Consider the following 57,671-nt stretch of genomic DNA (forward strand, 5'->3'; position numbering starts at 1 on the left):
CCAAGGTTTGTTGTTGCCGAATCATCAGCTCTCACCCGCTTTTCATGATACCTTACTAATTCGGCAAAAAAGGTACAGCCTCCTTCATTTCTGAAGGTCTGTACCTTTTTTGTAAGTGGACTTTTTCAGTGCCCTCGCTTGAAAGCCGGAGGAATCTTCGAATTAATTCGTATACGAATAGCTAGGATAACAGCCTAATATGCGGACCTGACACCCAATCGCTTCAATCTCTTGAATCGCTGACGGGAGCAGAACGGAGTCCAAAGAGCCCGCAATATCAATATAAAAATAATAAGTACCCAATTTCTTCTTCGTTGGCTTGGACTCAATTTTGGAAAGATTGATTCTCCGCCATGCGAAAGCCGAGAGCACCTGGTGAAGAGCGCCTGGGAAATCTTCCGGCAGCGTGACCAGTATCGTCGTCTTCATGTCTTCCGAAGGTTTCAGTTCGGAAGCTTCCTTGCCGACCAGCAAGAAGCGCGTCATGTTGTCTTTGTGATCCTGAATTTCTTTTTGCAGCATAGGCACACCATAATTCGTAGAAGCAATGGCTGTTCCAATGGCAGCCACCGACGGGTCCTGCAGAGAAGAAACAATGCGTACACCTTCTGCTGTAGAACTGACTTGTTCAAACTCTGCACCGCTTAAATACCGCCTCATAAAACGGCTGCACTGTGCAGGTACGACGTGATGAGACAGTACCTTGCGAATATATCCGAAAGGGTTGGAATCATCCATCTGGCCCTCAGTACTCGCGTATCCGATGAGGTTCATATCAATGGGGAACACCCATTCCGCCCGAATCGGAAGATCCACTTCATGAACGAGCCAGTCCACATGTAGATGAACAGAGCCTTCGAGTGTATTTTCGATAGGGATAACGCCAAGATCCGTTTCACCGGACGAAGTCGCGTTGAATACTTCAGAAATTAATTTATAAGAAACGTACGTGAAGTCGTCTTCGCCCAAAAAATGGCGGGTAGCCTCTTCCGAAAAGGTGCTGGGTCCAAGAATCGCAACTCGCTTCATGCAAGAACCTCCTTTTCGACGAAAGACTGGAGATCCCCGTCACTTTCCTGCAGCGAAGTCGTTGTTACCCCTTCACGGCTTGGCTTTAACCACAACGTCTGGGCGTCGATGCCTTCCTTAGCCAGCGTCTCTTTCAAAAAGCCTTCCAGCTCCGTCTTGCGGCCGCTTCGCTGATCCACTAGCGCAAGCATGGTCGGCCCCGCTCCGCTAAGCGCAACCCCAAGCGCGCCGTGATTCTCGGCTTGCTCAAGCAGCGTCTTCATGCCGGGAATGAGCGCCGCGCGGTAGGGCTGATGCAGCGCGTCCTTCATGGCATGACGAATCATCCCCAGGTTGCCTGTGATTAGCGCGGCAACTAGCAGAGATGAATGGCTGAGGTTGAACACCGCATCCTTCATCGGTACCACCTTCGGCATGACGCCTCTCGCCTTCTCTGTAGCAAGCTGGAAGGCTGGGATCGCCACCAGCACCTCCAAATTCGGGTCCGGCTCGATCCGAATGGATTCTGCCTTCTCTCCGTCCCAGAACGCCACCACAATGCCGCCAAAAAGGCTTGCCCCTACATTGTCAGGGTGCTTCTCAAGGCGGCTTGCGATTTGGAACAGCTCATATTCTGTGAGCTTATTACCAATCAGGGCATTCGCGCCAGCCAGGGCGCCAACAATCGCTGACGCGCTGCTGCCCAGTCCGCGAGTTAGCGGAATATCGCTGTACATCGAGATGTACAGCTCTGGGTGGGAAACGCCTGCTTCTTGAAATACCATTTGCGCGACTTTATAAATGAGGTTCGTCTTGTCCGTTGGAATCCCGTGCATTTGATCACCGATCAAATCAATCGTTGTTTGCTCCGAGATGGCCATATCAATCCAGGCATATAAATTCAAGGCCATCCCCAGTGAGTCAAAGCCAGGACCTAAGTTTGCCGTACTTGCCGGCACTTTCACTCTTACCTTTTGCACTGCCTTATAACTCATTTCGAAATTGCGCCTCTTTTCAATAGATTAGCCTTCAACGCGGTAGACGCTTTTGATGGCGTGAATAACGTCCATGGATTCAAACTGTTTCAGCACATTTTTCATGCTGGCTTGGTTGGCGTCATGCGTAATGATGATAATTTCAGCTTTGGGATTGTGCTTATTGGGATGTTGGAAAACGGATTCCAAGCTAACTTCATGCTCAGCAAAAATTTGCGTAATTTGTGCAAGTACACCCGCTTTATCTTCAACGTGCAAAAGAATGAAGTTTTTGCAAGCAATTTGCTCATCCGTTTTCAGCTTCTTCTCCTTATAAGGAGCAAGTACCCTGCGTCCATTCACACCAAGCTTTAAGTTCCGCCCAACGGCAACCAAATCGGCTACAACAGATGTTGCAGTAGGCAGCTCGCCTGCGCCAGCCCCGTAGAACATCGTCTCGCCAACCGCTTCGCCTGTCACGTACACAGCATTGAACACGCCGTTAACGGAAGCAAGCGGATGGGAGCTCTTCACCATCGTAGGTTGAACGCTCACTGAGATATGCCCATCATGATTTTCAGCGATACCAAGCAATTTCACTTCATACCCTAATTTCTTCCCGTACTGAATGTCCTCTTTCGTTACTGAAGATATTCCTTTCGCTTCAACATCGCTTAGGGCAACATTGGCATGGAAGCCAAGCGTGGAAAGAATCGTCATTTTGCGAGCAGCGTCAAGACCTTCAACGTCGGAAGTCGGATCAGATTCTGCATAACCAAGCGCCTGAGCTTCTTTCAGAACGTCAGCATACGCAGCGCCTTCTTGGCTCATTTTGGTCAAAATATAGTTCGTTGTTCCGTTAACAATCCCCATGATCTTCGTAATACGGTCAGAAGAGAAGCCCTCTACGAGTGCACGAATGATCGGAATACCGCCGGCAACGCTTGCTTCATAGAAAACGTCGCAGCCGTGCTCAGCTGCTTTCGCCAAAATTTCAGCACCGTGCATAGCCATGAGATCCTTATTCGCCGTAACAATGTGTTTCCCATTGCCCAGAGCCGTTAGAATATGATCTTTCGTACCGGAAACGCCACCCATTACTTCAACAACAACATCAATGTCACTATCGCTGATTACATCCCAAACGTTCTCGGTCAGCTTGTCTGCGTCCACGGAAATGTTGCGAAGCTTTGATTTATCTTGTACCAAAATTTTGGAAATTTCGATCACAGAGCCCGTTTGACGCTGTAAATCCTCTTGATGTCCTTCAATAATACGTACGACACCTGTTCCTACTGTGCCTAGTCCAAGTAACCCAACCTTGATCGGTTTCATTTCTTTCGTCCTCCCGATGAATAGTATTATTCTATCTTAACTGCCCTGACCGATAATCATGGCACGCTTAACTCCTTCTTGCGATTGAAGCCGGTCCAAAATTTGACGAATCTCTTCCCCCATCGTTGAGGTTTCAACCGAAATGACGACGTTCGCCATCCCTTGCAGTGGAATCGTCTGGTGAATCGTAAGTACATTACCTTCCAAGTTAGCGATAAGCGCTAGAACACGGGACAAAATTCCTGACCGATGCTCCAAATCCATCGAAATCGTTACGATGCGCTCTCTTTCCAGCTTACTTAACGAATGAATACCATCCTTGTACTTATAAAAAGCGCTTCGGCTAAGCCCAACCTGTTCAACAGCATCATGAATGGTCTTCACTTCACCCCGAGCCAGCAGCTCTTTGGCCTGTATCGTCTTCAGTACACCTTCTGGCAAAATATCTTCCCGGACTAAGTAGTACCTCTCAGGACCGGTGTGCTTGATCGTCTGCATAAACTCTTTGCTTTCCGGCACGAACTTACCGTCCTCTCTAGAAAGACTATTGTTTACCTATAGAGGACATTATATCGAATTAAGGAGACTGAAGCAATAGGCAAATTACTCTTAAACTAGCTTCTTTGCAGGAGCTAGTTTACTTGTGCTAAGCTGAGTGTACAAGAAAAAGAAAGGGATCGCCACCATGATTACATTGCGTATGATGTCTACCGTCCTCCTATGGAACAGCCAGAATGAACTACTAATGATGAAACGCTCTTTAACGCGCACACTGTCCCCAGGACTGTGGGCAGCTATCGGGGGCCATTTGGAGCCAGATGAACTGAATAACCCGCGTGCCGCCTGTTTACGTGAAATATGGGAGGAGACTGGCATCGAACATGATGAAATCCAAGGGCTGCGCTTGCAGTATATTTTACTGCGTTTAAATGGACAAGAAGTGCGGCAGCAATTTTTCTACGTCGGCTCCACCGACGTGAATCCCCGCATCACCACCCCTGAAGGTGAACTGCATTGGGTTCCTAAAGATCTTGTTCTAGAGCGTCCTCTTCCGTTTATTTTCCGCAGTTTGCTCGAGCATTATTTAGTAACTGGACCTACCACAACCCCCTGGATCGGCTCTGCTGGCGTTAATGAACAAAGTAACTTACCCACCATTCATTGGCATCCATTCGTTGATCCTATGGAAGTATAAAAAAAGCAGACTTCGATTTCTCGAAGTCTGCTTTTTGAACTTTAAAGGGCACTTCCGCCATACAAGAAGCGATACTCCCAGTGACGATTTTCAAAGGAATCTATGCGAACTCCGCCGCTTTCCTTTGAATACGTTGATAAAATCTGTCCATTGCCTAAGTATATGGCCACGTGTGAGATCGTTTGATTCGATTTATTGATACCGCTGTAATTCGACTCGCTTGTCCCTTTGTAAGCCATGAAAAACATGAGATCACCAGGTTTCAAATCATGCCAATCGGTTTTGGCGTTACCAAGTGATTTCACATAACTCCCTTGCCCTCTGGAGTCGCCCGGCAGCCTTAAGCCAATACCATCCAAGAAAGCCTGTCGAACGAAGTCTGAGCAGTCAAACGTATTGGTATTATCACGACTAGAGCCGTATTCATAAGGCGTTCCTAAATATTTTTTACCAGCAGCAATCACTTTTTGCGCTTTTTCACTAACCGATCCGCCGCTTGTACCACCGTTATTGTTCGAATCTCCTGGCGGCGGTGTAACGCCTGAAGTTTTTATGTATTTGGTAGATGTGCTTATATAACCTTCCTGACCATCGGATGCTCTTACTTTGTACCAATAACTGTTCACTTTAGACAAGATGGTCACTTTCTCGCCTGCCTTCAAGTAACGAATACGTGCAGCATCCGTACTTGCACCTTGGCGTAAACTGACGGAGCTTACGATTTGTCCGGTTGTCGTTGACCCGCTGTTAGAGCCACCGTTATTGTTGGAACCATCTGGCGTTGTCACGCCTGAAGTTTTTATGTATTTGGAATCGGTGCTTATATAACCTTCCCGACCATCGGATGCTCTTACTTTATACCACCAATTGTTCACTTTGGACAAGATGGTCACTTTCTCGCCTGGTTTTAAGTAACGAATACGTGCGGCATCCACATCTGCACCTTGACGTAAACTGACGGAACTTATAATTTGCCCGGTTGAAGTAGCAGCCGAAGCCTCTTTGGGTAATGGGACAGTAACTGCGCCAAACATAAGTGCTGGAATCAGCGCTAGGGTGAGTATTTGTTTTTTCATGCTGTATGCCTCCTTAGCGTTCTGCTTTTCACGTTGTACACCGACTTTCGTGATCTTGCTTATGCCAGGTTATCCGACACCGAAAGACGCTGCCTGTCATATCATTTCGCATGGGGAGGCTTGTTTCAGAGGGTACCAACAAAAAAAGACCATCTTTGCCGGATTAACAGCATACAGAGTGGTCTTTCTAGCCAATTTTTGCAGAGGAATCATTGTTCGGATAATCTTGTAACGTGAAACGATGACTCTGGTCCACCCATTTTTGCATCACCTTCTGAGCCTCTCTCCTTTGCAGTAAAGACTCCGCTAATTGAAAGCCTTCCTCATAGCTTCCAACCTTATCGAACCATGTCAATCGCAGTCCTGCGTTAAAAATAACATGATCACGCTCCCGCTTCAGCTCCTCAGAATTCTCACCGCCAATAATACGGCGCAGCGACGAGAGCTGTTCAGCCTTATCCATGGGCTGCAGGGGCCCGCTCAGAAAGCCGAATTTCTGCGGTTCTACCATTCGCGACTCGTCTCCCCAAGGGGTAACAATGCGGATTGTGCTGTTTTGATAAATCGGCAAATCCTCGGAGCCTTCGATACCGTTCACAAGATATATACTTTGTACGCCGGATCTCATAGAAATCGGAATGAGCGACTCCATCGTTTTCCGCTGATTGACGCCAATAATCATATTCATGGACTGTACAGGATTCATCACTTTCTCAATCATATCAATAACCGTACGCAGCCCTATCTGCTCTCGAACCTGTTTCAGCTTTCCGAGCGGTGGACAGAGTTGATCGGTGTGCAGGAATCCAATGTGCAAGTGAAACAGCATGGTCTCCCATGCTTTTGCTGATAAATCCATGGCAACGCCGAAGCTTTCCAGAATTTCTTGCATAGCTGTTCCCTGTCTTGAAGGGATAGAATCTCCTCCGTGCAGCACTTGAGAGAAACCTACCGAGGCGAGCAAGAGACTAACTGGTAGCGTAATAGGAAAAAATTGACGGCCTTCCGTAGGGCCTGCACAATTGAGTGAATCCGCAAACGGATGATAATTCAAGGAATAACTGCGGAAAACGTCAATAAATGCTCTCATCTCTTCATCTGCTTCACCTTTCATGCAAAGCGCCATCAAGAAAGCTGCACATTGCGCGTCTGTAGAGTCCCCATTGGCCATCTCATGCGCTGCTTCTAAAGCTTCTTCGTATGTTAGATCACGCGTGGTCCCCTGCTGACCCGAGCCTATGGCTTGAATCCATCGTTTCATCGTTCATCCTCCTTCCTTAATGAGCTTCAGCCTTCAATTTATGTTATATTTAATAACATGTTAAGTATTTGTATAAGGAAATCGTAATACTTTCCATTTTATATGTCAAGTATTGTGACATTAATCAGGACTTTCATAACGTAAATGGTAGTTACTTCCTATATCAAAAGCCACATTGACATCAAAACTAACCCGACTTTCGTGAGGATGTCTTAGAAACAACAAAAAACACCCATCCCAAAGGATGAGTGTTTCTATTAGCTCTTTTCATCAAACTCAAAATCGAAATCACCAATCTGAATCGTCTGTCCATGCACAGCACCACGGCTGCGCAAATCTTGATCGATCCCCATGTTCCGCAAAATGCGAGCAAAACGCGCAACGCCATCCTGCGTGCTGAAGTTCGTACGTTTGATCAACTTCTCAATCGAAGGACTTTCGATCACGAAGACATCGTTTACGCGACGAATCGTGTAATCGTTCTCCTCTTGCTTCTCGAAGCGATACACTTTACGTTCTTCTTTCTCTGCTACGCCTTCCACTTCAGGTGCTTGTGGAATGCTTTCTACGATGTCAGAAATCTTATAGAGAAGCTCTTGCACACCGCCGCGGGTTAAAGCCGAGATTGGATACACCTCGAGCTCTCTGCCGTCAGCAGCAAGCTGCTCCTTGAACAAGGCAAGATTATCCTCGGACTCCGGCATGTCCATTTTATTAGCAACAACGATTTGCGGGCGCTGTTCCAATTTAGCGTTATATAACTTTATTTCCTCATTGATCATTAGGAAATCTTGATAAGGATCGCGTCCATCTGCTGCGGACATATCCACGACATGCACGATAACTCGCGTCCGTTCAACGTGACGTAGGAACTCATGACCAAGACCCACGCCTTCGTGTGCGCCTTCGATCAAACCAGGAAGGTCCGCCATGACGAAGCTGCGTCCGTCACCAACATCGACAACCCCAAGGTTCGGGGTAAGGGTTGTAAAATGGTACGCTGCAATTTTGGGCTTTGCCGCCGAAACAACGGATAGCAGCGTAGATTTCCCTACGCTAGGGAAGCCGACCAAGCCGACGTCGGCCATCACTTTCATCTCCAGCACAACCCAGCGCTCTATACCTTCCTCGCCGTTCTCGGCAATCTCAGGCGCTGTAATGCGCTGTGTGACGAAACGAGTGTTGCCCCGACCGCCGCGTCCGCCTTTGGCAACAACGACTTCCTGGCCATGACGCGTCAAGTCCGCGATGATTTCTTGCGTATCATCGTCGATAACGGTCGTACCCGGCGGGATGCGGACGATCATGTCCTCCGCGTTAGCGCCGTGCATGGACTTATTACGTCCTTTTTCGCCGCGATCAGCCTTAAAATGCTTCTGATAGCGGAAATCCATTAGTGTACGGAGACCCTCGTCGACACGAAATACCACATCGCCGCCATTGCCTCCATCACCACCGGCGGGACCGCCTTCCGGTACATATTTCTCACGCCGGAACGCGACTAAACCATCGCCGCCGTCGCCGCCTTTTACAAAAACCTTCGCTTTATCTACAAACATTTCTACACCTCAACTAAGATGAGACTTTGGTCTTTAAAGTCCAAGATCCCTCTATTATGTAAGAAACGGCAGTCGTACTGTAATAACCGCTTCTTCCTCTTGCCAATCGCTATTCTCTAGTGAAAATGAATGTGTATGGGAGCGCAGCATTTCCTTCACTGCATGTTCAAGCTGGTCCTTCTGATAGGGACCTTGATATACGAAATCAAGCAGTAAGCCATCTTCTTGAAGCTCGAATTCCAAGCTTAGTTTGCCGCTCTCATCGTCACCTGTTGCCGCATGCGCTTGCACGCATTCAACCGTTTGCCTTACTAATCTTTCAATCAGTCCGCCTCGCACAGGAACCTGTCCCAAATTGATCTCTTCGTCTAAGGCAACTTCGAGCTCTAAGGACTTTGACTGCACTCGGAACAACAGCAAGTAAGCAATTAAAGAGGGGATACCCAGCTTGGAGAGATTGCTTTCCTGCTGCATAGTCATTTTTATTTTTTCCATATAAGGCTGTAAATTATCAAACTTCTTCAGCTGAATATAACCAAATAAAATCTGGGTATCGTTCATCCAATCATGACGCAATCTGTTGATGACTTGTATCAAACTTTTCTGAGCAAGCTCTTCTTGCTCCCGAAGCTCTTGGTTCCGTTTCTCTTGAACGCTGCTTTCCTGCAATTTAAAAGCTGTGTAACCGCAAATGACGATGATTAGGAGTAATGCCACCCTGACAATCCAAGGCTCAACAAATAACATTCCCGTTAACCCAATGAGCACAAGTGCCAATAAATAAACCTGTGCGCTGCTCACTCGTTTCATTCCTCGTCCGCTCCGTTCTCCCCGCTTTGTAACCGTTTATCCAGTATAGCATGGCCATCTTGCAAACGTCACCAAACAAATGAGAAAACCTCTGCCCTTGGCCATCCACAATGAGTGACCACGTTTAGAGGTTTGCTTCATATTAGGAAAAAATCCCTGACGGGCTTATCGCTCGCCAGGGATTCTCATTACGCTTCTAGAGCTGCAGCCACAGGAGCTACATCAACTGGGTATACACTCACTTTTTTGCGATCGCGGCCAAAACGCTCGAATTTCACTACGCCTTGAACTAAAGCGAAAAGTGTGTCATCCGAACCAATACCTACGTTCGTTCCTGGGTGAATTTTCGTACCGCGTTGGCGATAGAGAATGCTTCCTGCAGTAACGGTTTGACCGTCTGCACGTTTAGCGCCAAGACGCTTAGAGTGGGAGTCACGTCCGTTCTTCGTGGAACCTACACCCTTCTTGGAAGCGAAAAACTGGAGATCCAATTTCAACATGATGTTATCCTCCTTTGTTATAGATTGTTTCAATCGTTATATAGTCACCGTAATTGTCTGCAATGGTTTGTAGCATGACGACCATCGATTCCAGAATCACTTGGATTTGGTTCCATTTCTCCGATGCAGTCCGAGCGCTATCTGGTATCGTAATATCCATAAAGCCCCGTTCCATCTCGTGAATAGGAATCACACCTGTTAAGGATTCAATCGAATTATATGTACCGAACGTAACCGCCGATACTGCAGCACAGACTAAGTCTTTGCCTGGTACGTCAAATTCAGCATGGCCTTCCACTACAAAAGATACAATTTGAGGTGAATCCGGTACTAGACGCTTTATGGTCACGTAGATCATAAGCTCGCCTCTTACGCTTGGATTTTCTCAACTACAACTCTTGTGTATGGTTGACGATGACCTTGCTTTTTGTGGTAGTTCTTTTTCGGTTTGTACTTATACACGATAACTTTCGCGCCTTTGCCGTGTTTCTCCACTTTCGCGGAAACTGCAGCACCAGATACCAATGGAGCACCTACAACTACGCCGCTCTCGTTGGATACCATAAGCACACGATCAAAAGAAACAACTTCACCTTCAGCTGCGTTCAATTTCTCGATGTAAAGAACATCGCCCTCTTGAACTTTGTACTGTTTACCACCTGTTTCAATAACTGCGTACATTTTCATGACCTCCTCATGTCTCAGACTCGCCTTGTCCAGGTGACGGCCTGGATGAAAATCCAAACACCGTACTTCAACCCGTTTCGCGCGGTTACAGCATGCCTAAACAACACACTCCGATTATTATATCACAGAAACATTTTGATATGCAATATTTTATTTGCGTTTTCGGGTCATTTCCAGCAAGCCTAGCTTCGTCCATCCAACGATTATCGTTTTGGAACGATCCTTTCGCACAGCCTGCGTAATATTCTCCATAACCGCCGCACGGTTTACTTCTGAAACCATATCAATAAAATCAACAATAATAATGCCTCTAATATTCCGAAGACGCAGAAGCCTTGGAATCTCACTTGCGGCTTCACGATTAATATCGGTGACTGTCTGCTCTAAATTAATGGATCCGGTATATCTGCCTGTGTTTACATCAATAACGGTCAGCGCTTCGGTCTGATCAATGATTAGGTATCCGCCGCTCGGGAGCCAAATCTTCCGTCTGAAGCTTACACTCAACTCTTCTGTTACGCCAAAGTGATCGAACAGCGGAGTCTTCCGGTCGTATAAGGCGATGCGTCCCCGCCAACTCGGATGCTGTTTGCGAAGCAGTTGTCTCATCTCTTCGAACACTTTGGAATCATTGAGCCAAACTTCATTCACTTCCGAAGTAATAACGTCTCGGGCTAATCGAGGTAAAAGATCAAGATCTTGATAAAGCTGCGTCGGAGCCTCTGCTCCCTGTGCTTTGGATTGAATCATTTGCCACAAATCACGCAAATTTTGCAAATCGTCACGGATCGCTTCTTCACTCTGACCAAGCGAGCCCGTACGCAGGATAACGCCTTCACCGGGGAGTAAGCTTCCTTCCGCTAGCTGCTTGAGGCGCTGTCTTTCAGCTTCTAAGTCAATTTTGCGGGAGATTGCAATGTAATCAGCACCTGGCATGTACACGATCCAGCGGCCAGGAATAGAAACATGTGTCGTTACTCTTGCACCTTTGGTACCTTGCGGGTCCTTGGACACTTGTACCATAAGTGTCTGCCCTACTTCAGCAAGCTCTGTTATAGAAGGTTTAATCTTAGGTTGCTTGTCCAAATGGACAGGGAGGAGATCGTCTATATAAAGAAAGGCATTTTTTGCAAGTCCAATATCGATAAATGCCGCCTGCATGCCGGGGAGTACATTGACGATGCGACCCATGTAGATGCTGCCTGCTCTTTGGGAATCAAGCGGATACTGCGAATCATACTCAACAAGGCGACTTTCTTCCAACAATGCCGCTTGTGTAAGCTCCGGTGCGCAGTGAATTATAAGTTGCTTCATACACGTTCACCTCACCAGTTATTTTACATGAAAAGATCGGAAACTGCACTCCCCGGTTTTTTTCCATCCAAATATCCGCTCACCAGCTGCTGCTCAGGCAATATAGCTTGAATGCGTCCTGCCTCGTTGACAATGTAAATTAAATGGTATTTTTCCCGCATAAAAAGCTTCAAAGTATCGGCCATCGTCCGTTGCTTCGTGATGACGATCGGCTGAGCCAATGTGCCACGGCTCAGCAGCAGGCTTATCCGGCTCCCGCGGCCAATCAGAAAGCGAAAAAAGTGATAGGGCAGCTGCCGGTATGCGTACCAATTTGACACAAGAAGAAAGATGCCAATCACTAATATATTCAGCGGAAGCTGCCCGCTAATCAACTGTAAAATGGCCATAACAATGATGGCAAAACTTAAGAACATGGATATCCAAACCGAATATAAAATCGTGTTATGGTAAGACAATAAATACCCTAATAAGGACTGCATCACTTTACCGCCGTCCAGCGGCATGACCGGAAGGAGATTGAACAACCCAATCATGACGTTAGCTTCGATAAAATAATCCCACCAACTCGCTGTCCCAACCTCCAGCCATTTCATAAGAAGCGCCAGAATAATCAGCCATACATGCTGCAGCGGACCGGCTAAAGCAACCACGAGCTCTTCCCAGGTCGGTACACTTCCTAGTTCATCTACTACCAGCACACCACCGAAGGGGAGCAGTTGGACCTCCTTCACCCGCCAGCCAAAACCGTTTGCAGCCGCCAGATGACCGAGTTCATGAATGAGTACGATGCCGAATAAGGTAATAGCCTCAAGAAAATAGCCTGTAAAGGCAGAACCAATTAAGATGATTGTAAATAAAGGGTGAAACCGATACGTCGTTCCAGCCAATTTAATCAAAGGAGATCACATCCGTTGGGTTGACAGGGCGGCCATCTCTCGTAAACGCAACATAAAGCGTGCCTTTTGCCGGATCTTTCTTGGAGGTCTTGCCGACGGGTTCACCCACCTTCATCCAGTCCCCCACTTCTACGCTAACCTCGCTTAACCCCCCATACAGGGACTGCATCCCTCCTGGGTGGCGTATGATAACCGTTGTACCCGTTTCAGCCGAAACCCCGGAGAAAATGACTTGTCCCGTGTCTAGCGCATAAACAGGCGCATACTCCGCCGTATTAAGCGTGACGCCAAGTTGATTGGTCCCGTCGAAGGGCTTGATGATACTCCCTTTCACAGGAGCATACAGAGTCCGCTTTGAAGTACTTACCTTTACGGCTTCGTCCCCTACACGATTAAAACTTGGAATGAAGGAAGGCGAGCCCCCGAATTGATTCGTATACCAAGCCGATAACGCGGTGAAATCATAAGACTGAGTTAACGAGGCGGCAACGAACTGCTTGCCTTTATTCGCCCATGGCTGGTTCACTTGAAACATGCCGTACAAGGAGGCAAACAGCACACAGCTAACCAGCAGCTTGACCGCTATTTTACGTGGCGAAGGAGGTGCAAACAGTCCTCTCTCCCCATCAGCCGGTGGTCCGCCGCCGCTCAGCGTCTTGTCCATCAATATTTTCTGCTGCCAAGCGTATTCCGGATCTTCCATACGCCGTTTCCAGTCCGCGTCCACATAAAGCGGCAGCTCCACTTGCTGCTGCCGGGGCGGTACAGGCACGTGTTCCATCATTCTGGTTGCTTTTGCGGGGCTCCCGTTGACGTTCGCATGCTCAGATGCTTCGCGCAAATGGCGAAGCCGTTCTAATCGCCGTTGTTTCACTTTATCTCTGACTTCCATGGAAGCCCCTCCCAAATGTTCTCCTTCTGGAAAACAATCTTCATATCGTCGTACTAGCTAAACTCGCATAGTACAGCCTATGAGAAGAAGGACAAGATTATGTGATAATCCGCAGAGAAACGCCTCGGAACGGGCAGAAAAAAGCCCCTGACCAACGGTCAGGAGCTAATCATTTTAAAACAATTCCGGTTCACGTTCTTGATGCAGCTTCACGCTCATAACTAGACCAAGCGAAAGCATATTGATCAAGAGGGAGGTTCCCCCATAGCTAACAAAAGGAAGGGTGATTCCCGTTAACGGCATAATGCCAATCATCATGCCTACATTTTCAAAAATTTGAAAGACGAACATGGAGACAACACCAACCACGATATAAGCTCCACTAAGCTGCGTACTTTGAATGGAGATCAGAATCATGCGGTAGATAAGCAAGAAATAGATAAGCAGCAGAACTGCTGAACCCCTAAAGCCGAATTCTTCCCCCACCACAACAAAGATGGAATCCGAATAAGCAAAAGGAATAAAGTTACTGTGGACCGAAGTCCCCTTAAGAAAGCCTTCGCCTTCGAGACCGCCTGAACCAATGGCTCTAATCGCATTTTTCACTTGATAGCTATCATCTTCCGTCACATCTTGCGGATATAAGTAGGTGTCGATACGGTCCATCCAGTGGCTGAAGCCGTACCCTTTGAGCACCTCAAACAAACTATCGTGAAACGTCTTGTACAGAGTGAGGAGTAGGAAACCTACCCCTGCTAATATCACAATACTGAGCAAGACATGCGTGTATTTAATATTGCCGATCCAAAGCATACCGAGCAGGATAATAACAAAAATAATCGCATTCCCCAAGTCCGGCTGAATCAAAACGAGAATAAATGGTAGCAGAACAGCCGCGCATACGGGGATTAAATCATTTTTGATCTGTAACAGCTCTCCGCCGCGTCTGGCCAGAAGCGCTGTCACGCAAACGATCAGAATCAGCTTCACAAGCTCCGCAGGCTGGAAGGTCAAGCCTCCCGGAAGTTCAAACCAACCGCGTGCGCCATGAATTTTTTTCCCAAAAAAATAAACAGCAATCAAGGATACAATGCCGATACCGTACAAAAACGGGGCAATTCTTATAAGCACCCGATAATCAAAGAGGCTGCAGGCTAGAAATCCAACTAATCCGACGGCATAGAGAATAAGAATTTTGGAAACCGAGATGACAATTGACGGATGATCCACCGATGCACTGTAGACCGTCATCGTACTGATAACCATGAAGGCGAACAAAATGACAACAATAGGAATATCGATGTTTTTCAGTTTTGCAAGCACAGCACGATCATCCTATTCCAATAAACTTTTTCATACGTTTTACCCAGCCAGTCTTGTCTTCGAGCTGCATGAGAGGCACCGTGTCGCCTAAGATCCGGCGCGCCACGTTACGATAAGCAATTGCAGCGCGGGATGATGGGTTCATCACGGTCGGCTCACCTGCATTGGCCGCCTTAATGACATGCTCGTCATCTGGCACGATGCCGAGTAAATCAATTGCCAGCACGGAACAGATTTCGTCAATGTCCAGCATCTCGCCTTTTTTCATCATCATCGGACGAATTCGGTTAATGATAAGCTTCGGCGAAGAAATTTTCTCATTCTCGAGCAGTCCGATAATGCGGTCGGCATCACGTACAGCAGCGTTCTCCGGGGTCGTTACAACGATTGCTTTGTCTGCGCCTGCTACCGCATTCTTGAAGCCTTGTTCAATGCCTGCCGGGCAGTCAATGATGACGAATTCGAAATCTTTTTTGAGCTCAAGAATAATATCTCTCACTTGCTCCGGCGATACCGCGTGCTTGTCCTTCGTCTGCGCAGCAGGCAACAGGTACAGCTCATCGAAGCGCTTATCTTTGATTAAGGCTTGCGGTAAACGGCAGCGTCCTTCCGCGACATCCACAAGGTCATAAATGATCCGATTCTCGAGTCCCATAACAACATCCAAATTGCGCAGGCCAATGTCGGTGTCCACCATGCATACTTTTTTTCCTAAAAGCGCCAATGCTGTTCCAAGATTTGCTGAAGTCGTTGTTTTGCCAACGCCGCCTTTTCCCGAAGTAACAACGATTGCCTCTCCCATATGTTCTCACCCCACGCGCTATTTTCTATAACGTATATAAGTCTATAATTTCAAATTCGAATCAGGCCAAATCCGATGAAGCTGATGAAGCTTATCGATTTCCATTTTACCATCTTTTACATAAGCAAACTCCATAAAAGCTTCTTCAATTCCCCATTCATCCGGAGAACGGCTAATAATTCCAGCGATCCGTAATTGGGTCGGACGCATATGAGAAGCGGCAATAATCGCTTTATCATCACCGTCAATTCCGGCATGCGCCATGCCGCGAAGCGAGCCCATAATATAAATGTTCCCGGTAGAGGTAATTGTTCCGCCTGGATTAACATCGCCTAAATATAGTAAATCCCCCTCGTGATGGAGGGTTTGTCCCGAACGAATCATGCCTTTAAGTGTTGACATTCTTGCAGCAGGCTCTATGACAACTTCCTTACGAGGTTCACTTTCGATCGATTGAATCAACAGATTGCCCTTTTGCTTAATGACAGATCTGATTTCTTCTTTCTGCTCCTCGGTTGCTTCCCTGCTGCCTAATTTAACGTGCACATGAATAATCGGTCCGGTCAGTATCTGCTGATGGGTTTTCTCCAGCTTATGCTGCAGCTCTTTCAGCAAATCTTGCCAATCGCATGCATCGTTTAGTAAAAAAACAAGGCCATCTTTGACCCCTTTTATCATCACATGGTGCTTAGCTACAGACATAATAGAATGACGACCTCCCAACCTATACATTTCGGCTCTTGTCGTGGATTCTCCTGCTAACCGCCTGGAAAATTAATCTTCGGTATTCGCAGGTACGATCCGCTTTCCTTCAAGCAGCTTGCGAATCGGTACGTAGCAAATCAAGGCGAAAAGCAAATTAAAAAGCACACTCGGGAGCATGTAATGGGTGAGAGCAAATTTCATCTCAATGTCAATGAGCTTAAACAAGCGGTTAATGCCATAATCGATGAACTCAAATAACAGCAGACCGACGCCTGTAATGAGCAAATTATAAAAGATGAGGTTAGGCTGCCTGCGCTGCGCCAGTCCTGCCAAATACCCCGTGAGTCCCATTCCGAAGGAGTAAACGCCGAGCATCGACCCATAATAGTTAAAATCATGCAGAAGACCAAACAAAAGCCCATAGATCAGTGCAGAATGTCGATGATGAAAAAGTCCGATGAACAAGATAAAGACCAGTGTAAAATGGGGGGTAACATGCACGCTAGCTTGCCATGCGGATGGGATCAGCCAAACCACAATGGTGCCTTGCAGGATAAACAAGCCTAACAGAATGAGCCACAGCAAATGTCGAGTCACGTAACGGCTCACCTCATTTCACTTCCGGAACTTCGACTACGAACACTTCGCGAATACGGTTAAACGAAGCTTTGGGCTTCACCATAACTTTGTAGGTGATCCCGAATTCCCCTGGGCCGATGGAAGAGATAGTCCCAACTTCAATTCCCTTAGGGAATACTTGCCCCAAACCTGATGTAATAATCGTATCCCCGACTTTCATGTCGTCCGCATGTTCCACTTTGTTCATCACGAGTTCCCCGGTATTGCTGTCATAGGACTCAATCATGCCGAATGGTTGACTTTCATTGCCTTTGACGGTGACAGCAATCGCTTTGGAGTTGTTATCGGAGTCTGTGATCTCTTTCAACAGTTGCACATTAGAATGAAAGCCGAACACTTTACTCACTCTGCCGACTAATCCGTCGACGGTCATGACCGCCATATTCTCTTTGATGCCGTCCTTGTCGCCTAAATTAATCGTCACTGTGCTGTTGTACGGATCGTTATCCACGGTAACAACCTCAGCAATCCGATACGTGTACACGTTGGCTTGGCGCTGTCGTTCTGTAAAGCCCAGGCTTTCCATCAGGCGCTTGTTTTGCGATTCCAGCTCATTCAGACGCTGTGTATCTCGCGCATACTGCGTCAAGGTCAGTTTCAGAGTCTTATTTTCTTCATAGATGACTCGAAGCTGCCGAATGTCTTCAAAGAAACCCGCTACCTGCGCAGCGGGCTTGTAGAAGAGTCCTTGCGTCCACGATACCGAGTCTTTGACAAATTTCTCCGGCCATGTCATCGGTCCCCGGTTTCCCAGCGTTAATCCCATCAATATAAAGAAGCAGACTAAACCGAACATCAGGAAAATCAGCCTCTTGTTTCCCATGAATTTGAACAAAATGAGCACCTTCTAACGAAATTCTGACGAATATTAACGCTTATATCGCGAACCTGAACCTGATTTATTTTTAAATAGATGAATATTTTCCAGGGCGCGGCCTGTCCCAATCGCCACGCAATCAAGCGGATTCTCTGCAACTAGAACGGGCATGCCGGTCTCTCTGGCAAGCAAGCGATCCAAGTTGCGCAATAAACCGCCGCCGCCGGTTAACACAATCCCGCGATCCATAATATCCGCTGATAATTCGGGCGGACATTTCTCTAGCGTGACTTTCACGGCTTCAACGATCGCATTAACCGTATCCGTCAATGATTCTGTAATCTCATCAGAGGTTACGCTCATGGTCTTCGGCAAACCGGAAACAAGATCACGTCCACGGATTTCTAGTGTCTCCGGCTTCTCCATAGGAAGTGCAGAACCGATCTCCATCTTGAGCGTCTCAGATGTACGTTCCCCAATCATCAGATTGTATGTACGTTTAATGTATTGAATGATAGCCTCGTCCATTTCATCACCAGCAATTCGGATGGAACGGCTCGTTACAATGCCTCCAAGAGAGATAACCGCTACCTCTGTGGTTCCCCCTCCGATATCGACGACCATGCTTCCGGTTGGTTCCCAAACAGGAAGATCTGCGCCGATCGCTGCCGCAAACGGCTCTTCAATCGTATAGGCCTCACGCGCTCCAGCCTGTTTCGTTGCATCTTCCACCGCACGTTTCTCTACGGCCGTGATGCCAGAAGGCACACAAACCATCACATTAGGGTGACGTTGGAATAACCAACGCTGTTTTTGAGCCTGTCTCAAAAAATAACGAATCATCGTTGCCGTTGTTTCAAAATCAGCAATAACGCCGTCTTTCATCGGGCGAATCGCACGAATGTTGCCAGGTGTGCGGCCGATCATTTTTTTGGCTGCGTCTCCGACAGCCTCGATTGTTTTCGTATCCGTACGTAGAGCAACCACCGACGGTTCTCTAACGATTATTCCTCTGCCTTTTACATAAACCAGTGTATTCGCTGTACCCAAATCAATCCCTAGATCTTTCGTAAAGCCTCCAAACATGGCAGTTACTCCTTTCCTATTGCCAACCTATTATATTACATAAAGCCTTCTTCCTTCAAACTTATGAATCTCTGATCACCTATGATAACATGATCCAACACTTCAATACCAATAATAGTTCCTGCTTCCACCAATCGGTGGGTTAGCTGTATATCTTCCGGACTTGGTGTGGGATCTCCACTAGGATGATTATGTACACAAACAATGGACGCACTGCTTCTTTTTATTGCTGCACGGAAAACTTCGCGAGGATGGACGATGGACGCGTTCAAGCTGCCCATGGAGAGAGTTTCTTGCGCGAGCACATGGTTTTTCGTATTCAAAAATAAACAAACGAAATGCTCCTTTTGCAAATATCGAAGCTCCTCGCTCATTAAATTAGCGATATCCTTCGGTGAACGAATCGTAATCCGCTCCGAGAATGTGCTTTTGGCAATTCGGCGCCCGAGCTCGATACCAGCTAGAATTTGCAGCGCTTTGGCATCACCAATGCCTTTGATCTCTGTAAGCTGATCTTTGCTCATATCCACAAGGCTGCGCAATCCTCCGGATTCACTTAAGATGCGGCTTGCCAGACGTACCGCTGACTCCGAGACCGTTCCTGTTCGAAGAATAATCGCCAAAAGCTCAGCATGGCTTAACGCCCCAGCTCCATATTGGAGCATTCGCTCTCTAGGTCTTTCCTCCGAAGGCACTTCCCGCAGCATTAAACTTGTAACTTCCATCAATTCCCCTCTTTCCATCTGTAGGTTGTGTTACTTATCCGTATCCCATTCATAGCGATAAGGGTCTTAAAACGGCACAAAACCCCCGGATTGTAAGATCCGAGGGCTTCTAGGATAACTGCTCATTATTCAATTCTGGGCATCCATACGCTTTGATTCGTTCCAGCATACCGCCGATGGTATAACCATCGAAGTACAATTCCATCTGTTTCTCGGCGTCAGCGAAAACGTTGCCCATCAACTTATCCATTTTGGATGAAATCATACAATCGTTGTTTTTCTCATCGCCGGAGCACCAGCTTGGCTTCAAAGAACCGTGACAGGTTAACCGGTAAATTTCACCGAGCGTCACATCATTCGGATTGCGGCAGAGAATGAATCCGCCCCCGATGCCTTCTTTGGTTGAAACGTAACCTGCTTTTCGCAGAAAGCCCATAACTTTGCGTATACGAGCAGAATGTGTGGATACATTCGTAGCAATTTCTTCACTGGTTGCCATATGATCAGGCAAATTCGCAAGAAATACGAGACTATGGACGGCTATTGTAAATTCGCTGTTCATGGCCAATCCTCCCTGATGAATGCGAAGTTGTGTCGCTTACTGTCATTGTAACCGTTACAGATTGCACAGTCAATGTGTGAACGATTAGAAGGAGAGATTAAAGGACTTGAATCTCGAAGTTTAACAGCAAATCACTAAGCAGGGAAAGCGGTAAGCCGACGACGGTAAAATAGTCCCCTTCAATCGATGCAACAATTGTGGCTCCAATCCCTTGAATCGCATATGAGCCTGCTTTATCCTTAGGCTCCCCAGTCGCAATGTATCGACGAATTTGCTCGTCAGACATAGCTTTCATTTTCACATTCGTTACGCTATGCGAAACCACATGCTGCCCGGTAGCAGCGTCAATGCAAGCTACGCCGCTGTACACCTGATGCGTCGTTCCTTGCAGACCTTTCAACATCCGGAAGGAGTCCTCTTCATCAACGGGCTTTCCAAGAACCTCATTTTGAAGAACAACGACCGTATCAGAACCTATTATAATTCCGTGTTTCTCACTGGACTCCAGCATCTCGCGTACCGTTGACGCCTTACGTATGGATAAAACTTCTACTAGTTCTGAAGGAGTAATTTTCCCTTCTACGGTCTCATCCGCGTCACTCACACGAATGATATAGGGTAGTCCAAGTCCTTGAATCAGCTCCTGCCTCCGCGGCGAGGATGAAGCAAGAATTAATCTTTGCTCATGGTTTGGTGATTTACTCAAAAGAAACAACTCCTAGCTTAGGATAATGTCCGAATAGGATTTAATGCCGATTACAGCTTGCGATACAGGAGGAAAGCCCCTACTAATCCAAGAATACTGCACAAATTTAGTTTCACCAGAAGATGCAGCTCATATTTCACAACTTGCAGATCTGCCTTTGGATCCCAAGTAATCGAGACCGATTTGGTTAAAAAAGATAGAGCAGGCACAGGAGCCAGCAGCTGGCCGACTATAATACCGGTTATCAATCCGATGATTAAAAATATGACTAATGTAAAAGTGCCTTTTTTCATCGCTGTCATCCTCTCTTCTATGTACAAGCCCTATTATACGGGCACACTCTATTTTTTTCCATGAAAAATGTAGCTAGATGGTGATTCTTACCTGCTTACATCCTTAGCTGATCCTAGTAAGATAGATTATCGGAGGTTATTTCAACTATGACTTTACTTAAAAGACTTATTCTGCTCACCTTTATACTTACGGTAGCATTTCCTTATCAAGCTTTTGCGTACAAAATTGTTCTCGATGCCGGACATGGCGGGAGCGATCCCGGTGCCTCAGGCGTGAATGGTTTGAAAGAAAAAGATGTCAACCTCGACATCACGCAAAAGCTGCGGGACGAGCTAACGAAGCGAGGTTACGAGGTCGTCATGACAAGAACCGATGACACGTACTGGTCACTCGCTGAACGCGTGAATTTCACGGATGCCTTGCAAGCCGATTTATTCGTATCGGTCCACGCTAATGCGCATCCGAACGGCACTACCAAAGGCAGCATGGTGCTTTACTATGACAACGAATACCCCCAAGAGGATTATCCCGCAAGCGAGAAAATGAAACAATTGACACCTTACAGCAAAGATTTGGCCCAGCACGTTTTGGATTCTTTGGTTTCCGCAGCAGGTACCAAAAATCTAGGCTTAGTCCCAAGCGCGGTTTACGTAGCTCGAATGGGCAGCATTCCAAGTATTCTCGTGGAAACTGCGTTTCTAAGCCAATCCAGCGATGCAGCTTTGCTCGCGAGTGACGCCATACGTTCCAAAATGGCTGTTGGTATTGCAAACGGAATTGCAGGTTATACGCCACCTTTATTCACAGATTCCCTAGGGCATTGGGCAAGAGAATCCATTCTTCGCATGAAAAATAAAGGCATCATTGACGGAATCGCCAATCGGTATGAACCGGATCGCGCTTTGAAAAGAGCGGAATTCCTCACACTGATGGATCGGGTATTTTCATTCGACAAACTAGCAACGGCTTGTACGCCAAGTGGAACCGTCACCTCAGCCGTTTACAGCTGCCAGACGGCTGACCGAACGTACAAAGACCTGCCTGCTTCTTACTGGGCAAGCCCCGTTTTCGCTAAGGCGCAAAAATTAAATCTGCTCCAAGGCTATGCCGATGGAACGATTCGCCCTGAACAACCGATCACCCGTGGTGAGGTCGCTTATCTCTTCGACCGCCTCATCCAACTGTCAGCAACAAGCGGTGGGCAAAGCCCGGCGCCTAAGGTAACATTTGACGATGTGCCAGCAGACTTGTGGAGCGCCAAAGCCATTTATGCACTGAAACAGAAAGGCATTATTAACGGAATCACAGATACTTCGTTCAAACCGGAGCAAACGATGACACGCGCAGAAATTGCTGCCTTGTTGGACCGCTACTACGCAAAATAAAAAAAGCAGGTGTCTTCATAAGCTCTGATGAGCTCTGAAGACACCTGCTTTTTTATGGTTATGATACGCTTATTTTCTTGAGCAGGTCTTTCTGTGCAAGAATGTACTGCATCATAGAGGTTTGAGCTTGCCAGAGCATTGCTGTGGAAGGACTTTTCTTATACTCATCCATCGATTGCACGGCGCTGTTCAAGGAGGACGTCATCTTTTGCACGATAGGCTTCGAGTCATCGCTTAAGCCTTCATTAAGCGACGTAGATATCGTTGTTAGCGATTGATGCGAAGCGTGAATCGTTTGCAGAGAACTATCTGAAAGCGCGCTCGGCTTCGTTTCAGCTAGATGAATAAGAGCTAATTCATTAATCGTATTCACAAGCTTATTTCCTTCTGCTAGGAAAGCAGGCACCGAATCGGGTTTTTGACCGCCCCAACGGATTCCTGTCGCTGCCGGGATGTCTAAACTTTTGATATACACTTCAATCGTTTTATCTACAGTTTGGACTTGCTGTCTAAGCGTGGTGGCGTCATCTTTGGTATTAGCAAACCCTACAAAAACCGTGGGCTTATCCGAACTGTCCAGTGCGGACGCCAAGCCTTTCTTCTTCAGCGTATCCTGGATGGCTTGAGCTCCCTTCAAGGAGCTGAACACCCCATTTTGCAGGAACGTGTAAGATTTAGCCGGAATCTGGACCGATGTTACAGCAGCAGCGGCCACTGGAAGGCCGGTTGCTTGATCGGCACCCGTTTTTGTAGCTCCGCCAGGTGCTTTGGATGGAACAGCCGCTACGTTTGCTGAAGGAACAGCAATTGTATTCTTGACGGATGCTGTGTCTGTCGGGGTGCGGTCGGTTGGTGAAAACATAGAGAGAACAAAAAATCCGAAAGCAACCCCCGTCACGACAGCCCCTGCTACCGAGGTTGCAATGCGAATCCAAGGCGTGCCGCTTGACTTGGCATATCTTGGCCCTATTTCCGGTTCTATAAAAGGACCCTTTTGCGTCCAGCTCGACCATTCATCGCGATTCCGCTCTGTCATCGGCTCCGGCCTTTCAACCGGAACCTCTCTGATCACTTGTTGTTCCCGAATGGCCTGAGACTCGCGAATAATTCGTTCGACTCTTTCACCTTCCGTCTCAATCTGGCTATTCCAGTTGCCGAAATCCGTGGTAAACGTATTCAGCGCATGCGGTTCAAATAGGCTTTCTACTTGCTCTCTCTCAGCTTGTTGATAGGAGGTTATTTCCTCTGAGTTTTGCCGGTTATCGGGAGAATTCGTTACTACTTTATACTCTTCCTGATAGAGTGGAATCACCTTTTCTTCAGGACTCGGAACGCGCGAGGCTTTACGCGTGGATTCTGCCGGCTCCTTGGAGTCAAAACGATACGTGATTCTTGCTTTACTCATTCAATTCACTCCTCATCAAATGTATTTGGAAACGGACCCGCCGTCATCTTGTCCAAATCTTCTGTTACTAGATTATGATTGAGAGAATTGAAATATGTTTGGTTGAACAAAAAAAGACCGCCTCCAGCCTAAAGGCTTACAGCGATCTTTTCTCTAACCGTTCGTCTCGTATTTCTTGCGCAGTGACTTCGCTAAACCGTCAGCCGCTTTCCAGATATCTCCCGCACCCATGGTCAGTACCAGATCACCTGGCTGCACATGATCGATTAGATGACCAAGAACCTCTTCTCTTGTTGCAATGTGCTGAACATTAGGATTGCTATTGCTCTTGATCAATTCAACTAGTTTAGCTGAATCTACTCCTTCAATCCGCTTCTCGCCTGCAGGAGAATAAATGTCGGTAATAATAACTTCATCAGCCTCATCAAAAGAGCGACTAAATTGCTCAAATAGATAATAAGTACGCGTATAGCGTTGAGGTTGAAAGACAGCAATGATCCGTTTGCCTGTTGCTTTGGCAGCAGAAATCGTTGCTTGAATCTCAGTCGGGTGATGCGCATAGTCATCAATAATTAGGATGTTTTCTACTTCTCCAAGCACCTGGAATCTGCGCTTCGCACCCCGGAACTCTTGAATAGCCTCAGCAATCTTCTCAAAAGGCAGTCCCGCTTCCAAACACGTAATTAATGTTGCTAATGCGTTATATACGTTGTGCTTTCCTGGTACTGACAAGCTAACCTGCCCAAGAAGCGCACCTTTGCAATGGACGTTAAACGTTACCTTACGGTCGCCTAACGAAATATCGCTGGCTACGTAGTCAGCATCATTATCTATCCCATACGTGATAACTTCGCTTTGAATGGACGGAATCATTTCACGTAAGAACATATCATCTTGACAAACAATCGCTTTTCCACCAGGCCTAACTTGGCTGAGGAATTGCTTGTAAGCTTGCTTTAAGTTCTCGAAATCGCCATTGTAATTCTCTAAGTGATCCGCTTCAATGTTATTTACTAGAGCAAGCGTTGGATGGTATTGAAGGAAAGTGCCATCGCTTTCATCGGCTTCCGCTACAACGAATTCACCCTTGCCTGCTTTGGCATTGCTGCCCACATTCATGATTTCGCCGCCGATAATATAAGTCGGGTCTGTACCGCAAATTTCCATAACCAAAGCGATCATCGAGGAGGTCGTTGTTTTGCCGTGAGCTCCTGCAACCGCAATGCCCTTGCGTTCATTCATAAGTCTTGCCAGCATCTGTGAGCGGTGAATAACAGGAATATTTAATTCTTCCGCTGCTTGCATCTCCACATTATCTTTGGATAAGGCTGTCGAGTAAACGACCAAATCAGCACCTGATACATTGCGAGCTTCATGCCCTATGAAAACTTGCGCACCTTTCGCTTTTAACTTTTCCGTTAACTCTTGGTGTGCTAGGTCGGAACCGGAAATCCGGTAACCCATTTCAAGCATGACTTTGGCAATTGCACTCATGCCGTATCCGCCGATGCCTATAAAATGTACGTGTTCAGCTTGATTCACGCCGTTCTCACCATCCTTTTTCAGAATCGGTTTGATAGGTAATCCAAGAACGAACATCAGAGATTAAATACAGCGTGCCGGATACGACCGCCAGATCATCCTGCTCAGTTCTGCTTGTAAGGATTTCTAATGCTCGCTTCCAATCGCGCTCAACCACGATATCCACCTGACGGTTCATATCATGAAGAAGTTCACGTGCTAGCTCTGCGAGCATCTCGGCATCCCCTTTTTTATGAAAATCGGGTTCCGTAATGATAAGTGTATCCACCAATGGTAGTATATGCCTGAGATAGCCCGTATGATTCTTTGTCGAAAGCATTCCCATCATCAGATTCAGCTTTCGGTAACTATAAACGGTTTGGAGCGCAGCCGCAAGTGTTGCGGCACCTTCTGGATTATGCGCACCATCAAGCAAAACACGGGGCTCGTTCGAAATCATCTCAAGACGGCCTGGCCAACGAGTCTCTTTCAGCCCTTTGTACAAGTCTTCATCATCCACAATGCATGCATAGTATTGACGAAGCACTTCCAACGTCATTACAGCCACAGCGGCATTCTTAAGCTGATGTTCGCCGTTGAGCGAAATCGGCACGCCGGGGATCGGCCGGAAGGGCCCCTTGAAATCAAAGGTTTGAAGATCCAATTCACTTGTCACATTCGCGATTTCGAATTGATCTCCAAGCGAGTAAAGCGTCGCTTTCTTGGCTTTCGCTGTTTGTTCAATAACGCTCCAGCCCTCATGAGGCTGGGCTGCTGTAATAACAGGAACACCGGCTTTAATAATACCGGCTTTCTCCGCGGCTACTTTTTCGATGGTATCTCCAAGGATGTCCATATGGTCATGACCCACATTGGTAATGACGGTTACGACCGGATTCACGATATTCGTGCTATCCAGCCTTCCCCCCAGGCCCGTTTCCCATACTACATAATCAGGATAAGCCACTTTGCCGAAGTACATAATAGCTAGCGCCGTAGAAATTTCAAACATCGACGGAGCGCCGAGTTCGGTTTCGGCAATCTCGTCAATAACAGGCAACATGTCATTCACTAGTCTCAACAGATCTGCGTCTGGAATGTCCTCACCGTTCACTTGGATACGATTCGTATACTTTTCCAAATACGGGGACGTGAACGTCCCCACATCATAACCGCATGCCCGCAAAACAGAAGTTAAATAAGCGCATGTGGAGCCCTTGCCATTCGTTCCCGCCACATGAATGAATTTCAATCTGCGTTCGGGGTGCCCGAGTTTCTCCATCAACATCTGCATCCGCTTTAGTCCCGGTTTGATGCCGAGTTTCTCCATCCGGCCAACGATCCAATCGATTGCTTCTTGCGCGCTTTGGAAAGCAGGCGGATGGTTGTCTTTGAATTCGTTCATCGATCTCATCCTCATTTACTATATGAATCACCTTGTATACGTAACTAGGCAATCGTTGGTTTTATTGAAATTATCCCTTTAATTCCGCTAAACGAGCAATCACTTTATCCCGCTTATCCGCATAGTCAGCAAGCTTAGCTTTTTCTTCCTCGATCACCTTCGCAGGTGCCTTAGCCACAAAGCCCTCATTACCTAGCTTCTTCTCAATACGTTCAACTTCCCCATGCAGGGATTGCAGCTCTTTATCCAAACGCACGAGCTCTTGAGCAATGTCGATCAGCCCAGCTAGCGGCAAGAACAGCTCTGCTCCTGTGATGATCGCCGTCATCGCTTTCTCTGGCGCGGCCATTTCAGCGTCGATTTGCAGCAGGGATGTGTTACAGAAGCGCTTCAGATACTCTTCGTTCCTCTGAAGAATGCTTTGCGTTTCACTGCTTGCCGGTTTGATCAGCAGCTCAACCTTCTTGCTCATCGGAACGTTAACCTCGGAGCGGATGTTACGAACGGATCGGATCGCATCCATCAGAAGCTCCATCTCACGAACAGCATCCGGCGATTCGAACGCCGGGTTCTCAGTCGGCCAAGAAGCCAGCGTAATCGTTTCACCTTCATGCGGCAAATGCTGCCAAATCTCTTCGGAGATGAACGGCATGAACGGATGAATCAGACGCTGTGTGCGATCAAGCACGTAAGCCAATACCGATTGCGTCTTCTTCTTCGCAGCTGCATCCGTGCCGTACAAGCTCAATTTACTAAACTCAATGTACCAATCGCACAGGTCATCCCAGATGAAATTATACAGCAAGCGGCCAGTTTCACCGAATTCATAGCTGTCAATCAAGCGAGTTACATCGCGAACAGTTTCGTTCAAACGATGCAGAATCCAGCGGTCTGCTGTGCCAAGTTGGCCTGTCAGATCGATATCTTCGGCCTTAACGCCTTCCAGGTTCATGAGCGCAAAGCGGGATGCATTCCAGATCTTATTGGCAAAATTCCGAGCCTGCTCCACACGCTCCCAACGGAAACGGAGATCCTGCCCGGGCGTGCTGCTCGTAGATATCATATAGCGCATAGCATCTGCACCATATTTCTCAATTACTTCTAGCGGATCTACACCGTTGCCAAGCGATTTGGACATTTTGCGGCCTTCGGAGTCGCGTACAAGTCCGTGCATCAGCACGTCTTTGAACGGAATTTGCTCCGTAAACTCAAGGGCAGTGAAGATCATTCGAGCTACCCAGAAATAGATAATATCATAACCTGTTACTAGAACATTCGTAGGGTAGAAGCGTTTAAGGTCTTCCGTATCATTCGGCCAGCCCAATGTGGAGAACGGCCATAGAGCGGAGCTGAACCATGTATCAAGTACGTCGTTATCTTGTTTAAGATTCGTGCTTTGGCAGTGTGTGCAAGCTGAAGCGTCCTCACGGGATACTGTAATTTGGCCGCAGTCTGCGCAATGCCAAGCTGGAATGCGGTGTCCCCACCAAAGCTGACGGGAAATACACCAGTCACGAACATTTTCAATCCAGTTCAAATAAATCTTTTCAAAACGATCTGGTACGAAGTTAACGCCTTTCCCTGATTTTTGCGCATCGATCGCTTGATCGGCAAGCGGCTGCATTTTCACGAACCACTGTGTAGACAAGTACGGCTCGATTACGGCGCCGCTGCGCTCACTGTGACCTACTTGGTGAACGTGCTCTTCAATTTTGATCAGAACACCTTGTTCTTTCAGGTCAGCCACGATTTGCTTGCGGCATTCGAAACGATCTTTGCCTTGGTATGGACCTGCATTGGCATTCATCGTGCCGGTTTCATCCATAACAAGAATTTGCGGCAGATCATGGCGTTTCCCTACTTCAAAATCGTTCGGATCGTGGGCAGGCGTAATTTTAACGGCGCCGCTTCCGAATTCTTTCTCAACATACTCATCCGCAATAACCGGAATCTCACGATTTACGATTGGAAGCAACAATTTCTTGCCGATCAAATGCTGATAGCGCTCATCCTTCGGATGTACAGCAACCGCTGTATCCCCAAGCATCGTCTCAGGACGTGTAGTGGCGACAACGATGGAATCCAAGCCGTCTGTCGTTTTGTAAGTCAGGTGATAGAGCGCGCCTTGAACCTCTTTATATTCAACTTCAATGTCCGATAGCGCTGTGCGAGCCGCAGGATCCCAGTTAATAATATAGTTTCCGCGGTAAATAAGTCCTTTTTCATACAAGCTAACGAAAACTTCACGAACGGCTTGCGACAACCCCTCGTCTAGCGTAAAACGCTCACGGGAATAGTCCAAAGAAAAGCCCATTTTAGCCCACTGCTCGCGAATTGTGTTCGCATATTGATCTTTCCATTCCCATACTTTCTCAAGGAATTTCTCGCGTCCCAGATCATACCGAGATTGGCCTTCCTCGCGAAGCTTTTGTTCAACTTTGGTTTGTGTCGCAATGCCCGCATGGTCAGATCCAGGCAGCCAAAGCGCGTCAAAACCTTGCATCCGCTTCGTACGAACCAAGATATCTTGCAGTGTAAAATCAAGCGCATGCCCGATATGCAGCATACCCGTAACGTTAGGCGGCGGAATCACAATCGTGTAAGTTTCCGCGTCTGGACGGCCCCCCGCTTTGAAAAACTCATTTTTGATCCAGTAATCGTACCACTTTCGCTCCGCTTCTTTGGGGTCATACGTGGTAGGCATTTGCAGTTGCTCTTTGGTTTCATTCGCTTCGGTCATAAGATTACCTCCATTACTTTTATCTCTGTTAAATAGGCTTTTGTGGCCTGTAATTAAGCTTATCTACGGGTTAAATCAAACAAAAAAAGCCCTCCGCCCGCAAAGGACGAAAGGCTTGCTTCCGTGGTACCACCTTTATTCCGCGCAGCTTCAAATAGGAAGCGCGTGGCTCTCAAACAGATAACGGCTGCGGCCGGCAAATGCTAAGTGAGCTAATCCGCGAATCGCGGGCGCTTACCGTCACATTCACAACTCCAGGGCGACTTCGTTCGGTTGCTTCCTATGGAACCTTTCAGCGCTGCAGTTCCACTCTCTGAAGGGCATTCCGCCTACTACTCCCTATCAACGTTTCCAATATTACTCAAAAAGGTTTACATCATATGATATCGAACATTTGAAATAGAGTCAATATATCATTCAAGTATTACCGTTTATGAGTAAAATATGCCGGTTTCAAAAAAGATGTTCCGGAATAGATGAAGAGCCCCCAGCCATGAAACGGCCAGAGGCTCTTACCTATGTATCCAGTTCATTATCTAGGAAGATAAATAACCTGCCCTACTGAAATCTCCTGATCGCCAAGCCTATTCAACAGCTGCAGCTCACGCGGGTTGAGCTGATAGCGTTTGGCAATCGTCTCTAACGTTTCTTCCTTTTGAACGATGCACATCTTCAGCTTTCTAAATTCTTGAGAATTCGTCTGGTTTTGAAGAAACAGACGCTTCCACTCAACAGCATCTATCCGCGACTCCTCGGCAAGAGCAGCTTGCGCTTCTTCCTCTGCCCGCCTCTTATCCGTAAGGTAGGAGCCCGCTTTCGAGAGTAACGACTTGAGGCCATACGGGTTGAGGTCGACAGCCTCATTGGCCTTCTTACCGAACGCAACTTTGAGATCCTTTTTCTCTTCCGTAACCACCGTGCTGTCCGAATGGGGGGTCACCTTCAATTCTGTTTGCTCAATTTCTACGACTGTAGAGCCGCCATCCTCATAGTCGTCTTCTTGCATAGATGGAGGTGGTGACTGCATGGAAGGCGCAGCAACGGGTTCTTCGTTCATTTGCATTTGCATTGGCATTTGCTCAGGTATTGGTGTCTTCATTGGTGTAGGCATTGGCATTGGCATCGGCATCGGCATTGGCATCGGTTGAACCATTGGCTGCTGAAACTGAGGCATAGCCTGCATATTAGGCATTGGAATCGGTTGAATCGTCGGATTCTCTTGAATCGGCTGAATCGGATAAGTTGCAGGCGGCTCGTACCGTGGGAAATTAATCTCATGCACGAACGTAACTTCCTCTTCCTCACGCCAGCTCTCCACCGGAGCCGAAACAATTTCGACGCCCTGCAGGGATAACACACCCGTCACATTCAAACTTCTCGCTGACAATAAATCAATGTCAAAATTCTCAATATCCACTTGAATGTCTTCTACACGATGAATGCGATTCAGGGGTAATGTGATCTCTACTGGAATCAAATGCTCAAGTAGTCTCGGTGCTCCCCCCTCTTCACTGGCATAATTGCCGGTAAGCAGCAAGTTCCCTTTAAGTATCGCCTGATCATCGAAAGTAAGCACCTGAATGTGAGGAACTAATTCTACATCATTCAGCTCTTGTATTCCTGCCAAATCCTCCTGCAAATGAACACGCTCGTAGATATCGAATCTCAGACCTGGTTGTTGTTCAGACACCGGATTATCCTCCCTTCCAATCAAACCCGGATGCCGAAGGCATTCTCGGATTGCTGGTCCATTTACTTGTTTGTCTTTCTAAGTATATGGGTGGTAAGGGCGAGGCATGACTACATTTTTGTTGTCGCCTCGACTTTGTCCAGCAACTGCTGGAAATCAGTCGGCAACGGCGCATGGACCTCAATTAGCTTTTGCGTGATAGGATGCTCGAACGTAAGCCTCTCCCCGTGCAGCGCTTGACGATGAAACAAACGGGCAGAACCGCCGTATAAGACATCGCCAACAAGCGGATGTCCTAAGTGGCTTAAATGAACCCGAATCTGATGCGTTCGGCCTGTTTCCAGCTCCAGCTCCACAAGCGCAGCATTGTTCAATTGGCGAAGCACACGATAGCGCGTCACTGCTTGATCGCCGCCCGCAGTTACTCTGCGTTTGCCAGAGTGATGGCGGTCTTTTCCGATAGGCGCGTCTACGGATCCTTGCCATTCTTTGAATACTCCTTCTGCTAGAGCAACATAACGACGATCGATCCGCTTATCGCGCATGGCTTCATCAAGCAGGACATGCGCCCATTCATTTTTGGCATATAATACAGCGCCAGTCGTATCTTGATCTAAACGATGAATATGCCGTACGGCGCAGGCTTGACCGGTCGAATCATAATAATACGCGACGGCATTAGCCAGCGTACCGCCTTGCCCTGCTTCCGAAGGATGTACGGACATGCCTGCCGGTTTATTAACGACAAGGCAGAAATCGTCCTCATACAGGACATCAACGTCTTGGCGTTCAGCTTTGAAGGCAGCCTCTTCGTTCGGAAACACATGAAACCTAACCAGATTGTCTTGCACACGGATACGCCCTTGGGACGCTAAGCGCAGAAAGTACTTGCGCGGAACTGGCAGCAAAGCAGCAATTTCATCTACAGCACCGGGCCTCAAAGGTTTCCATGTCTCACTCGGAAGAGGCAGTTCCAGCCATTCCCCACTGCGTTTCCACAAGGTCATGAACGTGTCCCTCTATGAACAGAAAAAACGATGGCAAGTAAAATCAATAGAAACAGAAAAGTCAAAGCCATTAAATCTATAGGAAAATCAAAAAAGTAATAGCGTTTCATGGTTCAATAACTCCTTAAGGATATTGGATGACGTACATTTTATTTTAACAATTACCAATATCAATTGCATGCAAAAATATGATAATATAAGTCTAGTATTGATTTTTTTCGACATTGAAACATCAAATAGAATACTAGAGCAGGAGAGGAACAACTTGGGTAGTTCAATATTAGAACATTTTCGCAGCTACAGTTGGTTGAAGCGCACTTTACTTGTTATAGCTGTATGTACATTCCTTAGTTCAAGCTTTTTATTTCTGACCCCACCTGGGACATTCATTCGTGAGTATTTAGCCAAGACGGTTATCACCACGCAGCATCGGGATTGGGCCTGGATTTTCGTAGGCGCACAGCGTAGAGACCAGATGGTTCTTGAAATGCAAAATTTAACCGAGGTCAACTCGGTAGAGAAACAAGACTTGCAAGCCGTCCAGTTTAACACGAATCGTTCCGTTGAAAGTCTCGTGAAAGTTGAAGATATTTCCGGTCAATTCTGGAAAGGTAAAAAGATGTATGTCTACGATCCGCGCACCATTCGCGTCGTCGTTCCTGATAAGCAAGGCGAAGGCGAGAGAATCACCTCGATGGTTCAACGCACAGGCGCTGTCGCAGGCGTCAACGGCGGTGGATTTAACGATCCGGACGGGTTAGGAAACGGATTTGCCCCAATTGGAGCTATTATGTCCGGCGGAGAAATTCTTTATACCGACCAAGAAGGCAGCATTCCTCAGCATATTGTTGGGTTTACCAAAGAAGGTACGCTCATTATCGGAAAATATACGATTGATGATTTATTGAAGCTCGGCGTTACAGATGCAGTTTCGTTCTATCCGCGTGTTATCGCGAACGGCAAACCGCTCATTACAAGCGGTGATGGCGGCTGGGGACGTGCTCCTCGTACAGCTGTAGGCCAAAAAGCCGACGGTACCGTTATTTTCATCGTCATCGACGGCCGTCAAACCCACAGTGTGGGTGCAACACTGAAAGAAGTACAGGATATGTTCCTGGCAGATGGCGTTATTAATGCAGGTTTCCTGGATGGCGGAGCATCCTCCGAGATGGTTTACAACGACGAGCTGATTACGAAGCCTTCCAGTCGTTATGGTGAGCGCCGCTTGCCGTCAGCTTTCCTTGTTTTTGATCATCCGGATGAAGTAAAAGTGAAGAACGTTTGGGCAGGACTTACTACCATCGATCCAGGTGGTGCTTATGATCACCCTGACTTCTTAAAAGAGCAAGCTGAGATCAAAGCACATCCGCCAAAAGCAACACCGAAACCAACAGCAACTCCAACACCGTCCCAAAAGCCTGAATCCAGCGGTGATCCAGTCAAGAATGGCGGGACAACACAGAACCCTTCGGAATCTGATAACGGTTCTGGCAAACCAAGCCCGTCAGGGAAACCACAAACTTCACCGACGACATCACCAACATCATCACCAACGCCGACCCCACCAGCGTCATCGGCAACCCCGACCCCAACACCGGGAACAGGCGGCGGAACAATAGGTACCGGAGGCTCCTCACCAGGAGCTTCCCCAACACCAAAACCGAGCGCGACACCGACGCCGAGCTCGACCACAACGCAAGGCCAGCAGGGCAACAGTAATGGTGCAACCCCTACTCAACCCGTGACTAGCCCACCAGCGAAATAACTAGTTTGGGGTTACATAGGACCGCAAAAGAGGCTGTATCCGAAGTCATCGATGTAGATGACTCAGATACAGCCTCTTTTGTTGTACATGCCAGCCTTACAATCGCTTCAACGCCTCACGATGAGCATCAATCGTCGCCGCGATATCTTCATCCGAATGCGCCGTGGATACGAACATCCCTTCAAACTGCGAAGGAGCAACCGAAACGCCCAAATCAAGCAAATGGCTAAAGTAAGCATTGAATTTAACAAGATCCGACGTTTTGGCCGTCTCATAATTCGTAACCTTCGCCTCCGTAAAGAACGGGCAAATCATCGATCCTACGCGATTAATCGTGCTTGCTACACCGAATTCAGCCGCATTACGTATAAATCCTGCCTCAAGCATCGCGGATTTGCGTTCTAGCTCCTCATAGACATTCGGCTCGCCTAATAGCGACAATGTAGCATAACCTGCGGCCATCGCTAGTGGATTTCCGGACAAAGTACCCGCCTGGTAGATCGGACCAGCCGGAGCCATTTGCTCCATAATGTCCAGACGGCCTCCATAAGCGCCTACAGGCAGTCCGCCGCCAATTACTTTACCTAGACATGTTAAGTCCGGTGTAACGCCGTACAAGCCTTGTGCGCAGTTCTTATGCACGCGGAAGCCTGTCATGACCTCATCAAAGATAAGCAAAGATCCGTATTGCTTTGTAATTTCACGTAGTCCTTCCAAGAACCCCGAAGCAGGAGGGACAACGCCCATGTTCCCAGCGATCGGTTCAACGATCAGAGCGGCAATTTCTTCACCGAATTTCTCAAACACCAACTTCACAGAATCCAGATCATTATAAGGCACTGTGATCGTATTGCTAGCCACACTGCTAGGGACCCCAGGACTATCGGGTAAGCCCAACGTAGCCACACCAGAACCGGCTTTGATCAGCAAAGCGTCCGCATGACCATGGTAGCTTCCTTCGAACTTAACGATCTTGTCGCGCTTCGTATAGCCACGAGCCAATCTTAATGCGCTCATCGTCGCTTCTGTGCCTGAGTTTACCATACGAACCATGTCGATAGATGGCACACGGTCGATGACCAACTGCGCCATCTGCGTCTCTAGAAGCGTTGGAGCACCAAAGCTCGTCCCCTTCTCGGCAGTCGTTTTGATGGCTTCCAGCACAGCAGGATGTGCATGTCCTACGATAAGCGGTCCCCAAGAGCCTACATAATCAATAAATGTGTTGCCGTCGATATCCGTAACGCGGGACCCAAAGCCTTTCTCCATGAACAATGGAGTGAGTCCAACCGATTTGAAGGCGCGAACAGGACTGTTGACGCCACCGGGAATGACCTTCTTGGATTCTTGAAAAGCGGCGGAAGAGCGCGTGTCGATTCTGCTCGAATATTCCATAGTTTAATACCCCCCGTTAAACTTTCTATGCTAAAATGTTGACATTATACCTATAAAAAGGCGGTACCCTAACGTGCTAGATTATATTAAAAAAGTCCCTTTATTCGCTCGGCTAAATGATAATTAGCAGAAAGCGCTCGCGATTTAGAGGAAAAACAAATCTTGGCCATCTCCCCTTCTGACTTCAAGTTGGATCTGGCCAAGCTGCGCTAGACGGAGGCGGCGGCTGTAATAGCTGGCTCCTTAGCGGATGGATGAATGATACGGTCTGCAAGCTGCCAGGCAGCCTCTTTCCCCTGCCTGATGCAGTCGGGTAGACCAACGCCATGGAAGCCTGCCCCCGTGACCAAAACCTGCGGCATTGCGGCCTCCAGCTCTTCGCGGAAGCGCGCAATCTGCTCCAGATGGCCTACCGGGTATTGGGGCATCGAATAGTTGAGACGCGTTACTTCTGTAAACAGCGGCTCAGCCGTTAAACCGAGCAAGTTGCGCAGATCATGACGCGCTTTACTGATCAACTGCTCATCTGACCATGCAGGCCACTCCTGCTCGCCTGAACGGCCGATATAGCAGCGCAGCAGCACCTTGCCTTCTGGCGCCGTGTGCAGCCACTTGGCAGAGGTTAGCGTGCACGCTGTGATCGTGCTGCCCTCATTTCTCGGAACTAGAAAGCCCGAGGCATCCAGTTCAAACGGAATATCTTTCCGGTCAAACGCCATGATGACATTCGCGACAGAAATATAATCAATTTTCTTCAATTCGCTTGCTGCAGGGAAATGAGCCAACATTTGGGCAGCCTGATAGGTCGGCGACGTCAGAATCATGCCATCGACGATTTCGCTGCTGCCATCTTCAAATATGACCTCAGCCTGTTGCCCCACCTGACGAACAGAAGCAACCCCTAACCCCGTGCGCAGATCCGCTGATTCCAGCGCTGCCACAAGCCCATCAACGAGCGTTTTGAGCCCATTCTTGAACGTTACGAAGACCGAATTGCGAATTGCCGCAGGCAAATGCGCAGTTTCTTCGGGAACGTTTTTGCGGCTAGCCATCATGCCAAGGATCAAGCTTCGATGCTTCTGCTCCATCATTCGGAATTGCGGGAACGTTGATTTCAAGCTGAGGTTAAAAGTATCTCCCGCATAAATCCCCGCTAACAGCGGTTCCACAATACGCTCCAATACTTCTTTGCCTAATCGGCGTTCCAAAAAGTGTCCTAAAGACTCATCGTTCGTCATTTCACGTTTAGGTAAGACCAAATCTAATGCTGCCCGCATTTTGCCAAGCGGAGAGATGAGGCCTGTCTTCATGAACGGCGTCATTTGTGTGGGAATACCAAGCACTAAACCCGGAGGCATGCGATGCAGCTTGCCTTGACGGACAATATAAGTCTTTTTGGCCTTAGGATTCGTGCCAGTAAGCTCCTGCTCAAGTCCGAGATCATAAGCCAGATCAATAATAGGCCGCTTCCGAGCAAGAAAGGAGTCAGGCCCCTTTTCAATGACGAAGCCCTCTTTCTCAATCGTGCGAATTTTCCCACCAAACGCTGGCGACTTCTCCACCACAGAAATCCGAAATGGCACACCTTCTGCTTCCAAACGTTTCTTTAAATAAAAAGCAGCACTAAGCCCTGTTATCCCCCCGCCAACGATCATGTAGTGAGGTGTATGGGTGCTCATGACTGTCTACTTGCTTCCTGCCATTTGGTGTAAACAACATCGCTTAGTGTTTGCATATACAAAGGGTCCGTATTGAGTGATTCCGTTCGTTCTAAATGCACGCCCAGCTCCTTAGCCAAAGATTGCGCTTCAATATCAATATCGTAAAGAACCTCCAAATGATCGGAAACAAATCCGATTGGGCAGAGCAGGACGTTCTTCACGCCTTCTTCTTTGTGAATTTGTTTTAGAACTTCCAAGATGTCAGGCCCAAGCCATGGCATGGCTGTTTGACCCGCGCTCTGCCAGCCGAATTGCCAATTCGTCAACCCCACGCGTTCAGCAATAACCTTCGATGTCGCGAGCAATTGATCCACGTAAGGATCTTTCATTTCCAAAATTTTCTCTGGCAAACTGTGTGCCGTAAAGATAACACGGACGTCACTCCGTTCTACATCAGTGAATTTCGTGAGCGCCTTATCTACCCGAGTGCTTAGAGCATCGATCAATTTAGCATGCAGGTGGTAATCCAGCACGAAGCTCATGCTAAGTCCAAGCGCCTCTGCCTTCTCCTTCGCTCTTTTCACGTAGCCGCCGACGCTCATTGTCGAATAGTGAGGCGCCAGAACGACACCTACAGCCTCTGTAATCCCATCCTTGACCATCTGCTCTACACCGTCTTCTACATACGGCTGAGCGTGCTTTAAGCCTTGATAGCACACAAACTCAACTTCCGGATGTTCGGCGCGTAAAGTGTCCTCGAGACCTTTTACCTGCTTATTCGTATTTTCGCGCAGCGGAAAGAACCCGCCGACAATCGCTTCATACCGCGCAGTTAATTCGTGCAGTTGCTCAGGTGTAGGCGGATGTCCACGTCTAATATGCGTGTAATACGCTTCCACCTGATCAAGGCTTTCCGGTGTCCCGTAGGACATGACTAATACACCAACGCGACGTTTGGTCATCCTAAACACCACTCTTTTCTGCTTGTTGAGTTAACACGGAATGCGAGTACGCATGAATGAAGGCCGTCAAATCTTTGAGCTTTTCCAGCGACGCTTCCGGGAATAACCCATGTCCAAGGTTGAAAATATAACCGGGCTTCTTCATTCCCTCATCCATAATGGCTTTCGCCTGCTGCTCAATGACGTGCATGGGAGCCGTTAAAATATAAGGATCCAGGTTGCCTTGTACGGCGAAGCGCTCGCCTACTCGTTCACGTCCTACCGTGATCGGAATACGCCAATCCAAACCAATAACATCCGCCTGCAGATTATGCAAATAGGGAAGTAATTCGCCTGAGCTTACGCCAGGGAAATAGATTTTCGGCTCCTTCAAGTGGGAAAGCTCCTTGAAAATCCGCTCCATTGTGGGCAGAACATACAATTGGAAATCTGCAGGAGATAGCGCGCCTACCCAACTATCAAATACTTGAACAGCCTTCGCACCTGCGGCAATATGGGATTTCAAATAGGTAATCACCATGTCACCAAGTTTGTCCATCAACGCAAACCATACGGCAGGCTCGGAATACATAAGCTGCTTCGTACGAATATAGCTCTTGGATGGCTTCCCTTCAATCAAGTAGCTGGCAATCGTAAATGGCGCACCAGCGAATGAAATTAGGGGAACTTCCAGCTCTTTGTCTAAAATGCGGATCGTCTCAATGATGTGGGACAAATCCTTGTCCACATCAATTGGACGCAAACGTTCAACATCCTGCGCCGTCCGAACCGGTGTATGAATAACAGGACCAACATCTTTGACAATATCAAAATCAATCCCAAGCGAAGCAACGGGATTCATAATGTCTGAATATAAAATTGCCGCATCAACACCAAGCTTCTTAATGGGCATCATCGTAACTTCAGCAGCAAGCTCTGGCTGTTTACAAATCTCGAGCAAGGTAAACTTTTCTTTAATTTTCCGATAATCCGGATCGTAACGACCGGCTTGACGCATATACCAGACCGGCAGTGTATCTACCTGTTCTTTCCGGCACGCTTTAATAAAATTGTCGTTATAGCTCATGAGGCACCTTCCTCTGGTTTCCATCTATTCTCATTCATTATGCCCTAATTATACCCCTGTCACAACCGACGTAAGCTTACGTTTTGCGACAAATGTATGACAAAAGAACCATCCGCGCCTAGATGTGGCAGCGGTCCAATTTCCTCGGGAAACTGCTCGGCTGCGCCTTCTAGGGTGAATGGTTCTAACTTTCAAAATTAGCTGTTTTTCAAATAGCGGGCAATATCTTTGGCAAAGTACGTCAGGATAATATCAGCACCAGCGCGCTTGAAGCTCAGCATGGTTTCCATAACGATTGCCTCTTCATTCACCCAACCTTGTAGAGCAGCGGCCTTAATCATGGAATACTCGGCACTCACATTATAAGCCACGACCGGCAGGTCGAAATTATCTTTGAGCATTCGGATAATGTCCATGTAAGCAAGAGCCGGCTTCACCATTAAGAAGTCAGCGCCTTCTACAACGTCGCTTTCCGCTTCGCGTAGCGCTTCTCTTCCGTTGGCAGGATCCATCTGATACGTCTTGCGATCGCCGAATTGCGGCGTGGAATGAGCAGCATCCCGGAATGGGCCGTAATAAGCTGATGCATACTTCACTGAGTACGCCATGATTGGCGTATTTTCGTAACCTGCTTCATCTAAACCAGAACGAATAGCCTGAACATAACCGTCCATCATATTCGACGGAGCGATAATATCCGCACCGGCTTTCGCTTGGGATACCGCCGTTTTCACTAGAAGCTCAAGAGATGCATCATTCGCAACATCGGCTGCGCCTGTAATTGGGTGGTGATGAATGACGCCGCAGTGGCCTGTGTCCGTAAACTGGCACAGACAAGTATCCGCAATAATGAGCAAGTTCGGGTTCAATTCCTTGATAAAACGAGCAGCTTGCTGCACGATACCTTCATCCATGTAAGCGGACGTGCCTTTTGCGTCTTTATAATCGGGAACTCCGAACAGGAGAATGGCTTGAATACCAAGCGATGTAATTTCGTCAATCTCGGCTTTTAGCATGTCTAGCGACAGATGATAAACACCAGGCATGGAAGCAATCTCGGACTTGACGTTCGTGCCATGGGTTACAAAAATAGGCTGCACCAGGTCATTAACTGTCACCTGATTTTCACGAACTAAATTACGAATAGCTGCATTACCGCGTAAGCGGCGATTACGAACAATGGGGAAACTCATGAGGATTCCGCCTCCTTATTTAATGCCATCATTTAGATTGAATCATGCTATGAACAAGTGAAGCAACAGTGGCCTCTTCGGCCATATACGTAATCGGCAGTCCATATTGACGTACCGTTTCTGCGGTTTTGGGTCCGATACAAGCAATTTCAACGCCTTGCAGCAGGGATAAAGGTTCTTCAATTCCTAGTTGTCTTAGGGCTTCAATCAAATTCGTAACGGTGGATGAGCTCGTAAAAGTAATAATATGAATGCTATGATTCTGCAGCAGATGGATGATTTCATCCCCGTCGTCTACCGTGAGCACATTCTCGTACACATCAACTTCCGTGACTTGCAAACCAAGCTCGCGCAGCTTAGCGGGTAAATAATCACGCGCCAAATCCGCTGTTGGTAAAAGGACTTTCTGATCCGCTATCAGATCAGCTTGAATGGCCTCTAGCATGCCTTCCCCTTGATATTTGCTCGGAAGTACATCGGCGATAATTCCTCGCTCAGCAAGCGCCTCAGCGGTTTTGGGGCCAACTGCAGCAATCCGGGCATTGCCCATTCTGCGAACGTCGATCCCTCGCTGGCGCAGACGGTTGAATAAAAACTCCACCCCATTCACACTAGTCAATAAAATCCAATCGAAAGTTTGCAGTTTATCTAATGCTTCATCCAAAGCTAGCTGGGCTTCTGGCCGGCTTGGCGGCTGCAACCGGATAACAGGGAACTCGACAGCCTCTCCGCCAAAGTCGTCGATCAGATCGACAAGTTCACTGGCTTGGCTTCTGGCACGGGTCACCAAAATTCGGCGACCAAACAGCGGCTTCTTCTCGACCCAAGCCAGCTTCTCGCGCAGCTTTACAACCTCGCCGACAATAATGACAGCCGGTGATTTGAATTCGGCTTCTCTCACCTTCTCTGTGATGTCGGAGAGCGTTCCAGTGATAGTTGCTTGGTCGGCCCAAGTGCCCCATCTAACCAAAGCTACAGGCGTTTCCGGGGGTTTGCCGCAGCGTATTAATTCGCGGCTGATTTGTTCGATATTCGCAACACCCATTAAGAAAACCATTGTGCCGATCGCTTTGGCCAGATTCTCCCAGTCTAGCCCGGAGTACGTTTTATTGGGATACTCGTGACCCGTAATAATCGCGAAGGACGATGTGAAATTACGATGTGTTACCGGAATTCCCGCATATGCCGGAACGGCAATCGATGACGTAATACCCGGAATGATGTCGAAAGTCACGTCGTGCTCAGCGAGCAGTTCCGCTTCCTCGCCCACACGGCCGAAAACGCTAGGATCGCCGCCCTTTAGACGCGTCACGACTTTGCCTTGCAGAGCCAAATCTACGAGTAGATGATTGATTTCTTCTTGCTTTAAAATATGCTTGTCCGGAAGCTTGCCGACAAAGATCAGCTCAGCGTCCGGTCTGCGATGCTTTAGTAAACGAGGATTAGCCAGACGATCATATACAATGACATCTGCTTTCTGAATAGCTTCTAAACCACGAACTGAGATCAGCTTTGGGTCGCCAGGACCCGCGCCGACGAGATAAACTCTTCCCTTGTTCAAGTGGCTCACTCCCTTACCTCAGCTAGGATACGTTCAGCGCCCTGTTCAATGAGCTTGTTCGCAATAAGCTCGCCAAGCGCTTCCGGATCACGCCCGGAAGCCGTTTCCTTCAGCATGGTCACGCCATCCGGCGTTCCGACCATGCCTGTCAGCGTAAGCAGCGGCCCTTCGGACCCGCTGCCTTCTTCGCTTACGCTCGCGTAAGCGCCGAGCGGGACTTGGCAGCCTCCGTTGAGTCTGCCAAGGAAAGCCCGCTCTGCTCGCACCGCGAGCGCAGTAGGCCCATGCTGGAACTTGCCCAGCAGGTCCAGCATGAAGGCATCGCCGCCCCGGCACTCGATGCAGAGCGCCCCCTGCCCTACGGCAGGGAGGCACTCTTCGGGCGGCAAGTACGCGCTGATGCGATCCTGCCAGCCGATCCGGTGCAAACCGGCTGCGGCCAACATGATCGCATCGAAGTTCTCTTCATCGAGCTTGCGCAGCCTCGAATCAATGTTGCCTCGGACCGACTCGATGCGGAGGTCCGGGCGGAGGTGCTGCAGCTGGCTGGCACGGCGCAGCGAGCTGGTACCCACGAGCGCGCCTTGCGGCAGCTCTTGCAGGGAGCTATATCCGCGTGTGATGAGCGCATCGCGCGGATCCTCACGCTTCGGTATCGCTCCAACCACAAGCCCTTCAGGAAGCTCGAAGGGCATATCCTTCATGCTGTGGACAGCCATGTCGATATCGCCGTCCACGAGAGCCTGTTCGATCTCCTTGACGAACAGCCCTTTGCCGCCTACTTTGGACAAGGTTACGTCCAAAATACGGTCGCCCTTCGTGACAATTTTCTTTATTTCAAATTGGCAGTCAATCCCGTGCTCCGCAGCTAGCTGCTTTAAGAGTTCTACCGCCTGTCCTGTTTGCGTTAAGGCCAATGCACTTTGTCTAGTACCTACAATAATGGTTCTCATCTCTACCCGCCTCCTAAACTCGCTCTCCGAAATCTGTAATCGCTGACCATGAAGGCCGGTCTGTTTGCGCTTGACCTGCTAGTCCAGTCGGCCAAGGTCCTCTCTCTATAGCCAAGTAAAGCTTGTCCTTCCAACTATCGAATGAACCATCGCGTATTTTGTCCAGTACATCCCAATCCAGCATTTCTTTGAACATACGCTGTCTAGCTTGTTTATCTGCTATTTTACTCTGAATGAGATGACGCACTTCACTAAGGAAATCAAGATAAATGGCGTATTCCTCACCATAATTGTTATCCAACTCCCGAGCGATTTTACGAGCTGCAGAAGGACTTGCTCCGCCGGTTGAAACGGCAATCACCAGTTTCCCTCTTCGTACAACAGAAGGCTGTATATACGAGCTAAGCTCAGGCTGATCAACCACGTTGACCAATTTTCCCTGTGCGGTTGCAAACTCATAGACTTGTGCGTTAACTTCAGAGCTATTCGTTGCTGCTACTACCAGGGTAAAAGGCATGAATTCGTCCCCCGTCATCATAGACGGATGAAACGTCTGCCTGCGCAGGACTACTTCCGCATTATTCGCTAATTCGGCTATTCCCGCCGTGAATTCCATGCTGACAATCGTCACGCGAGCTCCTGCTTCGAGCAATGAGAACACCTTACGTTCAGCAATGGGCCCACCGCCGATCACCAAACATTGCCTGCCCGCGAGATTCACCATAATCGGGTACGGATACTTCATGTTCATTAGCTCCATATCCAGTCATGAAATCCGGAAACAAGATTGGAAACAACAAAGTTCAGCACGACAATGAAAAAAGCTGCAAGGTTCCAAGCGGCTAATTTGTAGCCGGATATCCGCATCGACTTCTGTTGAAATAAATAGAACGCGTACGCGGCCAACACAAAAAACGAATTGATAACCTTCGGATCATATAGCAAGTTGTGATTTCCTTCGAGGACAACCCAAACCACGCCAAGACTTAACGCCATTAGAAGCAAAGGGGCCCCAATAATAACGGAAAAATACGTATAATGCTCGATCTTCTCAAGCGAAGGCAATCGCATCACCGTTTGGGAAAACTTCTTAGCCTTTAACATATTGTGTAAAAACACATACATGCAAGAGAAGATAGCTGCAATGGAAAATGCCGCGTAGCTGCCAATCGCCAGGGTAATATGTATAAATAATAGCTCGTCGTTGATGTCCCAACCAGCTTTAATTGGCATAACGTGCGGGTTTCCAAATATGTTCAGAGCGAGGATAGCAAAGCCAAGAACGTTCACAAAAAACACGAACAATTCAATTCGGAAAAATCGGTTGACCAGTAAGGAAATTGTCACTATCAACCATGAAAACATAAACAAGACGTCACTTCTAGCAAAGGCCCATTCTGTCAAATGGCCGTATAGATTAATGCCTAGGTACGCGGTCTGCAGAACCCATACAAATAAAAGGAGCCCCGTCCCCATCCGTTTCGCGCTTCGGCTCGCATTCGCGAAGTCCGAAAAGTAAAACAATAGGCTCAGGGCATACATATAAATCATCGCATCAAACAACCAGCTACTAGTTACCATGGCACCTCTCCTAGGCGATTAGCGCCTTTATTCTCAAGATTTTGCCAGAATATCCGCGGTTTGTAAGCCGCGTACGGACAGCTTCTCTTCCAGAAGCTGTTTCGTTTCTTGAGCTTTCTGTCCAGCTTCCAGCTCTTGTGCTAATTGATTGGCTTGCTCTTGTTGTTCTAATGTCTCTTCTAGGGCAAATAATTTCGTGAATAGGTCGAGCGCTTCTTCCCCATGGCGTTCTCCTGCCATTTCCTTAATACGCAGGATCGGGTCGCGCAGCACTTGGTTCACGATGCTTTTGGTTAATTTACGGATCACTTTTATTTCACGCTCATCGAGATCAGGCAGCTTATTCAGCATGCTATCCATCGTCTCTTCGTGAATCTGGCTCGCTTTCGCCTGAAGAGCGTTAATAACGGGACTTACGCCAAGTGTCTTTGTCCATTGTTCAAACACACCGATTTCCGATTCAATCATCGTCTCAATCTTGGCGGCTTCTCGCTTTCTCTCCTGCAAATGCTTATCCACGATATGTTCCAGATCATCGATATCATACAGGAATACATTCGGCAGTTCGCTAATTTGCGGATCCAAATCACGAGGCACTGCAATATCCATCATGAACAGCGGACGCGATTTTCTCTTTTGGACATAAGACTGAATATCATTCTTTGTTAGGACATAGCCTGGAGCACCTGTCGAGCTGATAATAATATCCACCTCTGGCAAATACGATGCCATCTTATCCATGGTGCTTGGAATGCCGTTGAATTTCTCAGCTAACTCCGCTGCACGCTCAAACGTGCGGTTAACAACGATAACTTTGTTTGCCCCGTTCGCGTACAAATGCTTAACGGTTAGCTCGCTCATCTTCCCAGCACCGATAATCATAACTGTCTTATTGTTATAAGTACCGAAAATCCGCTTACCGAGCTCAACCGCAGCATAGGAAACAGAAACCGGATTATTGCTAATGCCCGTTTCGGAATGTGCCTTTTTGGCAAGAGTGACGGATTGCTTAAACAGCGTGTTGAAATAAGACCCCGTCGCTTTCATTTTTTGAGACGATAAAAAAGCATCTTTGACCTGTCCTAGAATTTGGGTTTCCCCTATCACCATAGAATCTAAACCGCTAGTTACACGGAATAAATGTTCAATCGCCTTCTCATTTTCATGCATATATAAATGTTTCTGAAACTGAGCCTTGGGAACTTGGAACCACCGCTCAATAAAATGTGTTAAATAATGACTGCACATCTGTGGTCGATCCACAACGGCGTAAATTTCCGTGCGATTGCAGGTGGCGACAATTACACACTCTAAGATGCTTTTTGTTTCTTTCAATTCAGCCAATGCGATTGGCAAATCTTGTTCGGAAAAAGCAAACTTCTCGCGGATTTCAACTGGAGCTGTTCGATAATTTAGACCAACTGTTACAATATGCAAATGTACCACCTGCCTTTCTTTCATTTTCTATGAACATTATAGCACAGCAAACTATTCAATCCGACAAAATATTTGAATAAATTATGAATGCTTCGCTATGCTCGTTAGTTTTAACAGCATTCGGCTCGGCTATACCTGAATTGGCAAGAAGCCCATTTATTGCAGCAGTTTTTTGCGGAGAAAAGCCGTCAAATTGCTATCAAGCTCTGCCAGTTTCGTGTTCTGGGAAGAAACAATATCCCCATTGGATGCCATGATTTTCTCATAGACCTCATATATACTTTTATACTGCAGTCCGGCTTCTTTCAACGTCTGCAGTTCATCTGGCTTTAGCGCCCGCTCTCCGCCGATCTGAAGTCGCTGCAGGTACTGGGATAACTGCGTCATGCTGGACATTGGAGTGAGATAATTCGATCCCCCAGCTGCCAGTACAAGACGTTCATGTGTGTAGCCTGCCGAGTATAAGGCTTGCTGGCTGCCATCCAGCTCATCTGTCGTTTTGCTTTGAGCGGCTTCCTCCAGGTAACTCATTAGTAGTTCCATCTGGAATAACGAAACTTGATACAGCAGATGGGATGCATCATGCTCTTCTTTATGATGGCCAAGCATTTGAGACAGCTGATAGATGGGCCAGATTATGAGAAAAAGAACAACACTATACATGATTGCTTTTCTAGTCAATTTTCGTTTCACTGTATTAAATCCCCGCTTCCCTTATTGGACATGTGTCGCAAGTGTCGCAATAACATTGTATGGGAACAAGGACAAACAAATAACCACGGATTTCTCCGTGGTTATCGTTATTGTTATGTGCAGAACCTTATTTCACAAGCTCTGCTAGCTTAATTTCTGGAGTTTCTACTTGTAATTCACCCATTCCACGAATTAACTTCTTCGCATGGAATGTTTCTGGTTTCAATACGGATACCATAAAATCAATTGCTAATTGAGGGTCCACTGTTTCACCGCAAGTATAACAGTCAAGCGCGGCAAAACCTCTCTCAGGATAAGTGTGAATGGAGAGATGACTCTCGGACAACATAACAAGTACAGTTGCTCCTTGTGGTTCAAATTGCTTGGATTGTACAGATAGTACGGTTGCTCCGCATACCTCGGCAGCTTCTACCATCTGAGCCTGCAACCAATCTGCATTGTTCAGAAGTTCGAAATCTACCCCCCAAGTATCTACAGCAACGTGTCTTCCGAAAGTTGAGTATTCAGTTTCCATCTTTCGGTTCCCCCTTCCTAGGAATAAAATGTCTGAAAAAAATTTCATCCGCTAGGACCTACGTCATTCACTTCCCGAGGGTATTATCTCTCGCAACATTCAATGTCCTGAGTGAATCCTGGTTCCTATATTGTTTCAACGAGAATAAAAATAACATCTATCGACGAGAATTGCAATAGTTTTTTTTACCAAGCGCCTTCTCATCCCCGCACGCAATAACTAATCTATGTAGAAGGCGATTAACTTGTTCATTCATCTCAAAAAGTTGCAATTTAGACACAAAAAAGACCCTTAAACGGGTCTCCAATTTTGCATGTATATGTGGTTGTTAAGCCTCCAGAATAAACAAACGATGTGTGAGCTCATTGAGGCGAGTGTCAATCTGTTGATGTTCTTCTTGATCCTGCACCATATTGCGCAAATCGAGAAGATGATTTATTTGGTCGTAGATCATTTCGATCTCTTGTTCGACTTCTCTCTTCTGGAACATTTCTTGCATGAGGCCAATCGTATCCCTGAACTCATAAATGACCGTTATCAATTGCCCTTTAACTTCTTCGATCTTCACAACAGTGCCGCGCTCATAATAGTAAACCATGGTATAGCTAGAATAAATTCGGTTCACCTTCGCGCTTCCTTTAAACTCTGATACAGCTTTTCGCATTAAATTAGCTAATAAAGTATTACTTAATCTGCAGGATCCTGTACATTCATATAGGCCCGATTTCTTCTCAAATGAAAGGACGATTTCTTGACCTGCACCATCTTGAAAAACAACTTCTTGATTGCCATTTTCCAAAACCTTCACTTGCAAAGTCACTTGATGGTCCACGAACATTTGAAAAAACCTGAACATCTCGGCTTCTGTTAACTGGAGGCAGGTCTTGACATATTCAGTCGCTAACCTTTGTGCCATAAAAATCCCTCGATTCTTTGTTTTCAAACAATGAACAATTACCTTGTTTATTATTATACTACAAGCGGCATTAATATTCCTGCGCGCATTTCATGATAATCCGCCAAATATTCTGAAAAAACCAAGGAAATACGGAATGCCAGTAAATTTTCCCTAGAAAACCTCACTTTCCTGTGTACTTCTTCTTGATTTCCTCTCTCTTTCGGCTTCTTACTCCTACATACACAAAAAACCGCCCTTTGAATCAGGACGGCTCTCGTTGACTTGTTTCTTCGTTTGTTTCATTTGCTTCAGCACGGGTTTCAACTGAATCTGCTTCCGGTTCTCCATAGGCAATTGCTTGCTCCAGGATCCCCCATAGCTCGTCCTTCCCAAGCGTCAGCTCGGAGGAGAACATAAGTGGCTGAACGCCTTTATCCATTCCTAATGTTTCTCTCACGATTTTTAGATGCTTGGCCCATTGGCTCTTTGGAATCTTATCTGCTTTCGTTGCAACTACGAGAACAGGCACGTCATTATGTCTTAGCCACTCATACATCGCTTGGTCATCCTTAGAAGGCGGATGTCTTAAATCCACTAGCTGCATGACAAGACGCAACGTTTCTCGATTCATTAAGTAACTCTCAATGAATTTACCCCATTGCTCACGTTTTGTTTTGGATACTTTCGCGTAGCCGTAACCGGGAAGATCTACAAAATATAAGTCCTGATTTATCTTATAATAGTTCAGTGTTTGGGTTTTACCCGGTTGGGAGCTGGTTCTAGCCAAATTCTTACGGGAGATCAGGCAGTTAATGAGCGAGGATTTCCCGACATTAGAACGCCCTGCCAGAGCAATCTCCGGCAAGGCATCCTCTGGATATTGGCTAGGTCCAACCGCACTGATAACAAACTCAGCTTGATTGACTTTCAAGAATGTTCAACTACTTTCTATGGTTATCCGACATGAGCTGGCGGCCTATTCTTCACAAGTGCATGTTCAAGCACTTGATCCATATGGCTGACCGGTATAAAGGTCATCTCATCGCGGACACTTTCTGGAATTTCTACGATATCTTTCTCATTGTCCTGAGGCAGCAGAATGGTACGAATACCAGCTCGATGTGCAGCGAGCGCCTTTTCTTTCAGTCCTCCGATTGGCAGTACGCGGCCGCGAAGCGTGATCTCACCTGTCATCGCAACAGAGCGGGAAACCGGGATATTCGTCAAAGCCGAAATCAACGCGGTTGCCATCGTTATTCCAGCGGAAGGACCGTCTTTTGGTATTGCACCCTCTGGTATGTGGATATGGATGTCGTTCTTCTCGTGGAAATCAGGAGCAATGCCAAGCACATCAGCGCGTGTTCGAGTGTAGCTGAACGCTGCTTGTGCGGACTCCTTCATGACATCCCCGAGCTTACCCGTCAATGTCAGTTTGCCTGTGCCTTGCATCACTGTCACTTCAATGACTAGGGTGTCTCCACCGACTTCCGTCCAAGCAAGCCCTGTAACCGCTCCTATCTGATCCTTCTCTTCCGCTACATTGTACCGGAACTTAATTGGACCTAGATAGTCCTTCAAGTTCTCTTCCGTTACATGCACGGGTGTTGACGGGTCGGACACGATTTTTTTGGCCGCTTTGCGGTTCATACCCGCAACTTGCTGCTCTAAATTACGAACGCCGGCTTCTCTTGTGTAATCACGCACGATTTTCATCAAAGCGGAGTCATCAACCAGGAGCTGATCTTCCTCTAAACCATGATCTCGCTTTTGCTTCGGCAGCAAATATTTCTTGGCAATCTGCATTTTCTCAATTTCCGTATAGCCCGGGATGTAAAGAACCTCCATCCGATCTAACAAAGGACGCGGAATATTGTGAACCGCATTAGCTGTTGTGACGAACATGACATTGGACAAGTCAAACGGAACTTCAATGAAATGATCACTAAAAGTGCTATTTTGCTCGGGATCCAAAACTTCCAGCAGCGCCGACGCGGGATCGCCGCGGAAATCCATGGCCATTTTATCAATTTCGTCTAATAAGAAAACGGGATTATTGGCTCCTGCATTTTTCATCCCTTGGATGATCCTGCCGGGCATAGCTCCAACATACGTGCGGCGATGGCCGCGAATCTCCGCTTCATCTCTCACACCGCCGAGCGAGATGCGGATAAACTGTCTGCCCATGGATCTTGCGATAGAACGGGCGATGGATGTTTTACCAACCCCTGGCGGACCCACCAGACAAAGAATAGGACCTTTCAGCTTCTTAACCAACTTCTGTACGGCTAAGTACTCCAGCACGCGCTCCTTCGGCTTCTCAAGTCCGAAATGATCTTCGTTGAGAATTTCTTCAGCTACGTTCAAATCAAGATCATCCTCGGTTGATTTGGACCAAGGCAGTCCGAGCAGCCAATCAATGTAGTTGCGAATAACGCCACCCTCAGCAGAGGTTGCCGGCATTTTCTCCAGACGATCGATTTCTTTCTCGACCTTCTCACGCACCTTGTCAGGCAGCTCAGCCTCCGCTAATTGACTCCGCAGCTCATCTACTTCGCCTGCACGGCCTTCCTTGTCGCCAAGCTCCTTCTGGATCGCTTTCATCTGCTCGCGAAGATAATATTCCTTCTGCGTTTTCTCCATTTGCTTTTTGACACGTTGACTGATTTTGCGCTCCAGCTCGAGTACTTCTCGCTCATTATTGAGAATATTAAGCATTTTCTCGAGCCGTTCACGCACATCCACGGTCTCCAAAATGTCTTGCTTATCCTTAATTTTGAGCGACAAATGACTGCAGATCACATCAGCCAAACGGCCTGGCTCATCGATATCCGATACAGCCGCGAGCGTCTCCGGCGTTACCTTTTTGGACAAATTGATATAATGCTCGAATTGATTCAGGACGGTACGCATCAGCGCATCAATCTCTGGATCCGTTATTTCTTGCTCAGGCAGCTCTCTGGCTGTAACTTCGTAGTATTCATCATTCACGAGGTACTCTACAATCTCAGCACGCAACACGCCTTCTACTAAGACACGAATGGTTCCATTCGGCAGCTTCAGCATTTGCCGCACCTTAGCAATCGTCCCGATGCGATAAATATCTTCTTTGGAAGGCTCTTCGATGTTGATCTCAGATTGAGAGCAGAGGAGTATCATGCTGTCATCCACCATTGCCCGCTCTAATGCTTTAACCGACTTTTCCCGCCCTACATCCAGATGTAGAACCATGCTCGGATAAACCAGCAGTCCCCTTAGAGGCAATAGCGGCAATCTGCGCACCTTGATTTTTCCGGGTCCCATCCTCTGCACCTCCATATATAGGGAGCTTTGAGCCTTGCTCAAAGTCTCTCATTATTGTATTCATCCGTTGCCCTTTACATTTTATCAAAACTGCACAGAAAACACCAATTGGCATCTAACGCGACATGTAAGGTAATTGCAACTTGGACTTACGAATCAATCGTATGCTGTGAATTCGCATGCAGAATCGGTAATGTTGATGAAGCAATTGTTCTTTCTGCGGCAAAAGGCAAAGGAATGACATTGTCATGAAGCTCAATTCCCAGTGAGACACTCAATACTTCCTCAATGGACTCTGCAGCAATTACCTCAACACCTGGCAAATCAGCAAACATCTCTTGCCAGTTTTCTTTGGGGATGATAACTTTAGTCGCTCCAGCTTGGAACGCTGCCTCAACTTTCGCAACTACGCCGCCAACCGGTTTGACTTTCCCATGTATGCTCATTTCACCCGTCATGGCCAATTTGTTATCGACTGGAATCCTATGTATCGCTGACGCGATAGCTGTTGCCATTGAAATACCGGCAGAAGGCCCATCAATCGGCACACCGCCAGGGAAATTAATATGCAGATCATAATCGGAGGTATTAAATCCGAGCTTGCGAAGGACAGTTAGCACATTCTCCACAGAGCCGCGAGCCATGCTTTTTCGGCGAATCGTCCGTGAGCCTCCTCCCATTTCTTCTTCATCCACAACACCTGTGATGTTGAATTTCCCTGTACCTGCGACGGCAATCGGAATGGCGGACACTTCAATTTCAAGTAGGGTGCCCAAATTAGGTCCGTAAACAGCTAGCCCATTAACAAATCCAATTTGCGGTTGGGCAGGCACTTTACGTTCAGGTCTGGGAGGAATTTGTGATGAATTTACAACCCATTCTATGTCGGAGGCCGTAATTTCATCTCTTTTATCCGTTAAAGCTATACCAGCTGCCAGTTGAATGACATTCACAGCTTCTCTACCGTTCGTTGCATATTTCATGACAACCCCAACGGCAGCTTCGCATTTCTTAAAGCCGATCTTGTCCAAAGCTTTACGTGCAATCTCTCCTACTTCTTCCGGTAAAAGCGGACGGAAAAAGATTTCCAAACACCGTGAACGAATAGCCGGAGGGATCTCGCTTGGCGTACGGGTCGTTGCCCCCACTAAACGGAAATCCGCAGGAAGGCCATTTTGAAATATATCATGGATATAACCTGGAATATTCGTATCTTCGGAGCTGTAATACGCACTCTCAAGAAATACTTTGCGATCTTCCAGCACCTTTAATAATTTGTTCATTTGTGTAGGGTGCAATTCACCGATTTCATCGATGAACAGAATGCCCCCGTGCGCCTTGGTGACAGCGCCTGGCTTTGGCTGCGGAATCCCCGCAACTCCCATCGCGCCTGCACCTTGATAAATTGGATCATGAACAGAACCGATCAGCGGATCGGCAATTCCTCTCTCATCGAAACGAGCTGTTGTTGCATCAATTTCCGTGAACTTTGAATCTGGGCGGAAAGGAGATTCTTGATTTTTTTTAGCTTCCTCCAATATGACGCGGGCAGCAGCGGTTTTTCCTACACCCGGAGGGCCATAAATCAGAACATGCTGAGGATTTGGGCCACACAGGGCAGCCTTCAGAGCTTTTAAGCCTTCAATCTGCCCTACAATATCCTGCATGGAGGAAGGTCTTGTTTTCTCTGATAACGGCTTAGTCAGGGAGATGGATCTAAGCTTTCTGAGCTTCTCCAATTCTTTTCTGGATTCTCTATCGACAGCAGAACGATTCGTCTGTTGGTTGCGCAGTAAATTCCAGAAATACAGCCCGATGACAACCGCAAAAAACACTTGAATTACCATTAAAATAATACTTAGACTCATTTGTCATACCTCCTTAGAGTTTTGCCTTTCGCAAAACTGCATCCGTAAGTTCATCTTTGCTTTGGCAAAACGTACGTAAACCTTAGCGATAACTTCCATTATTCCCGTGTAAAAGAAGGTTAATCCAATCCATGCAAACTTTTGAATGACGTATGTAAGCTCCCTTAATGAAGAAGGATAAGAGATGACCTTTCATGCAAAAGGATGTGGCATTTTGAAGCGCTTATTGACAATCGCCCTACTCTTTCTCTGCCTCCTAGCAGCAGCTGGCTCAGATGCCTATGCCTATGCAGGAAATGCCGTGCTCCCTTATGCCGATATTATCATTGATGTGGGCCATGGCGGCGTTGACTCTGGAGCTAAATACGGTAAATACCAAGAAAAAGATATGAACTTAGCAATCTCTAAGAAAACGTACAAGCTTCTTCAGAAAAAAGGCTACCGCGTCATTATCAATCGAACCGATGATTACGCGTTAAGCCAAGATAATAAATGGTCCTTTGGTGGAAGACATCGCAAAGATTTAGCACAGCGATCCGGAATCGCCAACACGATTAAGCCTAAAATGATGCTAAGTATGCATATCAATTGGTCAGGCAAGCCAGATCGACGTGGACCGCTTGTTTTTCACCAAAATCGATCCGAAAGTATCCTGCTTGCCAATCTGCTGCAAACCTCACTTAATCGCGTGTACGGCTCACAGGAACTGCCTATTCTCGGGAAAAAATATTATGTGCTTCGAAATACCAAATGCCCATCTGTTATCGTGGAGTTCGGCTTTATTTCTAATAAATCCGACCGCAAGCTGCTGAATAGCCCTCACCATCAAGCTAAACTCGCAGACGCCGTGGCCCGTGCCGTGGATCAATACTTTGGTATGGTCGAAAATACTTCTACTTCACATTAAGATTCACCGTTTGCGAAAGAGGAACAAAGGTTGCTTCCTTCTGAATCGCTGGAATGGCTTCTTTGATGACTTGGGCTGTTTTCTTGCCAGGCGGGCCTACATGTCCAATCGCTATGACTAGGTCTCTATCTTTCACAAACTTCTTAAATTTCACCATCTGCTTGCTAATGTGACTATACGTATAGAGGTCATCAAAAAATAGCTGATTTTCCGAAAATGGGACACCCTTTTGGCCCGCCAATTTCCCAATCAAGCTATGTGGTGTTGTGCGGCTGTCCAGTAGAATGAGATTTTTCTCTTTGCAGATATCAACGAGAATATTCATGACTCTCTCATCGGCTGTCGCCTTAGAGCCCATATGATTATTGATGCCTATCGCATAAGGGACATCCTCAATCGCCGCTACGATCCTCTTATGAATCTCTTCACTGGATAAGTCCGTTGTAATGGCTCCTGGACCAAGCCAACTCCTCTTACCGCGCACAGGCTCCATAGGCAGGTGTAGGATAACCTCGTGACCCTTGTCATGGGCTAGCTGAGCATCCTGCTTCGTTGAGGGAAGAAAAGGCATCACAGCTACTGTGAATGGAATGGGCAAATCCAACATCTCTGCTGTGCCGTCCATATTGTTGCCAAAGTCATCGATGACAATGGCGACCTTTTTCGTCTTTGACTCGACAACTGGCTGATTGGGGATCAGGCTATCAGCAGCTCCAGATTGTACGGGTAGTAGGAGCAGCAAAATACCCATCGTAACCGCCAGAGAAATTTGCCGCGTTGCGGAGCTCTTTTTCAACAAAATCATGGTCATTCTCCTTCATCCATAGTAAAACTTACGCGAATTGAGCAAGCTTTCCAGTTCTCTCATTATGCTTCTCTTGAGCTCCAAATATGCGTGCGCTGAATAACAAAAAGCCGTTAAGATGCCCTCATGGGGATTCTTAACGGCTTTGCTTATGTTAAAGGAAAATTAGTGCTTACGACCAGGAATGACACCTGTTTCTTCATAGGCTTTGACGATGATATCAATTTCTTTTTTCAACTCAGCGAGAAGTTCTGTCTCCGGCACTTTACGGATCATTTCGCCATAACGAAACAGCATGCCTTCGCCACGAGCACCTGCAATACCAATATCCGCCTCACGAGCCTCTCCAGGTCCGTTTACGGCACAACCTAAGACGGATACTTTAATTGGCACCTTGATCTTGGCAATGTAGTCCTCCACCTCGTTAGCGATCGAGAACAAGTCAATATCTAGGCGCCCACAAGTAGGGCAGGATACGAGCGTGGCCGCATTCGTGATTAACCCGAACGTTTTGAGAAGCTCACGCGCAACCTTAATCTCTTCAACCGGATCCGCGCTAAGCGAAATACGAAGCGTGTTACCGATTCCCATGTTGAGAAGCGTTCCAATTCCCGCGGCACTTTTCACTGCGCCCGTAAAGAGCGTTCCCGCTTCAGTAATACCAAGATGAAGAGGGTAGTTAAATGCTTTCGCAGCTTGTGAATAAGCGGCAATCGCCATCGGTACATCAGAAGCTTTGAGGGAGACGATAATATCATGAAAATCTAGTTCTTCTAGAATATTGATATGAAATAAGGCACTTTCCACCATAGCTTCCGGCGTCGGGTAACCATACTTCTCCAGAAGATGGTTCTCAAGCGAACCTGCATTGACACCGATTCGAATTGGAATCCCGCGATCTTTACAAGCCTTAACAACCGCTTCTACCTTCTCGCGGCGGCCGATATTACCTGGATTAATCCGCACTTTATCGATCCCATTCTCAATCGCAGCAAGCGCTAGACGATGGTCAAAGTGGATATCGGAAACTAGCGGAATATGGATCTGTTTCTTAATTTCTTTAATCGCTTCAGCAGCTTCCTTGTTGTTCACAGTGACGCGAACCAATTGACAGCCTGCTTCTTCCAGACGAAGAATTTCAGCAACGGTGGCTTTTACATCCGCTGTTTTCGTCGTACACATGCTTTGCATGATGACTTCATTGCTGCCGCCGATGGTTAAGTCACCTACTCGAACGGGCCGCGTATCTTTTCTATGGAACATTATGGTTTCTCTCCCCATGACACCAAACATCCTCCGCTCCAATTTCCTGCATAAGGAAACCGGATTGGAGGCTGTGTGTTCGTTAATGAATTTATGGGTTACGCACTTTCTTCTTTTTTCTTGCCTGTTGCTTGTGCTTGTGAGCCGTCTTTCGTCGTCAGCACAGGTGTAAGTTTGTTCTGAACAGTCTCCTTAGAAACTACACATGAGGAGACATCTGTTCTTGAAGGGACTTCAAACATTACGTCAAGCATAATGCTTTCAATGATTGCTCTCAGACCGCGCGCGCCGGTATTCCGTTTAATCGCTTCTTTTGCAATGGCGTCAAGCGCCTCTGCATCGAATTCGAGTGAAACGTTATCCATTTCGAGCATCTTCTGGTATTGTTTCACAAGCGCGTTTTTCGGCTCGGAAAGAATACGAACAAGTGCTGCTTCATCCAGCGGCTCTAGGGTAGAGATAACTGGCAGTCGGCCTACGAATTCAGGAATCAATCCGAATCTGAGCAGGTCCTCTGGAAGTACCATGGATAGGTATTCGCCCGGTTTCAAATCTACTTTCATGCCATCTGTGCTGAAGCCAATGACTTTTTTACCAATTCTGCGTTTGATAATTTGCTCCAGACCGTCAAAAGCTCCGCCGCAAATAAACAGAATGTTGGTTGTGTCAATTTGAATAAACTCTTGATGCGGGTGCTTACGTCCGCCTTGTGGAGGAACCGATGCGACCGTACCTTCAAGAATTTTGAGCAAAGCTTGCTGAACGCCTTCACCAGAAACGTCTCTTGTAATCGACGGGTTCTCGGATTTGCGCGCTACTTTATCGATCTCATCGATGTAGATAATGCCGCGTTCTGCTTTTTCCACATCGTAATCTGCAGCTTGAATAAGTTTGAGCAAAATATTCTCAACGTCTTCGCCTACATAACCCGCTTCTGTCAATGAAGTTGCATCCGCGATCGCGAATGGAACATTCAGAATTTTGGCAAGTGTTTGAGCAAGCAGCGTTTTACCGCTTCCTGTTGGCCCTAGAAGAACGATGTTACTTTTTTGAAGTTCAACATCTTCTAGTTTGTTTTGCGAATTGATACGCTTGTAGTGGTTATATACCGCTACCGCAAGCGATTTCTTCGCTTGTTCCTGCCCGATGACGTACTGGTCCAAAATGTTGCGGATTTCCTTAGGTTTCGGAACATCCTTCAGATCCAGTTCTTCCTCGTGACCTAGTTCTTCTTCTACAATCTCCGTGCAAAGCTCTATACATTCATCACAAATGTAAACTCCCGGACCCGCAACAAGCTTGCGAACTTGGTCTTGGGATTTTCCACAAAAGGAACATTTGAGTTGGCCTTTTTCATCGTTAAATTTAAACATGGGATCACTCCTTTATTTCAAGTCGTTTCGAGTGATAACCTCGTCGATTAACCCGTATGCCTTCGCTTCATCAGCGCTCATAAAGTTATCTCGGTCGGTGTCTCTTTCGATCTTTTCAAGCGGCTGTCCCGTA

54 protein-coding genes and 1 other annotated feature (1 of these 55 running past the window's edge) are annotated in these 57,671 nt (G+C 47.3%); of the genes, 4 read left to right on the top strand and 50 right to left on the bottom strand.

The window, feature by feature from the left end; translation table 11 throughout:
• Positions 1-162 precede the first annotated feature (162 nt).
• Genes pheA through AC58UW_RS24490 form a run of 4 tightly spaced genes read right to left on the bottom strand, consistent with a single transcriptional unit; the run spans position 163 to position 3,815 of the window.
• Positions 163-1,029, bottom strand: coding sequence for a prephenate dehydratase (pheA, locus tag AC58UW_RS24475; protein WP_497423190.1), 867 nt, complete (start codon positions 1,027-1,029; stop codon positions 163-165).
• On the bottom strand, positions 1,026-2,003 hold the full coding sequence (gene thrB, locus AC58UW_RS24480; protein WP_497423191.1) for a homoserine kinase: 978 nt from the start codon (positions 2,001-2,003) through the stop codon (positions 1,026-1,028). Before thrB ends, pheA begins: the two co-directional genes overlap by 4 nt.
• A gap of 27 nt (positions 2,004-2,030) precedes the next feature.
• Entirely contained in the window at positions 2,031-3,317 is a 1,287-nt protein-coding gene (locus AC58UW_RS24485; RefSeq protein WP_497423192.1) for a homoserine dehydrogenase, read from the bottom strand.
• 36 nt (positions 3,318-3,353) lie between these two features.
• Complete coding sequence (locus AC58UW_RS24490; protein WP_497423305.1) at positions 3,354-3,815, bottom strand: ACT domain-containing protein; 462 nt, start codon at positions 3,813-3,815, stop codon at positions 3,354-3,356.
• A gap of 157 nt (positions 3,816-3,972) precedes the next feature.
• On the opposite strand from AC58UW_RS24490, the gene AC58UW_RS24495 reads away from it, so the two are divergent.
• Positions 3,973-4,512, top strand: coding sequence for an NUDIX hydrolase (locus AC58UW_RS24495; protein ID WP_497423193.1), 540 nt, complete (start codon positions 3,973-3,975; stop codon positions 4,510-4,512).
• Positions 4,513-4,553: 41 nt separating this feature from the next.
• Here the strand turns inward: AC58UW_RS24495 and AC58UW_RS24500 are convergent, their stop codons facing one another.
• From AC58UW_RS24500 to AC58UW_RS24595, 20 genes are all read right to left on the bottom strand, one after another.
• Positions 4,554-5,588 carry a C40 family peptidase gene (locus AC58UW_RS24500; protein WP_497423194.1) on the bottom strand — a complete coding sequence of 345 codons (1,035 nt, stop codon included), beginning with the start codon at positions 5,586-5,588 and terminating at the stop codon, positions 4,554-4,556.
• A 187-nt stretch (positions 5,589-5,775) separates the two neighbouring features.
• Positions 5,776-6,849: an anthranilate phosphoribosyltransferase gene (locus AC58UW_RS24505; RefSeq protein ID WP_497423195.1), complete on the bottom strand. Its 1,074-nt coding sequence runs from the start codon at positions 6,847-6,849 to the stop codon at positions 5,776-5,778.
• A gap of 257 nt (positions 6,850-7,106) precedes the next feature.
• Positions 7,107-8,408 (bottom strand): GTPase ObgE, encoded by a 1,302-nt coding sequence (obgE, locus tag AC58UW_RS24510; protein WP_497423196.1) that lies wholly within the window; start codon positions 8,406-8,408, stop codon positions 7,107-7,109.
• A 54-nt stretch (positions 8,409-8,462) separates the two neighbouring features.
• Positions 8,463-9,218, bottom strand: a complete 756-nt coding sequence (locus tag AC58UW_RS24515; RefSeq protein ID WP_497423197.1) for a Spo0B domain-containing protein — start codon at positions 9,216-9,218, stop codon at positions 8,463-8,465.
• Positions 9,219-9,406: 188 nt separating this feature from the next.
• A complete protein-coding gene (rpmA, locus tag AC58UW_RS24520) occupies positions 9,407-9,718 on the bottom strand; it encodes a 50S ribosomal protein L27 (RefSeq protein ID WP_145661470.1) in 312 nt (103 codons plus the stop codon).
• Between the two features lie 4 nt (positions 9,719-9,722).
• On the bottom strand, positions 9,723-10,076 hold the full coding sequence (locus tag AC58UW_RS24525; protein WP_497423198.1) for a ribosomal-processing cysteine protease Prp: 354 nt from the start codon (positions 10,074-10,076) through the stop codon (positions 9,723-9,725).
• 11 nt (positions 10,077-10,087) lie between these two features.
• Entirely contained in the window at positions 10,088-10,399 is a 312-nt protein-coding gene (gene rplU / locus AC58UW_RS24530) for a 50S ribosomal protein L21 (protein WP_497423199.1), read from the bottom strand.
• Positions 10,400-10,411: 12 nt separating this feature from the next.
• Positions 10,412-10,502, bottom strand: a sequence feature (ribosomal protein L21 leader region).
• 53 nt (positions 10,503-10,555) lie between these two features.
• Positions 10,556-11,719 (bottom strand): Rne/Rng family ribonuclease, encoded by a 1,164-nt coding sequence (locus tag AC58UW_RS24535; protein WP_497423200.1) that lies wholly within the window; start codon positions 11,717-11,719, stop codon positions 10,556-10,558.
• Between the two features lie 23 nt (positions 11,720-11,742).
• A complete protein-coding gene (locus AC58UW_RS24540; RefSeq protein WP_497423201.1) occupies positions 11,743-12,618 on the bottom strand; it encodes a M50 family metallopeptidase in 876 nt (291 codons plus the stop codon).
• Positions 12,611-13,510 (bottom strand): peptidoglycan DD-metalloendopeptidase family protein, encoded by a 900-nt coding sequence (locus AC58UW_RS24545; protein WP_497423202.1) that lies wholly within the window; start codon positions 13,508-13,510, stop codon positions 12,611-12,613. The genes AC58UW_RS24540 and AC58UW_RS24545 overlap by 8 nt, the downstream gene beginning before the upstream one ends.
• Positions 13,511-13,684: 174 nt before the next feature.
• Positions 13,685-14,833, bottom strand: coding sequence for an FtsW/RodA/SpoVE family cell cycle protein (locus AC58UW_RS24550; protein WP_497423203.1), 1,149 nt, complete (start codon positions 14,831-14,833; stop codon positions 13,685-13,687).
• Between the two features lie 7 nt (positions 14,834-14,840).
• Positions 14,841-15,635: a septum site-determining protein MinD gene (gene minD, locus AC58UW_RS24555; protein WP_161410220.1), complete on the bottom strand. Its 795-nt coding sequence runs from the start codon at positions 15,633-15,635 to the stop codon at positions 14,841-14,843.
• A 42-nt stretch (positions 15,636-15,677) separates the two neighbouring features.
• Positions 15,678-16,337: a septum site-determining protein MinC gene (minC, locus tag AC58UW_RS24560; protein WP_477502133.1), complete on the bottom strand. Its 660-nt coding sequence runs from the start codon at positions 16,335-16,337 to the stop codon at positions 15,678-15,680.
• A 72-nt stretch (positions 16,338-16,409) separates the two neighbouring features.
• The gene (gene mreD, locus AC58UW_RS24565; protein ID WP_497423204.1) at positions 16,410-16,937 is read right to left on the bottom strand and encodes a rod shape-determining protein MreD; all 528 of its coding nucleotides are present in this window, start codon (positions 16,935-16,937) and stop codon (positions 16,410-16,412) included.
• Positions 16,938-16,950: 13 nt separating this feature from the next.
• Positions 16,951-17,802 (bottom strand): rod shape-determining protein MreC, encoded by an 852-nt coding sequence (gene mreC / locus AC58UW_RS24570; protein ID WP_161410223.1) that lies wholly within the window; start codon positions 17,800-17,802, stop codon positions 16,951-16,953.
• Positions 17,803-17,847: 45 nt separating this feature from the next.
• Complete coding sequence (locus AC58UW_RS24575; RefSeq protein ID WP_497423205.1) at positions 17,848-18,882, bottom strand: rod shape-determining protein; 1,035 nt, start codon at positions 18,880-18,882, stop codon at positions 17,848-17,850.
• Between the two features lie 35 nt (positions 18,883-18,917).
• A complete protein-coding gene (gene radC / locus AC58UW_RS24580) occupies positions 18,918-19,607 on the bottom strand; it encodes a RadC family protein (RefSeq protein ID WP_497423206.1) in 690 nt (229 codons plus the stop codon).
• 109 nt (positions 19,608-19,716) lie between these two features.
• On the bottom strand, positions 19,717-20,169 hold the full coding sequence (locus AC58UW_RS24585) for an RrF2 family transcriptional regulator (protein ID WP_497423207.1): 453 nt from the start codon (positions 20,167-20,169) through the stop codon (positions 19,717-19,719).
• A 97-nt stretch (positions 20,170-20,266) separates the two neighbouring features.
• Entirely contained in the window at positions 20,267-20,875 is a 609-nt protein-coding gene (locus tag AC58UW_RS24590) for a Maf family protein (RefSeq protein ID WP_497423208.1), read from the bottom strand.
• A gap of 50 nt (positions 20,876-20,925) precedes the next feature.
• Complete coding sequence (locus AC58UW_RS24595; RefSeq protein ID WP_497423209.1) at positions 20,926-21,168, bottom strand: DUF4321 domain-containing protein; 243 nt, start codon at positions 21,166-21,168, stop codon at positions 20,926-20,928.
• A 147-nt stretch (positions 21,169-21,315) separates the two neighbouring features.
• On the opposite strand from AC58UW_RS24595, the gene AC58UW_RS24600 reads away from it, so the two are divergent.
• Complete coding sequence (locus tag AC58UW_RS24600; RefSeq protein WP_497423210.1) at positions 21,316-22,554, top strand: N-acetylmuramoyl-L-alanine amidase; 1,239 nt, start codon at positions 21,316-21,318, stop codon at positions 22,552-22,554.
• 58 nt (positions 22,555-22,612) lie between these two features.
• On the opposite strand, the gene AC58UW_RS24605 is transcribed toward AC58UW_RS24600, so the two are convergent.
• From AC58UW_RS24605 to AC58UW_RS24630, 6 genes are all read right to left on the bottom strand, one after another.
• Positions 22,613-23,959, bottom strand: a complete 1,347-nt coding sequence (locus tag AC58UW_RS24605; RefSeq protein ID WP_497423211.1) for an SPOR domain-containing protein — start codon at positions 23,957-23,959, stop codon at positions 22,613-22,615.
• A 153-nt stretch (positions 23,960-24,112) separates the two neighbouring features.
• A complete protein-coding gene (murC, locus tag AC58UW_RS24610) occupies positions 24,113-25,501 on the bottom strand; it encodes a UDP-N-acetylmuramate--L-alanine ligase (protein ID WP_497423306.1) in 1,389 nt (462 codons plus the stop codon).
• Between the two features lie 7 nt (positions 25,502-25,508).
• Entirely contained in the window at positions 25,509-26,885 is a 1,377-nt protein-coding gene (locus AC58UW_RS24615) for a bifunctional folylpolyglutamate synthase/dihydrofolate synthase (RefSeq protein WP_497423212.1), read from the bottom strand.
• Positions 26,886-26,955: 70 nt separating this feature from the next.
• The gene (locus AC58UW_RS24620) at positions 26,956-29,625 is read right to left on the bottom strand and encodes a valine--tRNA ligase (RefSeq protein WP_497423213.1); all 2,670 of its coding nucleotides are present in this window, start codon (positions 29,623-29,625) and stop codon (positions 26,956-26,958) included.
• A 532-nt stretch (positions 29,626-30,157) separates the two neighbouring features.
• On the bottom strand, positions 30,158-31,315 hold the full coding sequence (locus AC58UW_RS24625; protein WP_497423214.1) for a LysM peptidoglycan-binding domain-containing protein: 1,158 nt from the start codon (positions 31,313-31,315) through the stop codon (positions 30,158-30,160).
• A 110-nt stretch (positions 31,316-31,425) separates the two neighbouring features.
• Entirely contained in the window at positions 31,426-32,322 is an 897-nt protein-coding gene (locus AC58UW_RS24630; protein ID WP_497423215.1) for an RluA family pseudouridine synthase, read from the bottom strand.
• A gap of 265 nt (positions 32,323-32,587) precedes the next feature.
• Here AC58UW_RS24630 and AC58UW_RS24635 point away from each other — a divergent pair, with 265 nt between their 5' ends.
• A complete protein-coding gene (locus AC58UW_RS24635; protein ID WP_497423216.1) occupies positions 32,588-34,087 on the top strand; it encodes a phosphodiester glycosidase family protein in 1,500 nt (499 codons plus the stop codon).
• Positions 34,088-34,183: 96 nt separating this feature from the next.
• On the opposite strand, the gene hemL is transcribed toward AC58UW_RS24635, so the two are convergent.
• From hemL to lonB, 16 genes are all read right to left on the bottom strand, one after another.
• Positions 34,184-35,482 (bottom strand): glutamate-1-semialdehyde 2,1-aminomutase, encoded by a 1,299-nt coding sequence (hemL, locus tag AC58UW_RS24640; RefSeq protein ID WP_497423217.1) that lies wholly within the window; start codon positions 35,480-35,482, stop codon positions 34,184-34,186.
• A gap of 209 nt (positions 35,483-35,691) precedes the next feature.
• The gene (hemG, locus tag AC58UW_RS24645; protein ID WP_497423218.1) at positions 35,692-37,161 is read right to left on the bottom strand and encodes a protoporphyrinogen oxidase; all 1,470 of its coding nucleotides are present in this window, start codon (positions 37,159-37,161) and stop codon (positions 35,692-35,694) included.
• Positions 37,158-38,105: a ferrochelatase gene (hemH, locus tag AC58UW_RS24650; protein WP_497423219.1), complete on the bottom strand. Its 948-nt coding sequence runs from the start codon at positions 38,103-38,105 to the stop codon at positions 37,158-37,160. The genes hemG and hemH overlap by 4 nt, the downstream gene beginning before the upstream one ends.
• Before the next feature lies 1 nt (position 38,106).
• Complete coding sequence (gene hemE / locus AC58UW_RS24655; protein WP_497423220.1) at positions 38,107-39,171, bottom strand: uroporphyrinogen decarboxylase; 1,065 nt, start codon at positions 39,169-39,171, stop codon at positions 38,107-38,109.
• 197 nt (positions 39,172-39,368) lie between these two features.
• Positions 39,369-40,364 carry a porphobilinogen synthase gene (gene hemB / locus AC58UW_RS24660; protein ID WP_497423221.1) on the bottom strand — a complete coding sequence of 332 codons (996 nt, stop codon included), beginning with the start codon at positions 40,362-40,364 and terminating at the stop codon, positions 39,369-39,371.
• 28 nt (positions 40,365-40,392) lie between these two features.
• Positions 40,393-41,925 (bottom strand): uroporphyrinogen-III C-methyltransferase, encoded by a 1,533-nt coding sequence (gene cobA / locus AC58UW_RS24665; RefSeq protein ID WP_497423222.1) that lies wholly within the window; start codon positions 41,923-41,925, stop codon positions 40,393-40,395.
• Between the two features lie 5 nt (positions 41,926-41,930).
• The gene (gene hemC / locus AC58UW_RS24670; protein ID WP_497423223.1) at positions 41,931-42,878 is read right to left on the bottom strand and encodes a hydroxymethylbilane synthase; all 948 of its coding nucleotides are present in this window, start codon (positions 42,876-42,878) and stop codon (positions 41,931-41,933) included.
• 13 nt (positions 42,879-42,891) lie between these two features.
• Complete coding sequence (locus AC58UW_RS24675; RefSeq protein ID WP_497423224.1) at positions 42,892-43,623, bottom strand: precorrin-2 dehydrogenase/sirohydrochlorin ferrochelatase family protein; 732 nt, start codon at positions 43,621-43,623, stop codon at positions 42,892-42,894.
• A gap of 5 nt (positions 43,624-43,628) precedes the next feature.
• Entirely contained in the window at positions 43,629-44,459 is an 831-nt protein-coding gene (locus AC58UW_RS24680; RefSeq protein ID WP_497423225.1) for a cytochrome C assembly family protein, read from the bottom strand.
• A gap of 33 nt (positions 44,460-44,492) precedes the next feature.
• A complete protein-coding gene (gene hemA / locus AC58UW_RS24685) occupies positions 44,493-45,896 on the bottom strand; it encodes a glutamyl-tRNA reductase (RefSeq protein ID WP_497423226.1) in 1,404 nt (467 codons plus the stop codon).
• A 156-nt stretch (positions 45,897-46,052) separates the two neighbouring features.
• On the bottom strand, positions 46,053-46,589 hold the full coding sequence (locus tag AC58UW_RS24690; RefSeq protein WP_497423227.1) for an S-adenosylmethionine decarboxylase: 537 nt from the start codon (positions 46,587-46,589) through the stop codon (positions 46,053-46,055).
• A 127-nt stretch (positions 46,590-46,716) separates the two neighbouring features.
• Entirely contained in the window at positions 46,717-47,124 is a 408-nt protein-coding gene (gene speD / locus AC58UW_RS24695) for an adenosylmethionine decarboxylase (RefSeq protein ID WP_161410245.1), read from the bottom strand.
• A 328-nt stretch (positions 47,125-47,452) separates the two neighbouring features.
• Positions 47,453-48,040, bottom strand: a complete 588-nt coding sequence (locus AC58UW_RS24700) for a non-ribosomal peptide synthetase module (RefSeq protein WP_497423228.1) — start codon at positions 48,038-48,040, stop codon at positions 47,453-47,455.
• 244 nt (positions 48,041-48,284) lie between these two features.
• Positions 48,285-48,953 carry a ribosome biogenesis GTP-binding protein YihA/YsxC gene (gene yihA, locus AC58UW_RS24705; RefSeq protein WP_497423229.1) on the bottom strand — a complete coding sequence of 223 codons (669 nt, stop codon included), beginning with the start codon at positions 48,951-48,953 and terminating at the stop codon, positions 48,285-48,287.
• A gap of 23 nt (positions 48,954-48,976) precedes the next feature.
• Positions 48,977-51,322, bottom strand: coding sequence for an endopeptidase La (gene lon, locus AC58UW_RS24710; RefSeq protein ID WP_497423230.1), 2,346 nt, complete (start codon positions 51,320-51,322; stop codon positions 48,977-48,979).
• A 149-nt stretch (positions 51,323-51,471) separates the two neighbouring features.
• The gene (gene lonB, locus AC58UW_RS24715; protein ID WP_497423231.1) at positions 51,472-53,190 is read right to left on the bottom strand and encodes an ATP-dependent protease LonB; all 1,719 of its coding nucleotides are present in this window, start codon (positions 53,188-53,190) and stop codon (positions 51,472-51,474) included.
• Between the two features lie 214 nt (positions 53,191-53,404).
• Here lonB and AC58UW_RS24720 point away from each other — a divergent pair, with 214 nt between their 5' ends.
• Positions 53,405-54,097 (top strand): N-acetylmuramoyl-L-alanine amidase family protein, encoded by a 693-nt coding sequence (locus tag AC58UW_RS24720; RefSeq protein ID WP_497423232.1) that lies wholly within the window; start codon positions 53,405-53,407, stop codon positions 54,095-54,097.
• Here the strand turns inward: AC58UW_RS24720 and AC58UW_RS24725 are convergent.
• From AC58UW_RS24725 to clpP, 4 genes are all read right to left on the bottom strand, one after another.
• Positions 54,084-54,908 (bottom strand): divergent polysaccharide deacetylase family protein, encoded by an 825-nt coding sequence (locus AC58UW_RS24725; RefSeq protein WP_497423233.1) that lies wholly within the window; start codon positions 54,906-54,908, stop codon positions 54,084-54,086. The two genes, AC58UW_RS24720 and AC58UW_RS24725, sit on opposite strands and share 14 nt — an antisense overlap.
• A gap of 159 nt (positions 54,909-55,067) precedes the next feature.
• Entirely contained in the window at positions 55,068-56,165 is a 1,098-nt protein-coding gene (gene ispG / locus AC58UW_RS24730; protein ID WP_497423234.1) for a flavodoxin-dependent (E)-4-hydroxy-3-methylbut-2-enyl-diphosphate synthase, read from the bottom strand.
• Positions 56,166-56,263: 98 nt separating this feature from the next.
• The gene (clpX, locus tag AC58UW_RS24735) at positions 56,264-57,538 is read right to left on the bottom strand and encodes an ATP-dependent protease ATP-binding subunit ClpX (protein WP_497423235.1); all 1,275 of its coding nucleotides are present in this window, start codon (positions 57,536-57,538) and stop codon (positions 56,264-56,266) included.
• Positions 57,539-57,550: 12 nt separating this feature from the next.
• Positions 57,551-57,671, bottom strand: the 3' end of a protein-coding gene (gene clpP / locus AC58UW_RS24740; RefSeq protein WP_145661597.1) for an ATP-dependent Clp endopeptidase proteolytic subunit ClpP. 470 nt of this gene lie beyond the right edge of the window; only the last 121 of its 591 coding nucleotides appear in the window; the start codon falls outside the window, past its right edge; it ends in the stop codon at positions 57,551-57,553.

It is taken from the genome of Paenibacillus sp. J22R160, assembly GCF_059692135.1.

What these genes read in the sequence shown, in the direction of transcription:
- AC58UW_RS24490 (WP_497423305.1), bottom strand. Translation starts at nt 3,815, where the DNA reads ATGCAGACGATCAAGCACACCGGTCCTGAGAGGTACTACTTAGTCCGG.
- AC58UW_RS24545 (WP_497423202.1), bottom strand. Translation starts at nt 13,510, where the DNA reads ATGGAAGTCAGAGATAAAGTGAAACAACGGCGATTAGAACGGCTTCGC.
- obgE (WP_497423196.1), bottom strand. Translation starts at nt 8,408, where the DNA reads ATGTTTGTAGATAAAGCGAAGGTTTTTGTAAAAGGCGGCGACGGCGGC.
- mreC (WP_161410223.1), bottom strand. Translation starts at nt 17,802, where the DNA reads ATGGGAAACAAGAGGCTGATTTTCCTGATGTTCGGTTTAGTCTGCTTC.
- AC58UW_RS24725 (WP_497423233.1), bottom strand. Translation starts at nt 54,908, where the DNA reads ATGACCATGATTTTGTTGAAAAAGAGCTCCGCAACGCGGCAAATTTCT.
- AC58UW_RS24535 (WP_497423200.1), bottom strand. Translation starts at nt 11,719, where the DNA reads ATGAAGCAACTTATAATTCACTGCGCACCGGAGCTTACACAAGCGGCA.
- rplU (WP_497423199.1), bottom strand. Translation starts at nt 10,399, where the DNA reads ATGTACGCAGTTATTGAAACAGGTGGTAAACAGTACAAAGTTCAAGAG.
- AC58UW_RS24575 (WP_497423205.1), bottom strand. Translation starts at nt 18,882, where the DNA reads ATGTTTGGAGGCTTTACGAAAGATCTAGGGATTGATTTGGGTACAGCG.
- AC58UW_RS24500 (WP_497423194.1), bottom strand. Translation starts at nt 5,588, where the DNA reads ATGAAAAAACAAATACTCACCCTAGCGCTGATTCCAGCACTTATGTTT.
- hemB (WP_497423221.1), bottom strand. Translation starts at nt 40,364, where the DNA reads ATGAGTTTCCCCATTGTTCGTAATCGCCGCTTACGCGGTAATGCAGCT.
- clpX (WP_497423235.1), bottom strand. Translation starts at nt 57,538, where the DNA reads ATGTTTAAATTTAACGATGAAAAAGGCCAACTCAAATGTTCCTTTTGT.
- hemC (WP_497423223.1), bottom strand. Translation starts at nt 42,878, where the DNA reads ATGAGAACCATTATTGTAGGTACTAGACAAAGTGCATTGGCCTTAACG.
- AC58UW_RS24620 (WP_497423213.1), bottom strand. Translation starts at nt 29,625, where the DNA reads ATGACCGAAGCGAATGAAACCAAAGAGCAACTGCAAATGCCTACCACG.
- AC58UW_RS24525 (WP_497423198.1), bottom strand. Translation starts at nt 10,076, where the DNA reads ATGATCTACGTGACCATAAAGCGTCTAGTACCGGATTCACCTCAAATT.
- hemL (WP_497423217.1), bottom strand. Translation starts at nt 35,482, where the DNA reads ATGGAATATTCGAGCAGAATCGACACGCGCTCTTCCGCCGCTTTTCAA.
- lon (WP_497423230.1), bottom strand. Translation starts at nt 51,322, where the DNA reads ATGGGACCCGGAAAAATCAAGGTGCGCAGATTGCCGCTATTGCCTCTA.
- radC (WP_497423206.1), bottom strand. Translation starts at nt 19,607, where the DNA reads ATGGAAGTTACAAGTTTAATGCTGCGGGAAGTGCCTTCGGAGGAAAGA.
- pheA (WP_497423190.1), bottom strand. Translation starts at nt 1,029, where the DNA reads ATGAAGCGAGTTGCGATTCTTGGACCCAGCACCTTTTCGGAAGAGGCT.
- AC58UW_RS24680 (WP_497423225.1), bottom strand. Translation starts at nt 44,459, where the DNA reads ATGGTAACTAGTAGCTGGTTGTTTGATGCGATGATTTATATGTATGCC.
- hemH (WP_497423219.1), bottom strand. Translation starts at nt 38,105, where the DNA reads ATGACCAAACGTCGCGTTGGTGTATTAGTCATGTCCTACGGGACACCG.
- thrB (WP_497423191.1), bottom strand. Translation starts at nt 2,003, where the DNA reads ATGAGTTATAAGGCAGTGCAAAAGGTAAGAGTGAAAGTGCCGGCAAGT.
- AC58UW_RS24585 (WP_497423207.1), bottom strand. Translation starts at nt 20,169, where the DNA reads ATGAACAGCGAATTTACAATAGCCGTCCATAGTCTCGTATTTCTTGCG.
- minD (WP_161410220.1), bottom strand. Translation starts at nt 15,635, where the DNA reads ATGGGAGAGGCAATCGTTGTTACTTCGGGAAAAGGCGGCGTTGGCAAA.
- rpmA (WP_145661470.1), bottom strand. Translation starts at nt 9,718, where the DNA reads ATGTTGAAATTGGATCTCCAGTTTTTCGCTTCCAAGAAGGGTGTAGGT.
- ispG (WP_497423234.1), bottom strand. Translation starts at nt 56,165, where the DNA reads ATGTTCCATAGAAAAGATACGCGGCCCGTTCGAGTAGGTGACTTAACC.
- AC58UW_RS24605 (WP_497423211.1), bottom strand. Translation starts at nt 23,959, where the DNA reads ATGAGTAAAGCAAGAATCACGTATCGTTTTGACTCCAAGGAGCCGGCA.
- hemG (WP_497423218.1), bottom strand. Translation starts at nt 37,161, where the DNA reads ATGAGCACCCATACACCTCACTACATGATCGTTGGCGGGGGGATAACA.
- speD (WP_161410245.1), bottom strand. Translation starts at nt 47,124, where the DNA reads ATGGAAACTGAATACTCAACTTTCGGAAGACACGTTGCTGTAGATACT.
- AC58UW_RS24595 (WP_497423209.1), bottom strand. Translation starts at nt 21,168, where the DNA reads ATGAAAAAAGGCACTTTTACATTAGTCATATTTTTAATCATCGGATTG.
- AC58UW_RS24485 (WP_497423192.1), bottom strand. Translation starts at nt 3,317, where the DNA reads ATGAAACCGATCAAGGTTGGGTTACTTGGACTAGGCACAGTAGGAACA.
- AC58UW_RS24515 (WP_497423197.1), bottom strand. Translation starts at nt 9,218, where the DNA reads ATGAAACGAGTGAGCAGCGCACAGGTTTATTTATTGGCACTTGTGCTC.
- AC58UW_RS24600 (WP_497423210.1), top strand. Translation starts at nt 21,316, where the DNA reads ATGACTTTACTTAAAAGACTTATTCTGCTCACCTTTATACTTACGGTA.
- lonB (WP_497423231.1), bottom strand. Translation starts at nt 53,190, where the DNA reads ATGAGTCTAAGTATTATTTTAATGGTAATTCAAGTGTTTTTTGCGGTT.
- AC58UW_RS24675 (WP_497423224.1), bottom strand. Translation starts at nt 43,623, where the DNA reads ATGAAGTATCCGTACCCGATTATGGTGAATCTCGCGGGCAGGCAATGT.
- AC58UW_RS24505 (WP_497423195.1), bottom strand. Translation starts at nt 6,849, where the DNA reads ATGAAACGATGGATTCAAGCCATAGGCTCGGGTCAGCAGGGGACCACG.
- AC58UW_RS24630 (WP_497423215.1), bottom strand. Translation starts at nt 32,322, where the DNA reads ATGACCTTGTGGAAACGCAGTGGGGAATGGCTGGAACTGCCTCTTCCG.
- hemE (WP_497423220.1), bottom strand. Translation starts at nt 39,171, where the DNA reads ATGAGCTATAACGACAATTTTATTAAAGCGTGCCGGAAAGAACAGGTA.
- AC58UW_RS24700 (WP_497423228.1), bottom strand. Translation starts at nt 48,040, where the DNA reads ATGGCACAAAGGTTAGCGACTGAATATGTCAAGACCTGCCTCCAGTTA.
- minC (WP_477502133.1), bottom strand. Translation starts at nt 16,337, where the DNA reads ATGTCTGTAGCTAAGCACCATGTGATGATAAAAGGGGTCAAAGATGGC.
- AC58UW_RS24615 (WP_497423212.1), bottom strand. Translation starts at nt 26,885, where the DNA reads ATGAACGAATTCAAAGACAACCATCCGCCTGCTTTCCAAAGCGCGCAA.